55 protein-coding genes, 1 tRNA gene and 10 pseudogenes are annotated in these 56,361 nt (G+C 31.6%); 53 read left to right on the plus strand and 13 right to left on the minus strand.

Annotation, left to right across the window (positions count from 1 at the left end; translation table 11 throughout):
* Positions 1–158 precede the first annotated feature (158 nt).
* From IGJ18_RS14715 to IGJ18_RS14770, 12 genes and pseudogenes are all read left to right on the plus strand, one after another.
* The gene (locus IGJ18_RS14715; protein WP_438843535.1) at positions 159–1,091 is read left to right on the plus strand and encodes a LysM peptidoglycan-binding domain-containing protein; all 933 of its coding nucleotides are present in this window, start codon (positions 159–161) and stop codon (positions 1,089–1,091) included.
* 149 nt (positions 1,092–1,240) lie between these two features.
* Entirely contained in the window at positions 1,241–5,401 is a 4,161-nt protein-coding gene (locus IGJ18_RS14720) for a SpaA isopeptide-forming pilin-related protein (protein WP_438843536.1), read from the plus strand.
* Positions 5,402–6,074: 673 nt separating this feature from the next.
* Positions 6,075–6,356, plus strand: coding sequence for a hypothetical protein (locus IGJ18_RS14725; protein ID WP_438843537.1), 282 nt, complete (start codon positions 6,075–6,077; stop codon positions 6,354–6,356).
* Positions 6,357–7,871: a peptidoglycan DD-metalloendopeptidase family protein gene (locus IGJ18_RS14730; protein ID WP_438843538.1), complete on the plus strand. Its 1,515-nt coding sequence runs from the start codon at positions 6,357–6,359 to the stop codon at positions 7,869–7,871.
* 236 nt (positions 7,872–8,107) lie between these two features.
* Positions 8,108–9,154, plus strand: coding sequence for an FUSC family protein (locus IGJ18_RS14735; RefSeq protein ID WP_438843539.1), 1,047 nt, complete (start codon positions 8,108–8,110; stop codon positions 9,152–9,154).
* Between the two features lie 208 nt (positions 9,155–9,362).
* Positions 9,363–9,467: a DUF3789 domain-containing protein gene (locus tag IGJ18_RS14740; RefSeq protein WP_128436221.1), complete on the plus strand. Its 105-nt coding sequence runs from the start codon at positions 9,363–9,365 to the stop codon at positions 9,465–9,467.
* 37 nt (positions 9,468–9,504) lie between these two features.
* Positions 9,505–9,882, plus strand: a complete 378-nt coding sequence (locus tag IGJ18_RS14745) for a hypothetical protein (protein WP_161440456.1) — start codon at positions 9,505–9,507, stop codon at positions 9,880–9,882.
* Positions 9,883–9,923: 41 nt separating this feature from the next.
* On the plus strand, positions 9,924–10,388 hold the full coding sequence (locus tag IGJ18_RS14750; protein ID WP_161652480.1) for a hypothetical protein: 465 nt from the start codon (positions 9,924–9,926) through the stop codon (positions 10,386–10,388).
* A 16-nt stretch (positions 10,389–10,404) separates the two neighbouring features.
* The gene (locus IGJ18_RS14755) at positions 10,405–11,214 is read left to right on the plus strand and encodes a hypothetical protein (RefSeq protein ID WP_081115505.1); all 810 of its coding nucleotides are present in this window, start codon (positions 10,405–10,407) and stop codon (positions 11,212–11,214) included.
* A gap of 75 nt (positions 11,215–11,289) precedes the next feature.
* The gene (locus IGJ18_RS14760) at positions 11,290–11,487 is read left to right on the plus strand and encodes a hypothetical protein (RefSeq protein ID WP_081115504.1); all 198 of its coding nucleotides are present in this window, start codon (positions 11,290–11,292) and stop codon (positions 11,485–11,487) included.
* On the plus strand, positions 11,477–11,836 hold the full coding sequence (locus IGJ18_RS14765) for a hypothetical protein (RefSeq protein ID WP_081115503.1): 360 nt from the start codon (positions 11,477–11,479) through the stop codon (positions 11,834–11,836). Before IGJ18_RS14760 ends, IGJ18_RS14765 begins: the two co-directional genes overlap by 11 nt.
* Positions 11,837–12,021: 185 nt before the next feature.
* Positions 12,022–12,255 (plus strand): annotated as a pseudogene (locus tag IGJ18_RS14770) (DUF536 domain-containing protein); the annotation flags it as partial.
* A 942-nt stretch (positions 12,256–13,197) separates the two neighbouring features.
* Here the strand turns inward: IGJ18_RS14770 and IGJ18_RS14775 are convergent.
* A complete protein-coding gene (locus IGJ18_RS14775; protein WP_081202230.1) occupies positions 13,198–13,335 on the minus strand; it encodes a FitA-like ribbon-helix-helix domain-containing protein in 138 nt (45 codons plus the stop codon).
* A 662-nt stretch (positions 13,336–13,997) separates the two neighbouring features.
* On the opposite strand from IGJ18_RS14775, the gene IGJ18_RS14780 reads away from it, so the two are divergent.
* Positions 13,998–14,186 (plus strand): hypothetical protein, encoded by a 189-nt coding sequence (locus IGJ18_RS14780; protein WP_081202228.1) that lies wholly within the window; start codon positions 13,998–14,000, stop codon positions 14,184–14,186.
* A gap of 18 nt (positions 14,187–14,204) precedes the next feature.
* Here IGJ18_RS14780 and IGJ18_RS14785 read toward each other — a convergent pair whose 3' ends face one another.
* Positions 14,205–14,567, minus strand: a complete 363-nt coding sequence (locus IGJ18_RS14785; protein WP_438843540.1) for a hypothetical protein — start codon at positions 14,565–14,567, stop codon at positions 14,205–14,207.
* Positions 14,568–14,663: 96 nt separating this feature from the next.
* Here IGJ18_RS14785 and IGJ18_RS14790 point away from each other — a divergent pair, with 96 nt between their 5' ends.
* The gene (locus IGJ18_RS14790; protein WP_438843541.1) at positions 14,664–15,035 is read left to right on the plus strand and encodes a GntR family transcriptional regulator; all 372 of its coding nucleotides are present in this window, start codon (positions 14,664–14,666) and stop codon (positions 15,033–15,035) included.
* Positions 15,036–15,823: 788 nt separating this feature from the next.
* On the opposite strand, the gene IGJ18_RS14795 is transcribed toward IGJ18_RS14790, so the two are convergent.
* Positions 15,824–15,922 carry a type I toxin-antitoxin system Fst family toxin gene (locus tag IGJ18_RS14795; RefSeq protein ID WP_438843542.1) on the minus strand — a complete coding sequence of 33 codons (99 nt, stop codon included), beginning with the start codon at positions 15,920–15,922 and terminating at the stop codon, positions 15,824–15,826.
* A 508-nt stretch (positions 15,923–16,430) separates the two neighbouring features.
* Here IGJ18_RS14795 and IGJ18_RS14800 point away from each other — a divergent pair.
* The 11 genes and pseudogenes from IGJ18_RS14800 to IGJ18_RS14850 form a co-directional block, all read left to right on the plus strand.
* Positions 16,431–17,083 (plus strand): annotated as a pseudogene (locus IGJ18_RS14800) (replication initiation protein); the annotation flags it as partial.
* Positions 17,084–17,536: 453 nt separating this feature from the next.
* Entirely contained in the window at positions 17,537–17,824 is a 288-nt protein-coding gene (locus IGJ18_RS14805) for a hypothetical protein (protein ID WP_438843543.1), read from the plus strand.
* Positions 17,808–18,182 carry a hypothetical protein gene (locus IGJ18_RS14810; RefSeq protein ID WP_002334431.1) on the plus strand — a complete coding sequence of 125 codons (375 nt, stop codon included), beginning with the start codon at positions 17,808–17,810 and terminating at the stop codon, positions 18,180–18,182. The genes IGJ18_RS14805 and IGJ18_RS14810 overlap by 17 nt, the downstream gene beginning before the upstream one ends.
* Entirely contained in the window at positions 18,182–20,128 is a 1,947-nt protein-coding gene (mobP2, locus tag IGJ18_RS14815; protein ID WP_438843544.1) for a MobP2 family relaxase, read from the plus strand. Before IGJ18_RS14810 ends, mobP2 begins: the two co-directional genes overlap by 1 nt.
* Positions 20,129–20,185: 57 nt before the next feature.
* Positions 20,186–21,394, plus strand: a complete 1,209-nt coding sequence (locus tag IGJ18_RS14820) for a DUF3991 domain-containing protein (RefSeq protein WP_438843545.1) — start codon at positions 20,186–20,188, stop codon at positions 21,392–21,394.
* A gap of 10 nt (positions 21,395–21,404) precedes the next feature.
* Positions 21,405–22,568: a peptidoglycan DD-metalloendopeptidase family protein gene (locus IGJ18_RS14825; RefSeq protein WP_438843546.1), complete on the plus strand. Its 1,164-nt coding sequence runs from the start codon at positions 21,405–21,407 to the stop codon at positions 22,566–22,568.
* Between the two features lie 18 nt (positions 22,569–22,586).
* Positions 22,587–23,054 (plus strand): EF0163 family protein, encoded by a 468-nt coding sequence (locus tag IGJ18_RS14830; protein ID WP_438843559.1) that lies wholly within the window; start codon positions 22,587–22,589, stop codon positions 23,052–23,054.
* 344 nt (positions 23,055–23,398) lie between these two features.
* Positions 23,399–23,626: a type II toxin-antitoxin system PemI/MazE family antitoxin gene (gene mazE, locus IGJ18_RS14835; RefSeq protein ID WP_081115476.1), complete on the plus strand. Its 228-nt coding sequence runs from the start codon at positions 23,399–23,401 to the stop codon at positions 23,624–23,626.
* A complete protein-coding gene (locus tag IGJ18_RS14840) occupies positions 23,619–23,957 on the plus strand; it encodes a type II toxin-antitoxin system PemK/MazF family toxin (protein WP_081115477.1) in 339 nt (112 codons plus the stop codon). The genes mazE and IGJ18_RS14840 overlap by 8 nt, the downstream gene beginning before the upstream one ends.
* 175 nt (positions 23,958–24,132) lie before the next feature.
* Positions 24,133–24,314, plus strand: a pseudogene (locus IGJ18_RS14845) (DUF3440 domain-containing protein); the annotation flags it as partial.
* Positions 24,291–24,684, plus strand: a pseudogene (locus IGJ18_RS14850) (ParB N-terminal domain-containing protein); the annotation flags it as partial. The pseudogenes IGJ18_RS14845 and IGJ18_RS14850, both read left to right, overlap by 24 nt.
* On the opposite strand, the pseudogene IGJ18_RS14855 reads toward IGJ18_RS14850, so the two are convergent.
* A pseudogene (locus IGJ18_RS14855) lies at positions 24,685–25,194 on the minus strand (ISL3 family transposase); the annotation flags it as partial.
* Between the two features lie 1,675 nt (positions 25,195–26,869).
* Complete coding sequence (locus IGJ18_RS14860) at positions 26,870–27,085, minus strand: ATP-binding protein (protein ID WP_438843547.1); 216 nt, start codon at positions 27,083–27,085, stop codon at positions 26,870–26,872.
* A gap of 164 nt (positions 27,086–27,249) precedes the next feature.
* Between IGJ18_RS14860 and IGJ18_RS14865 the strand changes: the two genes are divergently transcribed.
* From IGJ18_RS14865 to IGJ18_RS14875, 3 genes are all read left to right on the plus strand, one after another.
* Positions 27,250–27,972 carry a nucleoside phosphorylase gene (locus IGJ18_RS14865; RefSeq protein WP_081115478.1) on the plus strand — a complete coding sequence of 241 codons (723 nt, stop codon included), beginning with the start codon at positions 27,250–27,252 and terminating at the stop codon, positions 27,970–27,972.
* Positions 27,973–27,984: 12 nt separating this feature from the next.
* A complete protein-coding gene (pnuC, locus tag IGJ18_RS14870; protein WP_081115479.1) occupies positions 27,985–28,686 on the plus strand; it encodes a nicotinamide riboside transporter PnuC in 702 nt (233 codons plus the stop codon).
* A gap of 550 nt (positions 28,687–29,236) precedes the next feature.
* Positions 29,237–29,425, plus strand: a complete 189-nt coding sequence (locus IGJ18_RS14875) for a hypothetical protein (protein WP_081115480.1) — start codon at positions 29,237–29,239, stop codon at positions 29,423–29,425.
* 42 nt (positions 29,426–29,467) lie between these two features.
* Here the strand turns inward: IGJ18_RS14875 and IGJ18_RS14880 are convergent.
* Positions 29,468–29,996 (minus strand): annotated as a pseudogene (locus IGJ18_RS14880) (transposase); the annotation flags it as partial.
* Positions 29,997–30,405: 409 nt separating this feature from the next.
* On the opposite strand from IGJ18_RS14880, the gene IGJ18_RS14885 reads away from it, so the two are divergent.
* From IGJ18_RS14885 to IGJ18_RS14920, 8 genes and pseudogenes are all read left to right on the plus strand, one after another.
* The gene (locus IGJ18_RS14885) at positions 30,406–31,044 is read left to right on the plus strand and encodes an immunoglobulin-like domain-containing protein (RefSeq protein ID WP_438843548.1); all 639 of its coding nucleotides are present in this window, start codon (positions 30,406–30,408) and stop codon (positions 31,042–31,044) included.
* An 892-nt stretch (positions 31,045–31,936) separates the two neighbouring features.
* Positions 31,937–32,497, plus strand: a complete 561-nt coding sequence (locus IGJ18_RS14890) for a recombinase family protein (protein WP_438843549.1) — start codon at positions 31,937–31,939, stop codon at positions 32,495–32,497.
* 158 nt (positions 32,498–32,655) lie between these two features.
* Complete coding sequence (locus IGJ18_RS14895; protein ID WP_438843550.1) at positions 32,656–32,859, plus strand: hypothetical protein; 204 nt, start codon at positions 32,656–32,658, stop codon at positions 32,857–32,859.
* A 78-nt stretch (positions 32,860–32,937) separates the two neighbouring features.
* The gene (locus IGJ18_RS14900; RefSeq protein ID WP_161638217.1) at positions 32,938–33,186 is read left to right on the plus strand and encodes a hypothetical protein; all 249 of its coding nucleotides are present in this window, start codon (positions 32,938–32,940) and stop codon (positions 33,184–33,186) included.
* Positions 33,187–34,153: 967 nt separating this feature from the next.
* Positions 34,154–35,566 carry an amino acid permease gene (locus tag IGJ18_RS14905; RefSeq protein ID WP_136771198.1) on the plus strand — a complete coding sequence of 471 codons (1,413 nt, stop codon included), beginning with the start codon at positions 34,154–34,156 and terminating at the stop codon, positions 35,564–35,566.
* 30 nt (positions 35,567–35,596) lie between these two features.
* Entirely contained in the window at positions 35,597–36,991 is a 1,395-nt protein-coding gene (locus tag IGJ18_RS14910) for a glutamate decarboxylase (RefSeq protein ID WP_081115486.1), read from the plus strand.
* Positions 36,992–37,118: 127 nt separating this feature from the next.
* A pseudogene (locus tag IGJ18_RS14915) lies at positions 37,119–37,699 on the plus strand (transposase); the annotation flags it as partial.
* Between the two features lie 307 nt (positions 37,700–38,006).
* Positions 38,007–38,618: a DUF3862 domain-containing protein gene (locus IGJ18_RS14920; RefSeq protein ID WP_128436420.1), complete on the plus strand. Its 612-nt coding sequence runs from the start codon at positions 38,007–38,009 to the stop codon at positions 38,616–38,618.
* 380 nt (positions 38,619–38,998) lie between these two features.
* On the opposite strand, the pseudogene IGJ18_RS14925 reads toward IGJ18_RS14920, so the two are convergent.
* The 3 genes and pseudogenes from IGJ18_RS14925 to IGJ18_RS14935 form a co-directional block, all read right to left on the minus strand.
* Positions 38,999–39,524: pseudogene (locus IGJ18_RS14925) on the minus strand (RNA-guided endonuclease TnpB family protein); the annotation flags it as partial.
* On the minus strand, positions 39,499–39,645 hold the full coding sequence (locus IGJ18_RS14930; protein ID WP_420026271.1) for a helix-turn-helix domain-containing protein: 147 nt from the start codon (positions 39,643–39,645) through the stop codon (positions 39,499–39,501). The gene IGJ18_RS14930 and the pseudogene IGJ18_RS14925, both read right to left, overlap by 26 nt.
* 83 nt (positions 39,646–39,728) lie before the next feature.
* Positions 39,729–39,809: pseudogene (locus IGJ18_RS14935) on the minus strand (IS200/IS605 family transposase); the annotation flags it as partial.
* A 560-nt stretch (positions 39,810–40,369) separates the two neighbouring features.
* Between IGJ18_RS14935 and IGJ18_RS14940 the strand changes: the two are divergent.
* The 6 genes from IGJ18_RS14940 (at position 40,370) to IGJ18_RS14965 (ending at position 47,149) form a co-directional block, all read left to right on the plus strand.
* Positions 40,370–41,023, plus strand: coding sequence for a WxL domain-containing protein (locus tag IGJ18_RS14940; protein ID WP_438843551.1), 654 nt, complete (start codon positions 40,370–40,372; stop codon positions 41,021–41,023).
* Positions 41,024–41,111: 88 nt separating this feature from the next.
* The gene (locus IGJ18_RS14945; protein WP_241653107.1) at positions 41,112–42,164 is read left to right on the plus strand and encodes a DUF916 and DUF3324 domain-containing protein; all 1,053 of its coding nucleotides are present in this window, start codon (positions 41,112–41,114) and stop codon (positions 42,162–42,164) included.
* Positions 42,165–42,641: 477 nt separating this feature from the next.
* Positions 42,642–44,063: a helix-turn-helix domain-containing protein gene (locus tag IGJ18_RS14950; protein WP_195453372.1), complete on the plus strand. Its 1,422-nt coding sequence runs from the start codon at positions 42,642–42,644 to the stop codon at positions 44,061–44,063.
* A 148-nt stretch (positions 44,064–44,211) separates the two neighbouring features.
* Positions 44,212–44,400 (plus strand): hypothetical protein, encoded by a 189-nt coding sequence (locus tag IGJ18_RS14955; RefSeq protein WP_081115490.1) that lies wholly within the window; start codon positions 44,212–44,214, stop codon positions 44,398–44,400.
* Between the two features lie 210 nt (positions 44,401–44,610).
* Entirely contained in the window at positions 44,611–44,949 is a 339-nt protein-coding gene (locus IGJ18_RS14960; RefSeq protein ID WP_161638214.1) for an LPXTG cell wall anchor domain-containing protein, read from the plus strand.
* Positions 44,933–47,149, plus strand: a complete 2,217-nt coding sequence (locus tag IGJ18_RS14965) for a BspA family leucine-rich repeat surface protein (RefSeq protein ID WP_438843552.1) — start codon at positions 44,933–44,935, stop codon at positions 47,147–47,149. Before IGJ18_RS14960 ends, IGJ18_RS14965 begins: the two co-directional genes overlap by 17 nt.
* 221 nt (positions 47,150–47,370) lie before the next feature.
* On the opposite strand, the gene IGJ18_RS14970 is transcribed toward IGJ18_RS14965, so the two are convergent.
* On the minus strand, positions 47,371–47,490 hold the full coding sequence (locus tag IGJ18_RS14970) for a putative holin-like toxin (protein ID WP_081115493.1): 120 nt from the start codon (positions 47,488–47,490) through the stop codon (positions 47,371–47,373).
* Positions 47,491–47,885: 395 nt separating this feature from the next.
* A tRNA-Met gene (locus IGJ18_RS14975) sits at positions 47,886–47,959 on the minus strand.
* A gap of 490 nt (positions 47,960–48,449) precedes the next feature.
* Between IGJ18_RS14975 and IGJ18_RS14980 the strand changes: the two genes are divergently transcribed.
* The 11 genes and pseudogenes from IGJ18_RS14980 to IGJ18_RS15030 all read left to right on the plus strand — a co-directional run bounded on the left by IGJ18_RS14980 (position 48,450) and on the right by IGJ18_RS15030 (position 55,359).
* Positions 48,450–49,262, plus strand: a complete 813-nt coding sequence (locus IGJ18_RS14980) for a ParA family protein (RefSeq protein WP_081115494.1) — start codon at positions 48,450–48,452, stop codon at positions 49,260–49,262.
* Positions 49,263–49,283: 21 nt separating this feature from the next.
* Complete coding sequence (locus IGJ18_RS14985; RefSeq protein WP_081115495.1) at positions 49,284–49,703, plus strand: hypothetical protein; 420 nt, start codon at positions 49,284–49,286, stop codon at positions 49,701–49,703.
* A gap of 555 nt (positions 49,704–50,258) precedes the next feature.
* Entirely contained in the window at positions 50,259–51,755 is a 1,497-nt protein-coding gene (locus IGJ18_RS14990) for a primase C-terminal domain-containing protein (protein WP_438843553.1), read from the plus strand.
* A gap of 184 nt (positions 51,756–51,939) precedes the next feature.
* Positions 51,940–52,245: a hypothetical protein gene (locus IGJ18_RS14995; protein ID WP_010738086.1), complete on the plus strand. Its 306-nt coding sequence runs from the start codon at positions 51,940–51,942 to the stop codon at positions 52,243–52,245.
* A gap of 785 nt (positions 52,246–53,030) precedes the next feature.
* Entirely contained in the window at positions 53,031–53,288 is a 258-nt protein-coding gene (locus IGJ18_RS15000) for a hypothetical protein (protein WP_438843554.1), read from the plus strand.
* A 201-nt stretch (positions 53,289–53,489) separates the two neighbouring features.
* Positions 53,490–53,696 (plus strand): hypothetical protein, encoded by a 207-nt coding sequence (locus IGJ18_RS15005; RefSeq protein ID WP_161440458.1) that lies wholly within the window; start codon positions 53,490–53,492, stop codon positions 53,694–53,696.
* 72 nt (positions 53,697–53,768) lie between these two features.
* Positions 53,769–53,987, plus strand: coding sequence for a hypothetical protein (locus IGJ18_RS15010; RefSeq protein WP_438843555.1), 219 nt, complete (start codon positions 53,769–53,771; stop codon positions 53,985–53,987).
* Positions 53,988–54,233: 246 nt separating this feature from the next.
* Positions 54,234–54,377 carry a hypothetical protein gene (locus IGJ18_RS15015; protein WP_438843556.1) on the plus strand — a complete coding sequence of 48 codons (144 nt, stop codon included), beginning with the start codon at positions 54,234–54,236 and terminating at the stop codon, positions 54,375–54,377.
* The gene (locus IGJ18_RS15020; RefSeq protein WP_081115516.1) at positions 54,374–54,649 is read left to right on the plus strand and encodes a hypothetical protein; all 276 of its coding nucleotides are present in this window, start codon (positions 54,374–54,376) and stop codon (positions 54,647–54,649) included. Before IGJ18_RS15015 ends, IGJ18_RS15020 begins: the two co-directional genes overlap by 4 nt.
* An 18-nt stretch (positions 54,650–54,667) precedes the next feature.
* Positions 54,668–55,008 (plus strand): annotated as a pseudogene (locus IGJ18_RS15025) (DUF5406 family protein).
* Positions 55,009–55,026: 18 nt separating this feature from the next.
* Positions 55,027–55,359, plus strand: a complete 333-nt coding sequence (locus IGJ18_RS15030) for a hypothetical protein (RefSeq protein WP_438843557.1) — start codon at positions 55,027–55,029, stop codon at positions 55,357–55,359.
* Positions 55,360–55,862: 503 nt separating this feature from the next.
* On the opposite strand, the gene IGJ18_RS15035 is transcribed toward IGJ18_RS15030, so the two are convergent.
* Entirely contained in the window at positions 55,863–56,087 is a 225-nt protein-coding gene (locus tag IGJ18_RS15035) for a hypothetical protein (protein ID WP_236592757.1), read from the minus strand.
* 51 nt (positions 56,088–56,138) lie between these two features.
* On the minus strand, positions 56,139–56,360 hold the full coding sequence (locus IGJ18_RS15040) for a hypothetical protein (RefSeq protein ID WP_438843558.1): 222 nt from the start codon (positions 56,358–56,360) through the stop codon (positions 56,139–56,141).
* Between the last annotated feature and the right edge of the window lies 1 nt (position 56,361).

Raw genomic sequence — 56,361 nt, forward strand, 5'->3', positions numbered from 1 at the left:
TCATTAATGTCTTTAGTATCCATAGTTCTCTCCTTATTCTATTAATTAATAAAAATTATACTAAAGATATTATAAATGAAAAAAATTAAAAAATCTAATCTAAAATGGTTGTAATTATATTATATAAATATAATATAAAATGAAAGAAGGAACGAAACATGAAATTATTACGAGTACTTGCATTTGGAGCAACTATTGGTGGAGTTGCGTTAGCAACTGCTCACGAGAAAGTAAATGCAGAAGAATGGACACCACGTACTGTGGAACAAATCAAAGCAGATATGAAAGGTAACGAATATACAATCGTTTGGGGAGATACGCTAAGTGGAATCAGTCAAGCAACAAACATTTCTATACAAAAATTAGCAGATATGAACAAAATTGCGAATGTAGACTTAATCTACGCAGGCAATAAACTAGTTTTTGATGGCAATGTAGCAACTGTTCAGAATAACAAAGGAGAAACAGTTGCACAATCAGTAATCCAAAATGAAGATAAAGTAGTTGCAAACCAACCAGTTGGACAACCAGTACAAGGTACAACAAGCAATAATACAACAAATTCAGCAACTCAAAGCACAACAACACCTTCAACTAATAACACAGTAACAGGTAATACACAAACTGGCGGTCAAACAACTGGAAATACAGGAACAACAACGCCAAGCACGCCAGAAAATAACGGTGGCACAACTCAAACACCAACACAACCAAGTCAACCAAATAATAATGGTAATCAAAATGGTTCGATAGGTGGAAATACTGGTGGAGGACAAACACCCCCTTCAACTCCAGGAAATAGTGGAAGTACGACAACACCTTTACAACCTAGCAATAAACCAAGCGGAGGAAACACAGGTAGTTCAGGATCAACAGGCGGAAATACTGGAACAACTACTCCAAGTAAGCCACAAGCTCCAACGATTGTGAGTGGATACATTGGAAATAGTGGAAAAGTGTTTGACACTCCAGAAGAAGCAAATAAATTTGCTGATGAAAAAGCTGCGAATGATTTAAGTATTAAAGGATATAAATTGATTACTATTGATTATAGTGATGGTTCTGAAAAATTCTCGATTGATTTCTACTAAGATAATTTAAAATAGTAATTTTTTTGTTAGTAAAGAAGGAATGACGATAAGTTATTTCTTCTTTTTTTATGTTTATTTTAAGAGGTGATTTCAATGAATTACTAATTGTATTGTTAAATTGATAAAAAATTATAGGGAGGAAAGTATAGATGAAGTTTAATCAATTTAATAAGATACGGAAAAAAGTAACTGTTTTTATGCTCTTATTGAGCTTATCTGGTGTTATTAGTCAACCATTAAGTGCATTAGCTGAAACAGAAATATCTAATCAAGCGGAAAGTAGTCAAGTAGAAAAGAGCAATTCTCAAAAAGAAAACAAAGATATAACCAATTCTTCTGTTCAAGAAGATAAACAGAAGGAAGACAAAATTGCAAGCAAAGGTATAGAAGGAAAAACAGAACAATCCATTCCTATGGTAACTGAAAGTTCTATAACTGATGATACAGGTACAAGTAAAGAAGAAACAACTTCTGATTCTTTAACAGAACAATCAGATCAAGCGAATAGACAATCATTAACGCCTGTTCCTGCGAAGACTGAAGATCAATTAAATCAAGAAGTGAAAAAAATATTTGCAGATAATGGTTATGAATTATTAGAAGACGGTTCAATTCGTAGTACGACAGGGACTTCGTATCGTTCTAATTTGTTTGAGGTACTACAAAAAGTAGAATTAATTAAAGCACAAAACCAAGCACAAGCGAGAGCAGTATTGGGAAGTGCTTTTTTTGTTATGCCTAGAGGAACAGGAGTTGTTTATGTTGACTCTAATTATGGTGATTCTGCTTTTCATTGGTCACAATCGAATGGAAATGTAGAAACTGGCTATTATGCTAAAAAAGATGGTAATGGCAATATGCTTTGGTGTGTGGAACCAGGAGCGCCTTTAAACTGGGGAGCGAATGCTGGTTTTACTACTTCTGAGGTATCTGATGACAAATATGTAAAAGCTTCTTTAGTCGTTTATTGGGGGTGGGAAAAACAAAAATCAGTTGTGAATGCTTTTTATACAGAAAAATTAGTTCAAGAAGTGACAACTGGAGTAACAACCTCTGATATTAAAGATTTAAGTGGTCAAGGTCGAATAAGCCAAGCGGGTTATGAATCATTCAAAAAAGAGGTAATGAAAAAAGTCAATGCTTTTTATACAAAGCCTTCATTTGATGGAAAAACATATACTATTAAATTAGGAGAGACTTTGACACTAACGGATTCGAACAATTCCTTACCTTATTATAAAGTTCTAAATAATAATGCTAATGTTACTATTTCTCAATCTGGAAATACTTTAAAAGTTACTCCTACTTCAAGTAGTAATATTAATGGATTTGTTAGATTTAAGTATGAAATTGATCCTTCATTTAAAAGGGCTAAAATTTTATATCAAGCGTCTTGGCTTCAAGATGTAATTTTTGCTGGCATAGGAGATCCAGCATATTCAGATATAAATATAAAAGTACTAAAAAACGGAAACGTCAAAATTAAAAAAGTAGACGCAGATACAGGAAAATCTATTTCTGGTGCGAAATTCAAACTTTCTTATGGTGGAAAACAGGTAGAAGTTATTACAAATGCAAATGGGGAAGCTGATCTGAAAGACGTTCCTCATGGGACAAAAGTAACGATTCAGGAAATTCAAGCTGCTAACGGTTATGTGTTGAACAAAACACCACAAACAGTCACAATCGAAGCAAATCAAACAGTTACGGCAACTTTCAAAAATAAAAAACAAGTGGGTCGTTTAGATCTTATTAAAGAAGATAAAGAGACAGGAAATCAATCGCAAGGTTCAGCCCGATTAGAAGGCGCTGCGTATGGCTTGTTTGAGACGAATGGTCAAAAAGTAAAAGAAGTGACATTGAAAAAATCAGGAGATAAAGTCACTGGTTCTTTTGAAAATGTGCAAATTATGCACGATTATTACGTGCAGGAAATTAAAGCGCCAGAAGGCTATAACATTGATCCAACAAAATATCCAGTGAATATTGCTTATGCTGGTCAAGATAAAGAAGTTGCAGTTCAATCAATGACTGTAAAAGATCAAGTGATTAAAGGTGGCATAGAAATCGTTAAAATCGGTGATAAACCACTTGTAAAAAAAGTAATGGACAAAGTGACTGGTAAGTCTGATAATGTGAAACCTAAATTAGAAGGGGCAGAATTTACAATTACTTCTAAAACAACAGGGAAACCAGTCAAAGTAATTACGACCGATAAAGATGGTAAAGCAAGTACAGGTAAAACATTGCCTTATGATTCGTATGTAATGACTGAAACTAAAACACCTGAAGGGTATCTAACGATTGATCCAATCGAATTTACGATTTCGGAAGAAGATCAAAAATTATTCTGGGTATTGGAAGATAAAATCATTGAAGCTCGTTTACACCTAGTAAAAGTAGATGGTGAAACAGGAAAAACAATTCCATTGAAAGATACCACGTTCAAAATTTGGGATCGATGGGCAAATGATGGAAAAGGGGACTATGTTTCAATGCGTGTTCCTAATTCATTGGAAGTCAGTGACGAGTTTAAAACCAATGACAAAGGGGAATTGGTCACAAGTGATAGTTTACCATTTGGTAAAAATCGTTATCAAATCCGTGAATTACGTGCGCCAGAAGGTTACTTGATTGCGACTGAACCAGTTGTTTTTTCTGTAACTGAAGCTGATGCAGGTGGTGTGATTACGATTAAGTTCAAGAACATGCCACAAAAAGGGCAAGTGAAAATTCATAAAACTGGAGAAAAAGGGATCTCTACTGTCGAAAAAGAAGGCGAATATGGTAAATATGTCGATATTCAATACGATCAAGTGGATTTAGCAGGTGTCAAATTCAAAGTTCGTGCGGCAGAAGACATTACAACGCCAGACGGTACCGTTCGTTTAGCAAAAGGTGAGTATGTTCAAAAAGACGGAAAAGATCTTGAATTAGTGACAAATGATTTAGGAGATACTCTTTCTGATCCTAATTTGTATATTGGGAAATATGAAGCAATTGAAATTGAAGCACCAAGTGGTTTTGTGATGGCGGAAGAACCAATACCTTTTGAAATTAAATATGCAGGTCAATTGGTTGAATTATCTTCGACTGATGTAGAAATTGAAAACTCATTACAAAAAATCAATGTATACGGCTATAAGAAACAAGAAGTCATAACTGGTTGGGAAGATGGAAAACCAACCATTGAGCTTGAAAATGCGAAAAATGGTCAAGTGTTCGGTTTATATGTTGGCGAAGAAGGACTACAAATTGGTTATGATATCTTACCAGAAGGTAATGCTCTTGCTTATGCAAAAGTAGAAGACGGAAAACTTTCATTTGAAGGATTGACCTTACCTAATATTCCAAGTAATTACTACTTACAAGAAGTGAATGCTGGGAAAGATCATGTATTAGATGAAACAAAATATACGTTCCAATATGTTCCATCAAGCAATGAGAAAGAACATAATATTCATGTATTTGCGGACGGATACGCTGAAAATAAAGAAATCTTGACGAAAATGGCTCGAAAAGAGATTGAAAACAAATTAGCATATACAAACGTTGAGCTAATCAAAACGGATAACTTAGGTAACAAACCGCTTGAAGGGGTTGAGTTCCAATTAATTCGTGTAGATGGTAAAAAAGAAACAGTGATCGACACGTATAAGACAGATAAAGATGGAAAAATCGCTGTGAAGAAATTACCAACTGGAAAATACAAATTCAAAGAAACGAAACCATCAAACTGGTACTATCCAAATGCAGACGATTTGAGCTTTGAAGTAACGCCAGAAACCAATGGGCAAGAGATTTCACTTAAAGCGGTCAATAAACGTAAACCAATGAAAATCACCACACTTTTAGCAACCGTAGACGGCAAAAAAGAAGATGACCCTACTGTTGATAATACATTGCGTGATAAAGTAGAAATCAAAGGCGCAAAAGTTTGTCATACGTTCTATATCGTAACGCCATACGTTGATCCAGCAACGAAAAAGGTGATTACAACTGTTGAGTCTATGTATACCGCAAAAGCTGAGAATGAAACAATTTATGTGGATATTCCAATCGCAAAAAATACGATGAAAGACGGTCAAAAAGGGGTAGCTACTCACTATATTTATTACGACAAAGAGAAAACAAAAGAAGTTGGTAAAGAAGATGATTTGAAAAATAAAGATCAAACTGTCACATTCAAAACGCCTAAATTCTTACCAAAAACGAATGAATCAAGCAACGTACTAATAAGTATGATCGGCTTGGTTCTTTTTGTTTGTGCTAGTGTTGTAGTTTTTGTTCGTCGTAAATCACACAAATAATTAATGAAATAGAGATAGTTGAAATGACTATCTCTATTTTTATTCAAGGAGAGTGAGAAAAATGTTTTCTAAATTTCTGAACAATTATAAAATGCTACAAAAAAATATGCTGCCCCTATGTATTTTGAAGGAAAGCAAAAAAATGTATCTTTTTAGAAAAATATAAATGTTCAATATACGAAGTAAGACCAGTAATATGTAGAATGTATGGCATGTGTCTTCCTTGTGGGTTAATTAAGAATAAAGAAGTTGTTTTTCAAGAAGGAAGAGATTTAACTAATATTCAACTAATTATTGGAGACGAGATTATTAAGCAAAGAAACTATCCCTTATTTTATTTCTTTTCTTTCTTCTTAAGTGAAGAATATTATCATATTACTATGAAGAAGCTGTCAATGATACGTTCTCGGACAGAAAAAGGCTATGCAGATTTTACAAAAATGGTTAAAGTGTAATTTTATTTTTTCTATGCTAATATTGTATTATTTTGTTCGTTGTAAGTCGCACAAATAATTAATAAAAAATTGAATACCAAATAAGCGGTTAGAAAATTTCTAATCGCTTATTTGGTTTTATAAAGGAAGTAGCGAGTTTTATAAAAATTTTTTGAAAAAAATGTGAAGTCACTTTATTGTTGAGAGATTTTGGTTAGAATGAAGGAGGATAACGATAAGTGAATAACAATTGTGATAATCAGGTTTCTTCTGACTTAAAAGAAGGCGTTTGGCAAGTAGAAGATCATACGCTGTGTGAAGAATGTTCAGAAGAACTATTTTTCAAAATGAAGGATAACTATCATGAATTTTCTTTAAGTATATCCGTCGTTTTGAATTGTTTGTTCATTGCAGAAAAAGAAGGATATGTTCCTAGATTATCAGATTATTGGTGGGTTCAAATTCGACAAAAGATTCCTGCAGAAACTATATTGAATAAAGGAAAGGAAGAAAATTTGTAGATGAAGAGAACGAGTAAACTATTATCTGCTTTATTATTATTAGGTCAAGTTGTTGGCTATACTCCATCTGTTTTAGCAGACGAAGAACAATCAACTGTAGCGACAGAACAATCAACGACAGTGAATACAGATCGTTCTACAACTGATAGTACAGATACAACTAAGGAAGAAACCACAACAGATTCTTCCATTGAACAACCTGAACAAAAACCAAGTGAATCAAACGATCAGACGACTAACTCTACGGCAGATAGCTCACAAACAACAGAGTCAAAACCAGAAACAACTACTTCTGGTACGATTGACTCTAGTCAACCAGAAAATAATACGCAAGATACTACTGAGCCTTCAGAAACGATTCCTGTGGAACAGCCAACTACAAAACCGAGTGAATCGGGCAATCATGGAGCAACACAATCAACGAAGCCTGCGGAAATCACTCATTCACAATCGGTTGCGACACAGCCTTCAACAACTGGACAAAATGTGCAACCAAAAGCAGAAACAAAGGTACAAGCTCAAACTGTGCAAGAAGAGTCAAAAGCTTACCGTCAAGCACCAACTGCGCCCATTCAAGAATTAGTACCTTCTAGCAAACAGGATAATAAAGGAAACATTCATTTTGAAAAAGACGAGTCTGTCGAAAGTTTTATTCGTAAAATTGGCGAATCTGCTCGTAAAATTGGACAAGAAAATGATTTGTATGCTTCAGTCATGGTTGCTCAAGCGATTTTAGAATCGGCGAGTGGTCAAAGTCAATTAGCCCAAGCGCCGAATTACAATTTATTTGGTATCAAGGGTACACATAACGGAAAAGGTGTCTCTTTTGCGACACAAGAAGATTTAGGTAATGGGACACTTTATACTACTCAGGCAACTTTTAGACAGTATAAAAACTACGAGGATAGCTTAAATGACTATGCTCAACTATTGAAAGAGGGCTTAACAGGAAATAGATATTTTTACGATGGTGTTTGGAAAACGAATGCGAAAACTTATCAAGAAGCAACGAAATTTTTGACAGGACGTTATGCGACAGATACTAGCTACGATAAAAAATTGAATGGTTTAATCGAAACCTATGATTTAACTAAGTATGATAAAGAAGTAGCGGGTCCAAAATTAAATAAAAAAGGATATGCCGTTCCATTAAAGAATTACACGATTTCTAGTCCATTTGGTAATCGTGGAGGAGAATTTCATCGAGGAATTGATTTAGCCGCTGCACAAGGCGAACCAATCTATGCTAGCAAAGCAGGAACAGTCGTTAAAGCAGAGTTTCACCCTTCATGGGGGAATTATGTAGCTATTAAGCATGAAGACGGTACAACGGCTTTATATGCGCACCAGCAAGAATATCAAGTCAAAGTTGGTGACAAAGTAAAACAAGGACAAATTATTGGTTATGTTGGCTCGACAGGAAACAGTACAGGTAGTCACTTACATTTTGAATTATGCTTAGATCACAGTTTAAACCAATCACAATTGATTGATCCAGAAACAATCTTATTCTAATATTGATTTTCTGAATAAGTTGAGTACAAAAATTATAAAAAGTTATGTTGAACAATTAAAAATTAGCAAAAGAAGTATGACGTATAGTAGTTTAGTTTGGTCGATATGAGAGATTTACGTAAGTGAAAAATTAATTATATAAGTATTCTCTATTTTCCAAAAAACTCTTACTTCAAGTATTTATAACTGCTAGATTTAGTTAAGTAATTAGCAGTATTAGTAAGGAGGTAGAGAGAATGACTTTTTATCAATTACTACAATTAGATCCTTTAATACTTAAGCAAAAAATAAAAAGTACAAAATCCAAGTATGATCGTAGAAAATATCTTTTATCCCTAGTTTTACGTTCATTTTTAATTGTTGGTTTTGCTATCTGTGTGATTGTTTTATCTACGAAGTTTTTTGGTGAATCCAATAAGTCATATGCTATTGTCTTTTTCTGTATGATGCTTAGTCTAAGATTCGTTGACTTTGGGTATAAATACGCTCAATCAATTTTAGGCTTGAGTGTTGTCTTTGGTGCGTTTTTTGTTGCACCATTTGTCCATTTATTACCACATTTTACTTTGCAAGTATTGTTGCACTTCCTTTTACTAGGAGGAATACTAATTGCTACTCTAAGTGATCCCAAAATGGGAAATCCGTCATTATATGGATTTTCTTATATATTTGTTGTTTATTCGACAATAACAGAACAAATAACGAAAAAATTATTGAATGATCGTCTTCTTTTCTTTGGTCTCTTTTTCCTTATATTTTGGTGGATAATTTATCACAATCATCGCAATAAGCACAAAAAAAAGACAATGTTCAATGCTTTAAAAGAAAAGAGTGTTTCATTGAAAATTTGGTTATTTTCCTATGTATTTTTCATTAGCTTATTATTGTCTGTTAGTCAGTATATATCTTTTGAACGATTCATGTGGGTTGGGTTTGCCTTTTCCTCTTTATTTGCGAGCTATGGATTTTCAATAATTGATTTGAAAACACGTGCAACCGATCGTTTGTTAGGCACAATTATTGGTATATTTTCTTTTATTCTATTAAGTATGTATTTACCAATTGAGATACTAAGTTTATTGGGTGGTATTTGTTTAGGATTTTGTTCAAGTTACCGTTATAAAACGGTTTTTAATTGTATTGGTGCGTTGACGATAGCTAGTCAGATGTATGGAATTCCTCAAACATTAGCAATGCGGTTTATTTATAACTTGTTAGGTGTAAGCTTAGCTATTTTGGGAATTTGGTTTGTAAAAATGTTGTTAAATCAAAAAAAATTGTGAAAGAGGCTAATTGATAAAAGAGCTTGCTCATATCATATAGTAAGTATAATAATTATTCTAATAAAAATAAGTATAGAAAATAAATTTATATTATTATCTTTTTATATAATTTATTTTTCAATCGCGCTTGCTTGATCCAAAAACAGTCTTATTCTAGGAAATAAGGCTGTTTTTATTTTGCTATAAAGGAAAGAAGGAAGGAGTTCATATGATATTTTATGCAGGTCTGTTTGTGGGTACTATGTTTGGAATAGGAATCATGGCACTATTAGTTCCAGGAAAACAAGAAGATCAACAATTTAAAAGAGAATAAAAACAGATTTATCTAATTTTTAGGAGGAATTTTTATCTTGGAAAACCAAAAATCAAATTTATATCCTGTGAAGGATTTATTATTAGAAGAGAAAGATTACAATTTTTATGCCTATAGTAGAGACATTATCAAATCTCGTGTTTCAAGAAAATTGAGAAAGAAAAAGAATGGCATAATTGAAACTGAATATTGTTATTGCTTACCTGACAATGCTATTAAGAGTCAACCAACTTATCAAAAACAGTTACCAAATGCTCGATATATTAAGAATTTGTGTATTTTAGATGATCGAAGAAATGTCATTCAAGAAGTACCTATTTTGAGAGTGATCCAATCTCGAAGTGGGGCTTTAAATTTTGGAATTGATCGTCAGGCATTTACGGAAAATCTGATGAAACAAACTACAAAAGAATAAGTAGGTATTATTTAATTTAGGATTTTAGGAGGATGTTTGATTTGGAGAGACAAGAGGAAAATCTATCTTTTCCTGATTTATCAATCGAAAATACAGGAAATCATGTATCAGATGAATTAAAACCGTTAATAAAAGAATTGCGAGAAATAGTTAATGAAGTACAACAATTGCCAGATTTTATTAGGAATTTGGAAAATCAACGAATAATCGGCAACAAATATAATGATTTAATGGTAGATAAGGAAACAAATTATTTTGAGCTAATTGCGCATTTGTTGGCATTTTTTGTTCCAGAGTTAGATCCTTCAGGCGAATCTCAAAATCAGACAAAAGAAGAACGAATCAAAGAAATGGATATAATTTGTTCTAAATTGAATCAGTATTTCATACGAAATATCCTATTTCGCCTTCAGACGACATTGGATTCAAAGGAATTTTTACAATACATGACAGTGTGTGAGAATTTCTGTCTTCAAAGTGAAAAATTAATAGGTAAGAAGAGTTAAATGAAAAGAGGTGATCATGTTGTTATTAGAACATGTATTGAAACAAGTCATTCAAGAGACCTATCCAGATAAGAAAATCTATCAGGACTTTACAATTAGGATCGTTCCTAAAGAGCTAAAATCAAAACATGGACAATACATTCAAAATGATCGAAAAATCGAAATATATAATTTGAGTCGGGCACCTGGCGCAAACTTTTTAACTGCTTTGCATGAAGTGGCTCATCATATAGAAGCTATGGATCTCGGCGAAACAGCGCATAAAGAAACGTTCTATGCTCGTTTCTATCCTTTAGTCTGTACAGCGTTAAATAAAGGATATCTCAATCAAGAAGATCTTTTAATGGATAGTCAGGACTCTTCTGATTATAAGAAACTCTGTCAGTATTATGGCAATTCTTTTGCAAAGGAGTTTACAGAGTCAAAAGAAAAAGATACGGTGGTTGTTTTGGGTGCTTATCATGCACGTGCCTTATTAAAAAGACGTGATTTTTCTTACTTAGCTAGTCAACATATGTGGGTAAGAAAATTTGAGAACGAAGCACAAGCCATGAGAGAACGACAAATTTTGGAAAGTTTTCACCAAGATTTTGAGTTGAAAGTCGTTTCCTTCTTAGAGCCAATTTTCGTTCAAACGTATTATATTGCTGTTCCTGGTGCTTATCAATATCGTGAAATTTTACGAAAAGAAGGTTTTATCTGGAATGGGTATGGCTACAAAAATGCGTGGATAAAGAAAATTCCGAGTATAGAATACCATAAAGTACGTGATTTTCTAAAAGAACAACGATTGTCAGGAAAACGAGTACCCGAATTACAAAAATAATTGAATCAAGTGTTTTTCAGATAGAAGATTTTGTATCTTCTATTTTTTTTATAAAAAAATAAAGGAGAAATGAATATGGCATTATCTGTAGAACAACGAAAAACAAAAGAGGTCGCAATGGCAGTTTTAGAAGCCAACGGCCAAGACTATGATACGGCATTAGATCAGTTCCACCAGAAAATTATTTCCGAAAATCAAGAACTGATTTTAAAAAGCTTGAAAAAACAAGCAAATAACAATCAAATTCAGAAAGGACAATACAATGGAAAATAATCAAATGAATCTTTTAGGGCAAAGGAAAAAATATAGAATTTCTTCATGGGTAAAATTTAGTTTAAGTGTATTTGCGGTTATTTTTCTCTTTCAACTAGTACTTCCGATGGAAGCATTTGCTGATATACAAAGTTCAGTAAACCATGCTGGTGATTCAATCACAAAATTAGTACGAAATATCACTGCTGCAATTGGAACAGCAATTATTGCAGGTGGATTTTTAGCTAACATGATGCCAATTATGGAAGTTAGTCAAAAAGCAAAGATGATTATTATTCGTGCTGGAGTTTCTATTCTAGGTATTTCATTTGCGGCACAATTAGTGGATTGGATTATGTCCATTAAATAGTTTGAAAATGAAAGTTGGTGAGAATGTTGATTGAAGTTAAGATTGAAGAATCTAATGCCGTACGAATTAGAAAAGAACGCTATTCGTATGTGGAATTTGAACAACTTTCAGAAGAATTACGTCCAGAAAATTCGGTGACTTATCTCTTGGTACAAGATAAAAAAGTCTTGTATCAAGGAAAATATCAACTACAAGTAAAAGACGAGCAATTAAAACAAATGCAAAAATTACTCGACCAACAACAACAACTCACCCTGCAAGCTAACCAACAAATCGAGAAGTTACAGGAACAATTACAATTAACTTATACTGAAGAATCTCCAGAAAACGAATCAACTGTTTTTTCTGAAGACAAAGAACCTCTAAACGATACACCACCAACTAGCAAGAGAAAGTGGTGGCAAATTTGGAAAGCTTAACAAAACCAGTCTCTAAAAGTTCTTAGAGATTGGTTTATTTTTTAGTCAAACGTATTTCTTTGTCTTTTAATTAGAAGTTCTACTGACTTTCATTTAGAAATAAATGGCACATGAGCAAAGCGAATTTTTAACACGCTTGACGACACTGATAGAAACTATCAGTGTAGCACAAAAACCACCAAATGCTATTTGGTGGGGGTAAGTGCGCACTGGTGAAAAATGAGAGAGTTTTCGTGCTCCTGTTCAAACAACATACAACTCATTTTTTTGCATTTTTTATTTAGCTTTAAGTTTTATTTTGCAGAAAATAAGACAAAAGAAAAGACACATTCAGACAATATTTATCTAAATATCAGATTACAAGCAGGACTATCTAATGGTAAATCAAACAATTTTTTGCAAGAAAGAAAAAAATTTACAACTGTAAACAACTAATGATTACAGTTGTAAACCATCAAGCTATATGGTGACTTATTACTTAAAATAGGTTGAAATCTCACTCAATTTTTGGTGGAAAAACAAAATAAATTCTAATCGATTTTGTTGAAAAAATCATAAAAAAACAAATGTGATTTAAAAAAATTCAAAAAAATCGTTTGAAATTTCGTTTATTTTTTTTGGGAAATTTTACCCACGTACTACCCATGTACCTATCCACGTGTTACCCATGTCCCCCCCCCATGACAAATGGGCGGAGGGGCTTGGTATTAAAGGCATTCTCCGCCTCCCAGGTTTCTGACCATTTTCTCTCATAAGTGGGGGTTTTACCACGTTGAGAGAAAATGGTCAGAAACCTAAACGGTCGGCGAAGAAAACATACCAAGCACCGCAAGAAAAAAGTTATAGTAACTTCCAAAAAAAAAGAAAAACACCAAGAATAAGCACGACCATTTGTTGGTATTTTTTTCGTTCATTTTTTCTCAATGAAAATTTATTAGCCACTTATTCCACCTCCACATACATCACGTGGTGAGATAATAACCGACGAATGTATTCTTCTCTTGATTGATTATTTTGTGCTGCTAATTCGTCAAGTTCTGCAATTGTTTTTTTAGGTATTTTTCTAACAATTATATCCATCAAAATATCAAATCCTTTATCAAAGTTTTCAAAATAAAGTGTTCCGAACTTGTTCGGAGTAGTTTAAAATCCCCGACTTTGTGAAACAAAGTCAAGGGGATTTTAAAGAGCATAAGGGAAACCTGCTATCATAAATGATAGAAAACGCAGTGCGGTTTGGTTTCAGAGTGATATCACAAAACATTGTGAACCCGTCTATAAACCTGTTTGATTTTAGCACCCAGTCGGGTAATACACAGGTCATTTTCAACCAAAAACCATCATAACCGGCTTTAAACAGGGCGCATTTTCCTCCGTTTTTCTTCTAAAAAGACCAATTTTTTTCAAAATATGACATATAACCGGTTACTTAGAGGGTCTGTTTTTCATTCAAGAAAACTAATTTTGTAGCTCTTGTTTTCGCTCATTCAGTTTTTCCAGTTTAGAATGCAGTTCTGTATCATTCTCTTTTAGAGTAGATATTTCTTCTCCAATCTTTGTTGATTTTGTCTCCGTTTGGGGTTGTATTATCAAACTACTTCCAAAAAAGAAAATTTTTTTAGAACAACTTTTGAAAATTTAATTTTGATTTATTCCGTTCAATTTAAACATTTGACAAACTGAAAAATAGTATTTAAAATGTGTATACAAGTGGTAGCGTTTAAAAAAGGGAGGTATAGCCTATGTTAAAAAAAACTATGTTGGTGTTGGGGTCCATTTCTCTAGGAATATTAGGTTTTAGCCCTATGCTATTATCCGTAATTGGAAAAAACAATTCCAAAGGAGAAATTGAATTAAATCCTAATTACTACAATAGTCCTAATGAACCTATGTTTATTTCAGAAAAACAAAACGACGGTCAGGACAAATAATCCTACCGTCGTTTTGCTCTATCTTCTACCAGTACAATTCATATTGATTACTCTACCAGTCCATTGGAAACTTACTCCACCTTTTTTTCCACTATAAGGAGTTACTATATTTTTATAAGAAAAATAATATCGTCTATTATTTTGAATTGAACCATATCTTTTAATCGCTGCATTCCTCATTTTATTGGTTACAGAGCCTGGAGTTTTCCCACCAAAAGAATTTAAGTTTTTTCCGGTTTCAGAATTTGTAACATTAATAACATAATTTCCACTGGACTTATCATAATAATAAGAGCCTGCATCTACTGTTTTAGAATAAATAGAACCTATACCAATTAGTAAAAATAATCCTACAAAAGCTTTTAAAACGATGTTTCTCATAAAAAATCACTCCTTTACTTTTTGTTAAATATAATTATAGAGAAAGCGCTGTATTTTTGCAATAAAAAAATTTAAACAACAGAAAGAAGATATTTTATGAATGAAAATAAATACTATGCTGTTTATGAAGATTTAAAATTTAAAATAAAAAAAAGAGAATATAAAGAATATTCTAAAATACCTAGCGAAAACCAGTTATGTAATTTGTATAGCTGTAGTAGAGCAACAATAAGAAAAGCTCTAGAATTACTATCAATTTTTGGCTTTATAGAACGTTCACAAGGGAGACAAACAATTGTTTCAGATAGTAAAAATTGGGATAAAAGACTTTTAACTGAAGAAGAATATAAACAACTTGTATTATTTAGCATGACTAAAGAAGAAATAAATGAAATTATAAAACTATCAAAAAAATACTCAGGATTAAGAAAAATAATTGATTTTTGGAACAGTGAAAATTTAATCTAACTAGAATGACTAATCGACATAGCTTTTGCCACTTCACGTTGACTCAATCCTGTTTTCAAGCGCATTGCTTTTAATTCTTGATTAGTTATTTCAACCACCCCAAAAACTTGTGAGCAAACTTCATTTTTTTCATTTTTTTGCTCACACCCAAAAACATTGATTTATCAATATCTGACCCTCCATCACTTTTAGATTATAAACAATTCTAACCCGCTATTAGATTATCGGGTTTTTGGAGTGGCGGGCGACTGCCCACCACTCCTTTTCTGTTATTTTATTATTGTCATTCGCACAAAACCGGTGCGTTTCACGAATTTCTAACTCAGAATGCGTCACCGGCGAGCGCTTGAGGCGCTCGTCTCTCACAAGGAGACCTTGTTCGTGCCTCATTCATCGAAGAACTTCGGAAATCATGACAACCCATAATAAAATCATAGCTTTAGTTGAGAAAGGTCAAAAAATCAAAACTTTACAAAAAAAGCATATCAAATTTTTCAATCAACGTAAACCCGTTGTAAAATTCGATTTAAGGCGTTTTATTTTTGTTTAATTAAATATACCTAAAATCATTTAGAACGCCTCAGAAGAGAAATTAAAAGGGTTTTAAATCATGTTTAGAGGTTTGTCAAAAGTCTGCTCGTTGATTTTCTAAAAAAAAGCTGTTACACTTAAGGTGCGAAACGTGAGAATTTCGAGCATGTGTAACACAAAAGCCACTCCTACTGCAATAGGAGTGGCTTTTTTTGCGCTTGTTGCGACTCCAAGCGTGTGGACTAGTGACAACTCGCCTAGTTGTCGTCTCGCTTATCTAGCCAATAAGCAAATAGTTCAATGACTATCCCAACTAAAATAGGGGCGACAACCAACGTGAGAATTTGTCGAAACATGTGAACACCCCCAATCGGGGCAAGTTGCCGTTAATGAGTATAGCATAAGTGCTTTTGGGTTGTTAGGGCTTGCCCTGACCGCCTGTAAGGCGCTTTTAAAACAAGATAAGGGAATTATCCAGATTGTCTTAGAACGGCTTAGATGAGCTCCTAGAGCTTCACATAGCCTTCTTTGAATAACGGTTTTAGCAAAGGAGCGAAGGCGACTACGCAGTTACAATGTGGGAGCGTAGCGAGCACACCTTTAAGCGACCGTAGGGAGCAGGTTTCCAGTTTAAGAAAATTCGCGAACCTGTTGGGTGAAAAAAGAAGAGAGTTTTAGGCGGGAAAATTTGCCCCCCTCTTTTATCTCTCTTTTTTAAACCTCTTTTTAAACCTCTTTACCGTCGGCTGTGTCCTTACTCTCCCAATGGATACATAGTTTTATGGGCATGAAATTATTTGTTTTAAGACATAATATGTCTTAAAATTATGTCAATAAAATTAGTTAGACTGGAGTAACAAATAAATGGCAAATGAAATCGTAAAGTATGAACCAGAATTAAATACCATTCCTTTAAGAAAATTTACTCCAATAGAAATGAACTTGTTTTTTTCTATTGTCTCTAGAATGCGCGATAAAGGTAATCAAAAAATACGCTTTTATTTCAGCCAACTTAAAGATTTAAGTGCGTATAAGCAAACTGCTGGAGAAGTCTTTATAAAAGATTTAACAAGAACATACGATCATTTGATGGATTTACGTTTTGGAAAAAAAGCAATGGTGGATTAACCATAGAACGGTTTACAATGTTTACTGATTTTGAAATTCATGGAGAAGTCGATGACCCTTATGTAGATATAAAAGTTCACGAAAAAGCTTTGCCTTTACTTAACAATTTAGAAAGCTGGGTACGTTTCTCTTTAACAGAATTTCGAGATTTAAATAGCAGCTATGCTAAAACAATGTTTAGATTACTAAAACAATATCGAACTCAAGGATGGGCTGAATTTTCCAAGGAAGATTTTTTAGAGCTATTAGATATTCCTAAAAGCTATAGACAAACAAATATAAATCAGTTTGTACTCAAACCAATAAAAGAAGAACTAACTCCACTGTTTAAAGGATTAACAATTCGTAAAAAATATGGAAAAGGTCGAGGTAAACCGGTTATCGGTTATTACTGAAGCAAAATCTAACAATGAGGAATTGCAGGAGAAGATCCAAAAGCTTCATGAACAGATTCAAGATTATCACAAAAAAGAGAAGTGATTTTTTCCAATTTATTTCAAAGTACCCCTCACAAAAATTGTTTTTTGGTTAACAGAATTTGTGTACCCCTCACAAAAATTGTGAAAACGGCTATTTTAGGGGGTACCTCAAAAAGCCCGACACTGTCGGGTTGGGGGACGTTTAGGCCCCCCTTTTTGTCTTATGCTCTTGCATTAGTAATGGCAAATTACATTTTAGAACGAAAGAGAGGGAGATCATTGATTCGATTCGTATTGTGTTTATTGATCTTTTTTATTTTTATGGGTTGTATTTTTTATGGAATCTATTATTTTTTATCGAACAAAGGAGAAAAATTTCGTCAATTTTTGTCGACTATGAGGTTTAAAAGGAGAAGATGATTAATGGATATAAAAATTAAAAATGTGAATAAAGAAGAGTGGGATCGTTTTGAAGCATTTTGTAAAAAATCAAATCGTAGTCGCTCAGAAATGTTAAAGGGATTTATTCGTGATGCAGGAAAATTTGAAGCAGTACTCGAAACAGAATTACGAATGAAGGCGATAATGGATGATGTAATCGCCCACTTAGATTTAAACACACAAGCGTATTTATTAAATGTTCAACAAGGACTAATCCCTTTAGTCCAAGAACCAATAAGGGAGGAAAACATCAATGACATTTTCAATTAATCCTAACCATCGTACAGAAGATTTATTAAATGAGCTGTTAGGGAAATTTGGTGGAACGAAAACTGGTGTGGTAAATATTTTAGCGGATCGTTACTTAGCACAAGAAAAAATGATCGAACAACTACAAGAAGAATTAGATGAAGAACGTCGCTTGCGAAAAAGTTTGTTGCGAAATTTAGAAAACAAAATGAATGTGGTTTACGAAATTGAAAACACACGACTTCATTACGAAGATTTTCCCAAAATGAAATCGTCTGATCAAGAGCCCAATCATATTTTAAGAGAAGCAGAAAATCATTTAGAGATGAAACGGAATCAAGAGATTTTTCATCACTTTGAACAGCGAGTGAATGACTGATGGGGTCGTCTCCTGGGATTATTATGACTGGAAAATTTGCTCGACCAGGTTCGTCTGCATTTCAGTCTTACATCGATTATATGGATCGAGAAGAAGCTGTTCGTAATGAAGCTTATGAGGCCTACTCTGCTTTTACGAATAGAGAAGGGACGAGTGCGGCGTATGAAGGAGACGAAGACGAAACATTAGAAGGGTACATTCATTATATGGCGAATCCTGTCAAAACGTCTCGCTTATTTTCCACAGATAAACACCAATTAAATGAAGAAGATTTAAAAAGAATGAAAGAACAATTTACCGCCGCCGCTAAAAATGGAAGTGTCATGTGGCAAGATGTTTTTTCATTTGATAATCAATGGCTGGTTCAACATGGCTACTTAGATGAACGAACGAATCAATTAAAAGAAGAAAAAATTCATGAAGCCATTCGATTAGCGATGGCTACGATGTTATCAGAAGAAGGAATGACAGATTCCGCTGTGTGGACAGCTTCTATCCATTACAATACAGATAATATTCATGTCCATGTAGCGACTGTCGAACCTTATCCGACTCGAGAGAAGAAAAGGTTTGTCGATCCAGAAACAGGTGAGTTGGTTACTGAGGTCAAAGGATATCGTTCGCGTAAGATCATGCGTAAAATGAAATCAGTTTTTGCCAATCAATTGTTAGGTTTACAAAAAGAACGTGCGAAAATTGATGTGTTGCGTAAAGTAATGATTGAGGGAATACGTTCCGAACAAGGACAAGAACAATTGAACCATATGGTTATGGATTTACAACGTGTGGCTGAAAAATTGCCCGAACAAAAAGGTTACCAGAAATATGGTTACGCAGAAAAATATGGATTTAAAAAAGAATTAGACAAAGTGATCCAGTCTTTTATCGACCAAAATTTTCCTGAGTTGTATCAAGAAATGATGGATCGACAAGCATATATTCAGTCAGAAGAAGAGTCTGCATTTGGAGAAGGTCGGAATAGTTCTGAAAATAAATTGCATACCTTATACACACGTCTAGGAAACCATATTTTAAAAGAAATCCAAGCGATGGATCTCGTTCCTAAAAAAAGACAAGTCAGCGGTTCATTAGGAGAGATGATGATGGAAGATCAGTCAATTGATCGTGACAAAATCACAGAAGAGAATCAGACAAAAACGACTGAAGCTTTTCAACTTGCACTTGAACGAATTGTAAATAATCCTGCACGACACCGAGCCAACGAGCCTCCAGTTTTGGAAAGTTTGTTGGCTTATATTCGTACGGAAGAAGAAAAAATGAATGTAATCGAGGAAGAACCTGATGAACGTGAACAATACAAACGAGAATTAAAAAAGGAATGGAAACTTCGCACAAGTAATACCCAAAGAATGACCATTCAGGAAGTAGAAGAAAGCAATTTTCCTCCGATGTTGAAAAAAATGATTCTAATAAGTTCGAGACAAGAAACGATCACAGAACAAGTATTTGATGAACAAACCGAATACTTTATCGATCAGTGTTTACCAAAAAGTTCTAAAGTATCAGAATACCAAAAGGAATTTGTAAAAAGTTTGAAAGAATCAGTGGAGAAAATTGAAAACAATCCTTTCCAACATAAAGAAAATGAACCACCAACAGCGGAAGAATGGCACCGTTATTTTCAATCATTGGAACAATCCATACCAACAGAAGATTCTTATGACCATTTATTCCAAGGTCAGGCTGAAGAGGTGCGTTCCATGTATCAACGAACAAAAGAATCATCTGAAAAACAAGAGAAATGGACGAAGAAACGGCGTTTTCCATTATCCAAAAAAGAACGTGCCATGTTACAAAAGCAATGGCAGAAAGAAGTAGCCAAACGAAAACAAGTGTATCAACTTCAACGTGTATTGCGAGAGAATACAGAACAATGGCGAAATGAACGCTTTTATGAACGAAACATTTTAGATCTATCCGTTTGACGAGTGAACAACTTTTATTGAAGTTGTTCTTTTTTTATTACTAAAGGAGGATGTTAGATGAGTTACTATTCACCAAATCAAATAAAGGAAGCACGTAATTCAGATATTTTGGAATATATGATCTCAAAAGGAGAAACTTTCCAACGCCAAGGCAACTATTATCGTCATACAGAACATTCTAGTTGGGTATATGATAGTCGTCGAAAAGTGATGTTTTTCAATAAAGAGATCGATCAACATGCGGTCAATAACTGTATCATATTAGCGATGAAACTTTATGATTTTTCTTTTGAAGAAGCCATTGGCGATATTTTAGGCAGTGAAGTCAAGGTGTTGTCTGAAGCTGATTATCAAGTGAAGGAGAATGAACCGTTAAACTATCAACGAGACATTAAAGAACAGTCCAATTTTTCAGAAGTGTTTTCTTATTTGACCAAAGAACGAGAAATCGACCCAACGATTGTGACCTTATTTAATCAAGCCAATCTAATTGGTGAAGATCGCTATCAAAATATTATTTTCAAATTTTTTGATCGAACCCAAATCATGAATCCTACAGTGGTGGGCGTGGAATTAAGAGGAACACGTTATTTACCAGAAGAAAAACGGTTGATCAAGGATCGTCCTTATTTTCTTTTCCAACACCCAGGGAATCAAAAAGATGCGATGTTTTTTGCTAGTTTAAACTCGAAAATTCCTACTGGAGAATTAAAAGTATTTGAAGCACCGATTGAAGTGATGAGTTATCTTTCTTTATATAAAGAAAGATATTTTGGTGCGAAAAAAGCATTAATAAATACTGATTTTTGTGCCATGTCAGGTTTGAAGCATCAAGTTGTAGAATCCTATTTTAGAAAAGTATTAGAATCCAATCGGAAGATGGCAGAAGGGAAGAAAACGATCGTTCCACGTATTTCATTGTGTGTGAATAATGATGAAGCAGGACGAGACTTTGTCGATCGTTTTAAGAAGTATTTGGCACAAAAGGGATATTCAGAAACATTTATCAACTATAATGTTCGTCAAGAATTGCCGGTATCACAATTGGGGAAGTCTGAATCCTTTGACTACAATGATTTATTAAAAGAAACCAATCATTTGAAAACTATCGATCGATCCATGATGGTTCAAGAAGACAACTTGATGGAACGATCTATATCGGCTAAAGAAGACAACGTGGTGGAACGCTCCATAGTAACTGAAAAAGATAACGTAGTAGAACAGTCCATGATAGTCAAAGAAGATAATGTGATGGAACAAGCGTAGAGGTATCTGAATGAAATGGAAATTAATGGTGTTTGGTTCAGGTCTTCTTCTATTGCTTTTACCTTTTTTTATTATGCTAAATATGATGATACAAATGATTGGTTCAGTAGGGGCAACAGAAAAAGTAAGTTCTTGCTCAGAAGGAATGTTTACCGGAGAGTATACGGAAGATTTACCTATTTTTGAGGAAATTAAAGGAAGAGGCCCCATTACAGATGAACACGCGAGATATGCGGTAGGAGCGGCAGTAAAATACAAATTATTACCTTCAGTCATTCTTTCGCAATTAGGATGGGAAAGTGCTTATGGACAATCGTATTCTGGAAAAAATGATCATAATTATTTTGGGATAACCTGGTATTCAGGTTGTCCTTACCCTAAAGGGAGTGCAAGAGGTGTCGGAGGAAGTGAGGGAGGAAATTACATGAAATTTCCTGATGCAAAAGCATGTTATGCATATTATGGTTACATGGTGGCTACTCAATCCAACTTCAATGCGTGTGTGGGAAATAAAGATCCTGGACAATGCCTTTTAATTCTAGGTAGAGGTGGGTATGCAGCAGCAGGAATTACCGAAGGAAGCGCATGTTATCAAGGATCTATGGGAATTATTAAATCCTATAATCTAACTGAATACGATGAATTTGCGATCAAAAAATGGGGAAGTATTGGTTCAACTTCTAGTGGCGGAAGTACTGGTAGTTTAGGTGGTGGATGGTACAATCCGTTTCCTGGATCAAGTTTAGATCGAAGTTCATTTTTGGGAGGACAACTTTTTGGAAAAAATCCTGGAGGAGAATTTCGCGTGAATGGTTTCCATAATGGCTTAGATTTTGGATCGGTTGATCACCCTGGAAATGAGATACATGCGGTTCATGCAGGAACTGTCGTATTTGCTGGTAATCCAAGTATTGCAGCATTGGGTTCATGTGTCATTGTTATAAAGGATGGTGATTTAAGTATGGTGTATCAGGAATTTGGTTCTTCTCCTTCAAATGCACGTGTTAAAGTGGGAGATAAAGTCAAAGCAGGACAAGTAATAGGAATAAGAGATACGGCACATTTACACTTAGGATTTACTAAGAGCGATTGGTATGCCGCCCAAGCTTCAGCATTTAAAAATGACGGTGTTTGGTTAGATCCATTACCTTATTTACAACAAAGTGGAAAGTAGGAGAGAAGATTGAAAAAAGTGATATTACTCAGTTTACTAGCGGTTCTTTCTCTTTCGGGCTGTCATAAAAAAGAAGAAAAGACAGTAGAAGAAACAACTACCAGTCAGTCAACGATGGTTTTGGAAGATAAAACGACTGAAGCAAGTAAAGAGCCCGAAAATCCACGTCCGATGTTAGTAGCATTTGGCAATAAATTTTTAAATTTCAATTCATTAAAAGAGCGGAATCAATCCGTAAAAGAATATATGACAGAAAAATGTCAAGAAGAAAATGGCATTAATGTGGATTTAGATGCTAAATTTCGTAGTGTAGGAAAAATTGTCAAAGTGTTTCAAGATACCGATAATGAAAAGCAATATGCATTATTGGGTGAAGAAGATAGTCGTGGTGTAAAAAACGAAGTCCTATTTGTTGTTCAACTGGTTGAAGAAGATGGCCAATATAAAATTGATAATTTTCGCTATGAACAACTTCATGTACATTGAATACTAAAAAAGAGGGAACAGAAATGAAAAAAATATTATGAAAAAAATGAGCTACTACAAGATTTTTTACACAGATACTTAAACTACGTAAAAAATGAACTTTTAGCTGATGGGAAAGTAACAGAAGCACAAATTGTTTTATCAAGGCTGGATAGTCATTTATGTTTATGGGATCAAACAAGGATAGAAAAGTTAAAATACCAAGATATACTGGAATCTTTACAACGAATTGATCAACCAATTGGTATATTTTTTAGAAGATAATTCCAATCATTTTAAGAATATATACGTTGTTAAATTATGTTTTACATGGTAAGATTCGTTGTGAAGAGGGGGAATGTAAAATGATTAATGTAACAGCCAGAAAAGTTGGCAATTCAATCTCTATTTCAATTCCAAAACAATATAAAGTTGAAGCAGGAACAGAGTATGTCACCTATAAATCAAAAAATGGTGGATTGATTTTTACGCCAAAAATAAAAAATCCATTTTTGTCAGATGAAGCTTTTCAAAAGGCTGAAGATGAGGAATGGCAATTTTTAGCTCAGGAGGAGATAGAAAAGGATGTATGAACCGCAACAAGGTGATCTCATATGGTTGAATTTTACGCCTTCTTTTGGGAGAGAGATGAGAGGGAAACACCCAGCACTGGTTGTTTCTTCCAATGCGTATAATCGAAAAACAAATTATATTATTGTGTGTCCAATTACTTCAGGCGGAAATGATTTTTCTGGTTATATTCCATTGCATGGATATAAAATACATGGAAGAGTGAATGCGACACAAATTCATAGTTTCGATACTGATCGAATTGTGAGTAAAGAGTTTATCGATCGATTAAGAGGAGAAGACTTTTTATTAGTGAAACAAATCTTAGATTATTCACTAGAAATTGATTTTTGATGATTGATAAAAACTGAATTTGGCTCGATACAATATATTTTTAGAGTGTATCATATTATCCATTATAGGATTGGAAGATTGAAGATATTTGGACAGCATATATTGCCAAAGGAAACTAGAAATATTTACTTGAAAAAATTTCATTCTTCAAAAAACAGACAATCATAAAATTTAATTTTATGATTGTCCAGATGATGTATCAATTAAACACTTTCGATTGGTTCTATCTTATAAAAGAATGTGTATTACTATCTTAAAAAATGATACTTTTGTTGCTATATGGGTTTTTCTCAAACTAGAGATGAATTACAAAAAAAGAGAGACAATGGTTCTATGGAAATAGATGAAAGATTTTTAAACCCTGTTTATAAGGTTTATAGAATTCCAATTAGTAAAATTCGAATTAATGATTATAATCCAAATAAAGTAGCGCCTAAGGAGTTAAAATTATTAGAACAATCTATTTTAGTAGATGGATATACAATGCCATTTGTTTGTTATTATGTGAAAGAAAAAGATTATTATGAGATTGTAGATGGTTATAATGGTTATTTAGTAATGAAAAAAATCTCCTGAAATTGCGAAAAGAGAAGAGAATCATTTATCTGTAGTTATCATTGATAAACTAATAACTGAAAGAATTATCAGTACCATTCGATACAATAGTGCTAGAGGTAAATATTCCATTGAAATTGTGCAGATGCTAGTAGAGTCAGGATTAAGTGATAACCGATTTAAATTCATCAAAGCATAAGACATTAGGCAAAGTCTGGTTGAAAGGGCTCGATGGGCGGTAGAATCTCTTCATGACACGATAAACCGAAGAAATGGAAATATTTTTCTAACTAGTGATTTCCTTTATCATCTCATTTAAGTGAGTAACGATAGATCAACGAACTTTTTGACTAATAAACAGTGTTTCTTAGCGACAGAGATATCTCTACGAAGGCAATCTGGCAGGACTTTCATTTGAATCGTTGTTTCTTTAACTCCCATATAGGCCCGATACTCAAAGAATTCATTAAGTAACAACAGGATGGTTGCCGTCCCCCAATGAATGATCTTAGAGGGGACGACACAAAGACAATGCGGACATTCTTCTGGCGTGTATTAGAGAGTATCTTTGTAAATCAAACAAATTTGCCCATTATATTTTTTTGGTTAAACAATTTTCCTCGAAATAGATATTTAAGTCTATAATATTTAGGTTATCATTGATAAGCTGAGTATAAGATATCTTGAATCCTTTTATGAATTGGTTCGCCAAATTAATTGTAAAGGATTTCAGAGTATCTTTTCTATATTTTTACATCCAAAAGTATAGAAACTATTTAAATGGATATATTTAAATAGTTTATTATTTTTCTGTAGAAATTGTTTCTACCGATTGAGTAATTGATTTTACAAGTATTTTCTATAAATACTTGTCATTCAAAATATATAGGTAGGCAAGTATTTTAATATACATATTTATGTTAATCTTATTAAAAACATAGAAAAAGCCTCCTGAATTTTTCTCAGGAGGAATTATAAATAAATAGGGGGACTTATTTATCTAAAATTCGCATTTTTTATAAGTTTTAAAATTATTATCTTAATCTTTTTTATTTAATAGATTCAAATATGTAGGAAAATTATTGATAACAATACTTACTACGATGTTAATATTAGAATAATACAATACAACTTAGAAAATATAAATTTTCAGAAGCATATATTAGAGAAGTTTCTATAATTATTCCTGATAACTTTAGAAAAAGAATAAACTTCATAGTTCATTCAATTATTCTTTCCACTATAAACTCATAGCACCTCTTAGTATAGATATTTTAAACTAAGAGGTAACTATGATGGTGGGTGTTTAAGTTAGGTAATAGAATCAGCAAACAATGTAAATCAAAAATATTCAAGGAGACAATAACAATTTATTTAAAAATCTCTCTCTATCTTTAATCACCTAACTTGATTCTATTATAAATAAAAAAATCATTACATATTTTTTTATTTTTAGTAAACATATATAATTTATGATTTTTTTTATACTATTGATTAGGAAATCGGGATTATTTATTGAATAACAGTTATGATAGTTTAAAAAATAAACAATAATAAGAAAAAAAGAAAGTGCATTTAATCAGAATAATTCTAAAATTAAATTGAAAAAAAGATTTAGATAATTATTCAAACCAATAGCTTATAAGGCTGAAATTTAAAGTCTTTTTTTCATAAAGTATAATTGTCATTATAAATAATTCTATATACTTATTGACCATTTCCCAAAACTTATATATGAATTTTATTTATAATTGACAATTCCTATCTCTTCCAATATCTCAAATTTTTAAACTCTGTAAGAAGGAGAATAAGGGATTAATCTCTTATTCCCCTTTTCTATTTTTACGAGTTAATTGATAAATTTAGCATCTTGAATATTTGTAATAATTTGTTGTACATGTTCATCATAATTATTTTTTAAATAAAATTTTGCCATTTGGTAAACTGTTTCATATTCCTTTGTTCCATCAAAATTACTAAATATTTCTATTAGACTTTTAATATCAGGATCTGTTTTTATTGTTTTTCGATCTTTTGCTGTTCAATCTTTCTTTTGTTTTTCTAGTAAAATCTGCGACTCATCTGTAGACATTCTAGATGTTTTAACTATTTCTTCAACTTTAGGTCATTTTTTTCATGCTTTGTCAATGACATAATAAATACTTCCGTAAATTATTATTTGTCTAGTGTATTTCTTTAGAATCACTCTAGAAAGTGACCTACTCACTACTTAGCTAAACTTATCGGTTTTTAAAACTTGAAATGAGATATTTTTGGGAAAACAGCATACTTGATAGCTTATTTTTTCACTAGCAATGGTGTCTCTTATTTACCAATCATGAATGAAAAGTTAATGGTCATTCAAAAATGTAGGTTTTTAGCCCACAAATAACAAGGTTACCTATACGACAATTTTTTTCTTTATAATCTTTAATATGATAAGACTTTCCATTAATTTTAGTAATCTTAGCGTGGTACACTAATTGATCGATGAGTGCATTTGTTAAGTTTTTATCTTGAAAGATTTCAGCCCATGGAAACAAAGGAATATTCGTTGTAAAAAATCTGATCAAAACGTCTTACTTTCTTTATACGAATATCATCCAATTCCTTCATGCTATATCTTAAACAAGTAGATAAAATGAATTTTGGTAATAAAAATATTATTGACAAACGAAAACGATTATAGTAAAAATGACTAAAACGTTTTCTTTTTTTGTTTTAGGAGGATTAATTTATGAATGTTCAACCCCATATTCGTCTAAATTCTGATATAGATGTTGATAGTGCCATTATTGTAGGAGATCCTGCTAGAGTTGATTTAATATTAACTATGATGAGTAATTTCCAATTTTTAACTTACAATCGAGAGTATAAATCATCTATAGGAATTTACCAAAATAAAAAAATACTAGTTCTTTCCACAGGGATCGGAGCTCCTTCTACTGCTATCGCAATTGAAGAGTTAAATAATATTGGCATTAAAAAAATTATTAGAGTAGGTTCTGCAGGAGCTATGCAACCTAATATTGATCTAGGAAGTATAATTATTGCTGAGGGAGTTGTAAGGGATGATGGACTATCAAAGAAATATATTCCAAGTATTTATCCTGCAGTCCCATCATTTAATTTGCTTGCTTCTGCATATAAATATAAACCTAATGCAAATTATGGAATTGTAAGATCTCACGACGGTTTTTATATGGATGATAATGAACAATGTGAAGATTTTTGGACTTCTAAAGGGATTATCGCCGCTGACATGGAATCAGGAATTTTATTTATAGTTGGTCGTCAAAGAAATATCGAAACCTTGTCGATATTAACGAATGTTGTTCCTTACAAAAATGATCTTAGAGAGGGAGTTAATAACTTTGTAGACCAGGATAGACAAATGATAAAAGGTGAGAAAGAAGCTATAAAATTAGCTTTAGACATTTTGAGTGATTCATTTATTTAGAGGTGAAAAGTAATGCAGAATAATTCTCATTCGTGGTTATATAATCAATTATTTTTGGATTGGAAAAAATTTGAAGTCATTTATTGTTTAGGACTGATTACTCTTCAATTATTAGTTTATGCAATTGCTCCTGATAGTTTGGTTGGAATGTTATCTGGTGTAACTGGGATCATGTCCTTAGTATATGGAATGAAAGGAAGAAGAGTAGCATTTATTTTTGGTACAATTCAATGCATTGCAATGACTTACATAGCATGGATTAGCCATGCATATGGTTCTTTTTCAATGGATATTATTTATGTTATTTCTCAACCAATTGGTTGGTTTATGTGGGGAAATGATGAATCAGTTCATCAATTTTCAAATAAAATGCGCCAATTAATATTCTTTGGTGCATTTATTGCTTGGTTAATGGGATGGTTTATTTTAAGTCAAGTAAATGGTCAATTACCTTATTTTGATTCAATAAATTTTGTATTGAGCTTTATTGCGCAAATTCTTTATATACTTAAATATAGAGAGAATTGGTCTCTATGGATTATAGTAAACTTGGCCAATCTTATTTATTGGAGTGTTTTAACTATACAAATTTTAAATGGAGATACAGCTATAGGTACTTTGGGTGCTAATTTATCTCAAGTGGCTTTACAAGCAGCATTATTATTTAATTCTATTTATGCTACAAAAGTATGGGCAGAAAACAGTCGAAAGTAAATGTTAAAAAAGAATAAAATTACTTGTCAATGTACTAAAACTCTCTATAATATCAAAATATATCTTTATTTTCCAAATAAATGAATTTTCTCCGACTATTTTAACATATTTAGGCATTCATCCCTTATAAGTAGGGATGAATATTGTTCGGTGTTAGTAAATTGGAAATCGAAAAAGTAAATGATATAATTTTTTGATTCCAAGCTCAATTGTGTAATTTCAGTCTGAAAACGTCCGATTGAAAGATATTGAACTAGCACCACAAGTAAAATGTGAAGTCATTCATGATGATGCAGGTGTAACAATGATTGTGATTAGAGTGAGAACAGAACTAAGTCTGTCATAGCATTATGTTGTAGTTTGCATTTTGACCGAGAGAAGCGTAGGAACTACGAGAATTAGCTTGGTCAATAAGAGAAAACTCTGCAAGTGAAAAGATAAGCTAGCAAGTATGCTCTTTTCCCAAGAACTTCCCACTTCAAGCATTAAGAACAATCAGGTTTAGCTAAGTGGCGAGTAGTTCACAATTTTTATTTCAAGAAGTGATCTTATGGAACAAAATTCAAAAATCATTTTGCGCAAGAAAATTTGTCAATTAACAAATGATCCAGAATGGTTAACGCATCCGGAAATCGTTGCTGAAGTGCAAAAAATTTCCAGACTTTTAGAACATCCTTATTTAATACATTCTTATAATACAGGCTCTTTGTCAAATGATGTTGGTAAAGAGAAATCTTAGAATAATTTGGGCAGAAAGAAGAAAAACTTCTTTCTGTTCTTTTTATTTGGTTAAAATAGTTTTACCGTGTCGAATCATGATCCGTCGTTTGAAATTATAAAAATTTCGAACCCCATAAGCATTGCGTTTTAATATGGTTGTTTAAACATTCGAGTGGTCCGTTTGAATAACTGTAGCGGAGAGCATTTTGAATCTGTGGCAGAAACTTTTTAAATGTTCGCAAATTTGTCGCATAAGTTTCAGGTAGCTGGCTGACTTCTCTGGATAAACAGTCCTCAAATAGTGAATGCTCTCTTTTCTTTACTGCATAAAGAAAATCTTGGTATAACTGATAGCCTTGTCGCAGGTTGGGACAAGTGGCTATCAGTCGATCGACAATCTCTCTCTCAGTTAAATAATCTTTAAAACTGGCACGCCAAACCTGTTTTTCATCGTTCAACTTTGCCTCTTCTTTTTGTAGGAGTTTCCAATAACGTTTCATTTTTTTACCAAGTCCATATTGGTATTGAGAAGCACTTTTAAGTCATGACTTGGTTTCCTTCACTCGGTGGTTTAAAAAAGTTCTTCCTATAATTTTGTTACTATTCAAAACTAGAATCATATTCGAAGTATCTTTTTATCTCAAAATAAGTGTCCATAAAATGACAGATAAAAAATTTTAGTTAATTCCAGAAGAAATCACTCCTCATTTAAAGAAAAACAAAGAAATATTATTTTTAAAACAGATATATATAGTATTGAATTGTTTATATTTATTTTTTTATGATTATTTGTAAAAATAAAATTACATATTTAATATATATATATTAAAATAGTATTGATACAATTTGAAAGAATATTCTTTTAATATATAACATTATTAAAGGAAGGGGAATGATAACATAATGATGGTTCAGGGATGACTATCATAAAAAATAATTGTTCTATTGCAACAAAATACCATATGTCAATTATATAATGTTGAAAGGATTTATTATAAAATGAAGTTAAGAAATATTTTAGTCAGTTCAAGTATATTATTCAGTATAGGATGTTCCTCAGAGGTTATTGTACATGGAGACAGTATTGCAGATACGGCTAATGTGTCAGAGGTACAGGCTTATCAGTTAAATGTTAAAAAAATTTTTTGGACCGATCCTTATGTTGAAGGTGTTGGAACAGGTATTTCTCAAGTAAAATTTATTGTTGATGGGGTAGAGAAAGTCTCAGTCAATGTATCCAATGGTAAGTTTAAAGTACGTACATCTTTCCTAGGTTTAGATTCTAAAACAAAAGTATTTGAAGTAGAAGGAATTTCGAATACAGGTCAAATTGTTACAACAAAAAAATGTGAGGTTCTCCCTAAATTGCATGACGCTTATGAAATGAATACTTCACAGAATTATCATTTGGGAGATTCATATATTTCTGGTACTAATCAAGGGGGAATTGATACAGTAGCCTTAAGAGTTAATAACAAAGTCGTTAGAAAAAAAGAAACAACTTTGAATAGTGATGGACAAGAAGGTTTTTCATTATTCGCAAAAGATAAAATAACAAAAAATAAAGACAAAGTGGAAGTTGTCGGATATGACAGTAACGGTAACACTAGAACCGTAATTAATGTTAAAGTTAATTAATCCTTCTGATTAAAGAGTATCTTTATTGTATCTGGCTGATAATATCATATATGAATATCTAAGCTAGTAAGGGTCACTAGCTTGGATATTTTTTATGCATAGCTGATTGACCCATTAATCAGAAAAATTGGCAAGCTCATATTTGAGAAACTGCTCAATCTATAAGTAATTCATTTCAATTTTTTCATATGTATGTGTGAAAAGTTTCTAATTTTGTGTTAGCATATTTTTTCGATAAGGATAGGTGAATCTCCTGTTCATATTTGAAAAAGACTTTTTGTTGTGTTGAAGTTTCTAGGTAACTTATTTTCGCATGTGTCTAAAGCATTGTAAACTAAGATGTTCAAAATATATGGATAATTTTTCAAGGTTGGCCATATCTTGTAAAAGAAAATCTCTATCTTTTTTAGGAATATAGTTTTTTCTTCTAACACTATAAAATTTCTGCCCTTAAATCTTTTCCTTCATTTTTTTACGATATTACGCCTCTTCTCACTCACTGAGTGGATCTTTGATACTAGGAACTAACATAATTACTCTATCTTCTGAATATACAACAATGTATTTTTTATTATCTGAAGACTTTTCACTGTTATCATACGGCAATTTGATTACTAAAGACTCCCTTGTAGTCTAAATTTTGTATATAATATGAACACTTATTTATCATTTACATTACTACACAACACTTGGTAGCGCGAAGTTTTACAAAATATTATTTGTAGATGTTAAGTGTCCATAAAATGACCCATTTCTGAACACTTTATTTTTTACCTTTATTTTTCAAAAAATGAATTCATTTTATGTTCATAAACCCATAACAAAATCTATGTTCATTTAAACCGTATAAATAAAGTTATGTTACAATAGATTTTAGTTAGGGGTGATTTTTTTGAAAATAGGATATGCGCGAGTATCTACTGGATTACAAAATTTAGATTTACAAGAAGATAGTTTAAATAAATTTGGTTGTGAGAAAATTTTTACCGATCATATGAGTGGGGCAAAAAGTAATCGACCAGGATTGGAAATGGCCATCGATTTTGTTCGTTCTGGAGATACACTTGTCGTTTGGCGTTTAGATCGATTAGGAAGGAATATGGAAGATTTGATTTTGATTGTGAATCGCTTGAATGAACGTGGTGTAAGTTTTCATAGTCTTCAAGAAAATATCACGATGGATAAATCCAGTTCGACTGGTCAACTTATGTTTCACTTATTCGCGGCATTTTCAGAATTTGAACGTAATTTGATCTTGGAACGATCAGCAGCTGGACGTGCTGCCGCACGCGCAAGAGGAAGGTTTGGTGGACGTCCTGAAAAATTGACCTCTCAGGATTTGGAATTACTGAAGACTTTAGTGGATAGTGGTACGCCTATTAAGACGATTGCAGAACGTTGGAATGTTTCTCGTACAACAATTTATCGTTACTTAAATAAAATGAAGGAATAAAAAATAAGTACAAAGACATTATCTCGAACAAATTATTTCTTATTATGAAAAACAACAGAGACCAGTTATTTTCAAATCTGCAAATTATGAATATCTATAGAAATAACAATTTTAATCAATAAAAATCAGGTGAGAAATATATGTTGATTTAAGAAGGCATGGAACTTTCAACAATTGATGTGAATAAAAAATATTGCACAGGAAAAGTAGTTCGTTTTCGAAAAAATACTTTTATTATTGAAAATAAAACGGAATATGGAATTGAGCGATATTTAATTTCAAAAAGAAAATTCAAAATAGAGGGATATACGTTTCCGCTATGTGATCTCAAAAAAGACTTAAATAATTATACTAGTTTGTAATTTGATTGTTTTTAGACATTTTTTATATGTTAATATTTAAATATTTTTAATTTTAATAATTTAAAAGGGGATGAAATAATGATTCAAGCATATATGGATTATTGGAAAAGAAGTTTTAATTATACTGCAAATGTTAGTATGAAGGAGTTTTTGTCTGCATTCATCTTTAATTTGTTTATTCTTGCTATGATTTTATTAGTAGGTGTATTTGTTCCGATTACGTGGGAAAATGTAGTAATGGACTTTTGGTATATAGTAATGGCCTTGATGATTATTCCAACTATTTCTTTAGTTATCCGCATTATAAGAAAGATTTTACAAAGATAAAATTTTATGTTTTCTTGAAACATTGAATAACTTTTATTTTGTTTAAACATTGTTCAATGAATTTAAATTATAAAGTGAAGAAATTAAGTTAAATACTTTTTGTTTTTGACTTTCTACCAATATCATCTAATTAATTATGTAAAACCATTTTTTGGGAAATAAATGATTGATCTATTATCAATGAGTGGCGTACTAATTTGATATCATTAATAAATATATTCAAAAATTAAGGAAATAAATTGTCCTTACGAAACAATTAAAAGTATAAAAATTCTGATTTTTACTAATGAAAAAAAGACGATTTTTTTTAGTATTTTGGTTGTTTTCGTAAGGACTACAATTTGAGATCGATAATAGAATAAGAGATTACGAAGAAATAAAAAAGGATTATTTTAAAAACGATACTGCCAACACTTACATAAAATAATTTTCCATTTTTGAAAGAAAAGAAGTATATAGTCTTTTCATGGTTAATATCTAACTAACTTTAGATAATGTATATAAAAATTTCTTTTGTAATAAATCTATTGGATTTTCTCATTTTAAAAATTAGTTCAAGTTATACAATTAACAATAAAAAACAAATTAGGTAATATATTTTTTATTTGACTATCTTTATTTATCGGAGTATTCTTAAATCGTAAAAATATAACATGTATTATTTTTATCTACATATTAAAAATCAAGTATTACTTTTTTGCTACTTTTTTTTCGTATTTGATATATAAATTGTTTTTTCTAAAATAATTATTTACTCGTTAAGTAAGATAACTTAATGATATCTAAAATTAGTTATTTATTTCCGATAATAATGATACCGCTTTCTTTTTAGCAAACACAATAATATCTAAGAAAGGGAAATACAGAATGCGAGTAATTGCAACCTTGTTTGAAGACTTCATAATGACGAAAAAAATTAGAATTTCGTATTTATGAGTTTATTAAATAAATAATAAGGAGGAAAAAAATGGATAGAAGTACAAAAAAACTATCTTTGATGAGCTTTTTTGCTATAACTGCCTCAATGGTCATGACAGTTTATGAGTATCCGACATTTGCGACATCAAAGATGAATCTAGTTTTTTATTTACTAGTTGGTGGCTTTCTTTGGTTTATTCCTGTGGCGCTTTGTTCTGCGGAAATGGCTACTGTAGAAGGATGGGAAAAAGGAGGTCTTTATACGTGGGTATCAAAAACTCTAGGTAGAAAATGGGGATTTGCTGCTATTTTCTTTCAATGGTTTCAAATTACAGTAGGTTTCATTACAATGATTTACTTTATTATAGGGGCACTATCTTACGCACTTAATTGGCCTGCTTTAAATACAAATGTTTGGTTGAAATTAATCGGTACATTAATAATTTTTTGGTTGATCACAATATCACAATTTACTGGGACAAAAAATACCGCTAAAATTGCAAAAATAGGATTTTTTGTCGGAATATTAGCGACTGGAGTCCTTCTTTTCACTTTAAGTATTCTCTATATTGCGCAAGGAAATCCAGTAAAAGTCTCTTTTAGTGCGGATGCTTGGATTCCAGATTTTACTAAAATAAATACATTAGTGGTCTTTGTTTCATTTATTTTAGCATATGCAGGGGTTGAATCGTCTGCCAGTCATGTGAAAGATATGGATAATCCTGGAAAAAATTATCCTAAGGCTATTTTGATATTAGTAATTTTGACAATTATTTTAGATACATTGGGTGGTGCTACAGTTGCTGCAACAATCCCACAAGATCAGTTATCACTAGATACAGGAGTAATTCAAGCTTATTCTTATTTAATTCATCATTTTGGTGGAGGAGAAACTCTTATTCGTATCATTGCAGTCATTATTTGTTTAGGTGTTGTTGCTGAAATTGCCACATGGGTGGTTGGCCCATCGACTGCTATGCTTGAAGCAGCTAAAAATGGACTGCTACCAAAACAAATGGCAAAAGTTAATAAATATAATGTACCGACCAATATCGTATTAATTCAAGGAATAATCGTTTCTATCTGGGCAGTTGTACTAACACTAGGAGGAGGGGGAGCTAATCTTTCGTTCTTTGTTGCAATGGCTTTGACAGTATGTATTTATCTTGTAGCTTATGTTCTTTTATTTATTTCTTACATCAAATTAGTGAAAGAAAAGGAAGATTTAGCAAGATCATACCAAATTCCTGGTGGAAAGAAAGTAAAAATTGGTGTGGCAATTATAGGGTTACTTGTTTCAGTTTTTGCATTCTTTATATCGTTTTTTCCACCTAACGATATCGGTTATGGTAAAGGAGGAACGTATTTAGCCATCTTAATTATTAGCTGGTTAATTATTTTAGTTATCCCTTTTGGGATTTATAAAACATTTGATGAAAAAGGAAATAACAGAAAAATCTAAGAAATCAGTGCTTTTTAGGAGGAGAGAAAAATGTTATTCAGTAAAAAAAATAGACATGAAGCACAATATTTGGAACCTATTTTCGGAAATGAAGCGATGGACGAAGCGATTCCTATGTATAAACTGCCAAAAGGCTCGCTGATTCCTCGAGATGCTTATCAATTGGTAAAAGATCAATTAATTGATGAAGGTGTGTCAAGACAAAATCTCGCTACATTTTGTCAAACATACATGGAACCAGAAGCTGCAAAAATCATGTGTGAAACATTGGACAAAAATGCAATAGATAAAACTGAATATCCACGTACAGCAGAGATCGAAAATCGTTGTGTTAACATCATTGCTGACTTATGGAATGTTCCAGATGAATCTGATTTTATAGGTACCTCGACTGTAGGTTCAAGTGAAGCTTGTATGTTGGGGGGATTAGCATTAAAATTTGCATGGCGTAATCGTGTAAAAAAACTTGGTTTAGATATCAATAAACAAAAACCTAACTTAGTAATTTCTTCTGCATATCAAGTCGTTTGGGAAAAATTCTGTGTTTATTGGGATATTGAAATGCGCACAATCCCGATTGATGAAGAACATGGGAGTATCAATATAGACACTGTAACCGATTATTTTGATGAATATACGATTGGCGTAGTAGGTATCTTAGGAATCACTTATACAGGAAAATATGACGATATAAAGGCATTAGATAAAAAAATAGAGGAATATAACAAACAGACTGACTACAAGGTATATATTCATGTAGATGCTGCCAGTGGTGGATTATTTGTACCATTTATGGAACCAGAACTTGAATGGGATTTCCGTTTGAAAAATGTACGTTCAATTAGCACTTCTGGACACAAATATGGATTGGTATATCCTGGTGTTGGTTGGGTTATCTGGAAAGAAAAAGATTTTTTACCAGAGGAATTAGTCTTCAAAGTTAGTTATCTTGGAGGAGAAATGCCAACAATGGCAATCAATTTCTCAAGAAGTGCAAGTCAGATAATAGGACAATATTACACATTTATCCGTAATGGGTTTGAAGGCTATCGATCAATTCATAAAAAAACCAGTGATGTAGCAAAATATTTAGCAAAAGAAATTGATAAAATGGGTTATTTTGATATTTATAATGACGGTTCACAATTACCAATTATTTGCTATAAATTGAAGAAAGATGTCTCTATCTCTTGGAATTTATATGATCTAACCGATCAATTTGCAATGAAGGGGTGGCAAGTCCCTACTTATCCGTTACCTGATAATCTATCAAATATTAATATCCAACGTTTTGTTTGTCGAGCAGACTTAAGTATGCAAATGGCCATAGATTTAATTCAAGATATGAAGACTGGCATTGATCACTTAAATCAAAGATCTATACGGAAAGAATCCCCTGATATTACTTATGGATTTTCCCACTAAATTTCAACAGATAAGTAATTATTTACCTCCTTTAAATTGTTTAAGTGAAGTGCCCCCCAAAAGTTAGACTAAAAATCTAATTTAGAGGGGTGTTTTTTTTGAGGAAATACACACTGGAATTTAAGGAAAAGTGGATATTCTTGCTTTAGCGAATACAAAAATTAATCTAGACAAGGCGTTCAATAATTTTTTCCGTGATGAATATGTCGTCGTTCAAAAGAAAAAAACTGGTTCAAAGTTGCACAACCAACAATCAGAATGGAACAATTGTTTTGATTGATAATAAATTCGTCAAAGTTTCTAAATTGAAGTTTTTAGTTAAAATTAAGCTTTATAGATAATCTAAAGGTTTGATCACAATCTCACGTTATTCAAGTGGCAAATACTATGTTTTGTTGCTGCGTGAAGAAGAAGTTGTCGAGTTAAAAAAAAAACAATTATGCAATTAGTATTTACTTATGTATTATTGACGCTGCCATTCTTTCAAACAAAAGATTGGTAACAATAAATTCACATCAAAAATGGAAAAGAGACTAAAATATGAACAACATAGATTGTCAGACGTACGTTATTGGCTAAAAATAAAGGGATCAATCTTTTTGAAGCTAAAAATAGAAATGCATAGTAGCTCGATTACACGAAAAAGTAATGAAGCAACGTACTGATTTTCTGAATAAGTTGAATACAGAAATAATCAAAAATCAGGATAGATAAAATAAAGAACCGTAGGAGGAGAGCTTGGTAAATAAGAGACACCTCTGTTAGTAAAGAAATACGCTATCAAGTATGCTGTTTTCCCAAGAATCTCTCATTTCAAGTTTTAAAAACCGATAGGTTTAGCTGAGTGATGAGATGAGTAGTTCACTGTAGTCACTAATCCCCTGTAGTCTAATAGTATAAGCCTAGAAAAAATTTTAAATTTTTTTTTAGAAATTAAATTAATTATTAAAAACCTAGGAACTGAGCTTTTAATTATTTATAATTTTTTTAGTTATTTAAAATAGGAGGAAGTATTTTGAAAAAAATAATCTATATTATTATAGGAGTCATTACGGTAATCTTTATTTGTATTGGGTCAATGACTATCGCTAAAAATGATGAAAAGAAAGAAACAACAGAAATTACAACAACAGAAAAGAAATCTGCTCAAGAAGTAAAATCAGTATATGATAAATTAACAATAGGAACAGGTTTGGAGAATGTAAATAAAATATTAGGTTCTCCGTTATACACGGAATCTTCTACAGATCATTCGGGAAATTCTGAAACCATTTATACCTGGGGAAGTAATAAGACAGGAGAATTGGGTGCTAAGTTAACTGTTGGTACAGAAAACAACAATGTTGTCGAAAAATCAGTATCTGGATTATATGTTTCTTATGATAAAGAAAAAGTAGTTTCTTCTAAAGTATTTGGAGAAATTCAAATGAATAAGGATTTATCAAAGGAAAAAGCTATTAAAAAATTTGGTAACCCGAATGCTATTGCGGAATATAAAAATTCAAATGGTGAAAATATTCAAACATTGACGTGGGAAACAAATACTACTGGACCATTAGGATCTTATTTTGTTATCACATTTACGAATGATATTGCTACTTCTAAAAATGAAGTTGGATTAGTGTAAGCCAATTTTAAATAGCCAAGTTTAATAGAAAATTTAATTAAAACACTGAAAGCTATCTATGATGAATTGCCCAAACAGTTTAAAAAGAGATATTTCAGATATTCATTGATGAGAACTGACATTAGATACAATAAAAAAAGAGCACCTCAAATTTAGTAAAATAAATTTGGAGGTGTTTTTGTCATGGCAAAAAAATGATTATCACTAAAGAAGTGAACTACTCAGCACTTAGCTAAACCTAACGGTTTCTTACGCTTGAAGTGGGAGTTTCTTGGGAAGAGAGCATACTTGATAGCGTATTTCTTTACTAACAGAGGTGTCTCTTATTTAACAAGTGACCAAGCTATCCCCGTAGTTCCTATGGTTCTTGTTTATTTGATCTAAGCCAATTCTATAGAATGTAGTCTCAGGAACTTCGGTAAGAATATTGATACTAGCGTTGATATCTCGGTCATGATGAGTATGCTAAATAGGACAAGTCCATTCTCGAATTTCGAGAGATTTCTTGCTATCTATATATCCACATTTCGAACAGATCTGGCTAGATGGAAACCACTTATCTACTTTGATGATTTTCCGACCGTACTAATCTGATTTGTATTGTAATTTAATCACAAAACTAGACCAAGAAACATCCGAAATACTTTTTGCTAATTTATGATTACGCAACATACCTTTGGTATTCAAGTCTTCCATACAGAGAATATCGTGATTCTTGATGATTTCTGTACTCAACTTATTCAGAAAATCAGTACGTTGCTTCATTACTTTTTCATGTAAACGCGCGATTTTTCGTTTTTGCTTTTGGTAATTCTTAGATTCAAAAAGCTTGATGCCTTTCTTTTTAGCTAACAACGCACGCCTTGACAACTTACGTTGTTCACGTTTTAGTTTCTTCATAAGCTTTTATTCGGTCATCAAGCATTAGATTGTAGACCTTACGAACACAACCAAAAGATTTAGCAAAGAAAATTTTTTGTTTTTCTGTTGGATAGATTCGAAATTTATCCACTTTTAGTCGCTCCATAAAGGACACCTAATTTCTATTTATGATTGTTTCCTTGATGCCTTCGACAGGTGCATCACCAGTTGTCAAGAGACAAAAACTTTTACCTGTCTACGATATTTAGTTACCAGTACAAGATGAGAATAGAGTAGAAACACTGAATGATTATTAGTATCTAATTCCATATTAGATCAGCTCATTTCTTATATAGACCGATTATAACATGGAGCAAAATAAAACGGCAATAAGCCTTATATATCGATCTTCGAGTTACCAACCAACGGTAATCCCTCATACCGAACGGCATTCATCACCCACCTATAGAGGATGGGCGACTTCTGCCTAATTTAAAAAGAACTAGGAGATAAACCAACTAATAGAAAAATTAACAACAGATATTACTTACTTTTCCTTTGGTAAATCAATGTTATACTTCTCAGATACTTTTAATAGGGAGCAATTGTCTGAACATCAAGATACTCAATTGGGAGTAGACACGTTAAACCATTTATAGGAAATGACTATATAGATTCATTTATCAATTCATAAAAAAAATTACTACTATTTTAAAAATTAGATTTTTCAAAAAAAATATAAAAATATATACTTCATTTTTTAGTGTTATTATTCAATTGAATTTGGAAGATACGTATATAACTATTCAAATTCATATTATTTTGATAAAAGGAAGGAATATATTATGAAAAAACAAGCTTTAGTAGCAGCATTTTCTTTGGTAGCTCCTATGGTTTTAGGATCTACAGGTGTATTTGCAGATACAACACTTACAAGTTCAAGTACAGGTGTAAATGCTAATTTTACCCTCCCATCTGTAGATAATGACAACCCTACTCCTAATAATCCATCTGGTGGCTCTGGAACTGGTAGTGACAATAATACTAACTTACCTTTAAATCCAGATGGTAGCTTCGGACTAGCTTATGTACCATATGGATTGGATTTTGGTACTATTCAACTTAATAATAGTGGTGCAATGTCTAAAAATATTGATTTGCCAGCAGGTGAAACTCTAAATGTTGGGGTAAAAGATACTTTACACAATTCACAAGGATGGACATTGAGTGCTCAGTTTACTGGACAATTGGCAAATGAAGGAGCTACAATTGGAACAACTACAAATAAAGCGCAAGTTTATGACGCAAGTGGGCATTTACAAGATTTATCTAGTCCTGGTATGATTAACGTTACTTCAAATGCTGAAATTAATTCTTCTCAACAAGTAATTATGACAGGTAATCAAGGAAATGTCTTTTCAGGAACCTATGATATGGATTTAGGTACGGTCTCATTAGAAATTCCAGATGCTTCACGTATTAGTCAAGGACAAGCAACTGGATCAATCACTTGGAATTTAGCACAAACTCCACAAAATCCATAAAGCAATGATTAAACATGTAAAGACGAAAAAACAGGAATTAAATTCCTGTTTTTTCATTTGAACATTTAAATATTAAAGGAGTACTAAAGTGATTAAAAAAATAAGTATGAAAAAAATATTAGTTATTGTATGTTTTATGATTATTAGTATTTTGCCAATTACCCAAGGATTTGCTGAAGAAAATCAAAATAATTTTGGTGGATTTTCTATTGAAGGTATTCCAAATCAAAATCAAATCGATAAAAATTCCGGATATTTTTATCTAAAAGAAATACCTGGATCTAAAGATACTATAAAAATAAAATTAATAAATAGTTCTAATGAAGATAAAACTTTAAATATTAAAGTGGTAGATGCAAATACTAATAGTAATGGTATCATAGACTATTCTGGAAATCTAAAAAACGATTCTTCGTTAAAAGTGCCACTGACAACTATAGTAAAAACTACAGAAAAAGAAATTGTAGTACCTAAAAAAAGTTATAAAGAAACAAGTTTAGAAATTGCTATGCCTACTAAACCCATACAAGGAGTGATAGTAGGTGGAGTTGTAGTTTCAGAAAAAAAGAATAATAAACAAAATTCAAAGAACATAACTGTAGGGAATGATTACTGTTATACCATCGGTATAGTCTTAACAAATGAAGATAAAGTTAATCTATTTAAAAATATTTCTGTAACTTTGGAAAACGTTATTGCTGATTTATCATCAGGAAAAAAAGTGGTTCAAGCAGATATTTTAAACCCTAATCCTTATATTTTCTCCAAAGCACAAGTAAAAGGTGCTGTATACTCAGAAGATGGAACAAAAAAAATAAAAGAAAATTCAATGGATAACGTATCAATTGCTCCATACTCGTGCTTACCTTTTCAAATAGATTGGGGTAAAGAAGATTTAAAACCAGGAAAATATTTATTTAAAGGAACTGTAAAAACTGCAGAAAATACCTGGAATTTTGAACGAAAATTTGACATTGCAGGAGATAAAGCAAAAGAAATTAATAAACAATCTGTATTTAAGGTTATCTTACCAAATTGGTTTAAATATAGTAGTGTTTTCTTAATAATTCTTATTATTTTGGGAACAATTTATATTTATCGACGAAAATATAATACTAAAAACAACAGGAGCGAAAAATAATGTATCTTTGGAGTATCTGTACCATCAGTATAAGTATCATATTTTTTATCATAAACATATATTTGTTGCTACAAGATTATAAATATATTATTACTAGTAAAATTAGTATGAGAAAACTTTCAATTAATGGATTATTAATTATTAGTACCTTAATTTTACTTGGTTTAGGTATATCTTCAATTTTTATTATCAATAATCAATTATAACTTTATAGAAATACAGGCTGTTGGTAATTAACAGTCTGTATTTTATATATACCATATAAAAAATATATGTTATTATTTATGTGTAAATAATTAAGTGTTTAACATTATTAATTTTTATATTTAAATATAATAAGATATAAAACACACTATTTATTTATCTTACTATAATATTATACATTAAATACTTATTTTTTTACTGTGTCTAAAAAAAAAATAAACATACCCGTAAACATAATCTTTGATATCTTCGAATAAATACGGAGGTGCAGAAATGCTTAGATTAATTTATGAAAAATCTTCATTTTTCAAAGCAGAAATAATAAGATTGATTGTAGAAAACAACGGACAAATAAATAAAAATTTATTAATTAAAGAACTATATTTATCAAGTGCTACAGTTAATAAATACTTGCAAGAACTACATAATGAATTACCTGATAAAGCTCTAATTATTTCTGATAGTTTAATAATATTTAATTACAAAAATTTCTCCCTTTATGATGTTCAAAAATTCTACTTTTCTCAAAGTGTGGTAAAAGATATTCTTCACTATTGTTTTTTTCAGCCAAAACTTACCTTTGAACAATTAGCTGGAAAGTTGTATATTAGCCATTCTAAATTGTTTAATATATTAAAATTCATGGATAAAAATCTAGAAAATATAGGCATATACATACAGAGAAGACCTTATGTTATTTTAGAAGGTAATTTAGAGGCAATTATGGTGCTTTATAATTTGTGTTTACAAATTGAAAAACAGCCATTTGAAAAATCATTTTCTAAAATTAATGTATTAGATTTACAAAATCGGGTAGTTACATTTTTAGATTACTATCATATGAAAGCGGAATATTTTGTTATAAGAGAATTATGTATTTGGATATTAACAGTACATGATCGTTTTTATTTACAAAAAGTGTGTAAAACACATAATACGATTTGTTACGATAACTTTATTAACACAGAGAGCCCTTTATTAAATAAAATAAAAGAAACTTTTTCAATAATCAATCCAAGATCTTTTGACAAAGAAGGATGTCTTTTAATTCTAATATTTCTTATTTTCAATATGTCAAGTCTACATTTCGAAAATATGGAATCAGAAAAATATTTTTTCTCTCACGAATTGATAGAAGAATATCATTATCAATCCTTCATACTATCTGTATTAATGAAAGATCCATATAATGTTTCTCCAAGCTCTTTAGAAGTATTATCTATCAAAATTGAAGGCTGCATTCACTTCTCTAATTTAATATATCCATATTATTATTTTTCTAGAACTCTCTTAACACCAAAATTAAAAAGATCTGGCTACCTAAAAAAAATACAAGACAATTTAAAAGAAGATTTTAAAGATATGTTTATAAACAAAAACATAAATATAAATTGGGTATATGAATTACTTTCATATATGATTATTGCTTTTCAAAAAAGATATATAACAGATAACATTGTTAATGTAGGAGTATATTCCATCAGAGGTACAATTTTTGAAACACAATACTGTCAAGAGCTTAAGGAAGCTATAAACATAAGCCCTTATTATGAATTAAATGAACAAGATATAGATATTTTGATTATTGATGATATTGAGCTTTTAAATACTGTACCAAATTATAAAACCTATATGATTGTTGGCGATGCAACTTACAATAAACAAAAACAAAGTTTATTGTTTTTTCAAAAATAACTATAAAAAATGTATGATATTTATTTTTAAATATAAAATTTTAAAATTTTTTCAACTTAGTTATATGGTAATTTTTATCGTAGTGAATTTAATGATCCTTATTTTTAATATCTCACTTATAAATATTAAACTTTTAGGAGGTAATAACATGAATATTGACTATATATCAGATCTGATAGAAAAATATAAATCCTCATCTGAATATATTAATACACTAATGTGTGATTCAGAAAAGGATTTACAGCAATTTGGAGTTACTAAAGAATCCTTAATTGCTGAAAAATCTGTGTATAATGAGGTTATTCATGATCTTGAACATATTGTTCTAACCTATTAAATAATTTGGTCTCAGAATATAAAAATGTATTTTTGTATTCTGAGTTTTTTTTATTTATAAAATGCGTATTTTTATGGTCTGAATCAATATAATAATACATATTTTAAAATAATTTTTTTATACAAAAAAAAAAATTATTTTAAAAAAAATACAAGATAAAATTAAATTGACTTTAAATATTATAGAAGTTAATAGAAGGAGGCAATTTTAATGCGTAAAAAACGAATTATTCGTTGGATAGTCTCGCTGTTTATATCAATTAGTTGTGTTGGCTTATCCTCTCCTATATTTGCAGATGATTATCAAACGACTACCGTTTCAGTAAATTTTATACGTAAAATTATGCCTGAATCATTACCAGGTAACCCAACTAATTCCGATGTAAACAAGAATAAATCTGATAAAAAAATTGAAATCGCTAAACAATTACCAAAAACAAATGATTCTTTGAATATACTCACTCCATTATTGGGGATAATGTTTGTTAGTTTTTGTTTCTTTTATATTGTTTTATCAAAAAGGAGAAACCTCGATGAAAAATATACGTAAAAAAATATTAATAGTTTTTGTTTCAAGTTTTCTTATAAATTATGGTTGGATACCCAGTTTAACTGTTTCAGCAGCAGAAAAAACAAGTTCTACAGAAAAAATATCAAGTAATACCAGCACTAGCTTAAGTTCTGATAATAATTTGGAAAGTTCATTGAATAATAATAATTCAATAATTGATCCAGAAGAAACAAGTAATTCCAGTTCTTCCAGTTCTTCTGACATAGATACTACTGAAAGCACACAAGAATCTGTTACAAAGGAAAATAATAAAGATAAAAGTATTGAGGAACGAAGTGTATCGCCTAAAAAATATGTTGACCCTACGATAGTAAATGGACAAAGTTGGACTTCTGAAATGGGAAACGAATGGCTAAAGAATTGGAACTACAACACTCATGGAGGTTTCATATGTTTAAACTATTATGAGGGAACTGATACTGATATCACTATACCAGGCAGGTTAAGCACTGCTAAAGGTAATTATCATATTGTCATTCGAAACATGAATCAAGATAGTAGCGATTACTTTTTAAGAAATAATAAATACAAAGAAATAACTAGTATCGCATTTGTAGCAGGCACTTATGGAAATACTACATCACAAGTAGGGCTATTAAGTAGTTCATCTAACCCTTCTTTACATGCCGCATTTAAAGGAGCTATAAATTTACAGCAGGCTAATTTACAAGGATTAAATCTAGAGTCAGGTACTGATCAAACTGTAATAACAGATATGTCTAATGTATTTCAAGACTGTACCCAGCTGCAAAATATGTATCTACCAACGTCATCGCATGTAACTAATATGGCTCATGCATTTGATGGCTGTTCTCAATTAGGACTTAGTATGACACTTGGTAATAACTTTAGTACTAGTAACGTTACTGATATGCAATATCTATTTAATGGATGCAGTGGTTTAAATAGTTCAAACGTTCTCAATTTTAATTTTGATGCATCTAATGTAACAAATATGAGCCATATGTTTGCCGGCTGTACTAACATAGATGATAATTTTATAAATAATATAAATTTAAGAAACACAAATAAGGTTCAAAATATGGATTTTATGTTCGAAGGGTGTACGGGATTATCTTCACCCAAATTTACTTTTCCGACAAACAATGTTGAAAACATGCGTTATATGTTTAAAGATTGTTCTAAATTAACTAATCTGAATCTTGCAGAATTTGATACTGCTAAAGTATCTGATATGACAGGAATGTTTTATGGTTGTCCTACCCTAAGCTTTATTGATTTCTCAAATGCTACAGTAACTAATAATACAGATACTTATCTTATGTTCACGCAACATAGTAGTGAGCAATATACTCCTTTATTGGTTATTATAGATGGAAGTAAAGCTCAGCCGTTACTTACTTATGATTATACGTCCAACTTTAGAAAGCTAGTAAATTCACCATTTTTAAACGCTAATGGAGGAACCTTTTCAAATGGTGATTCAAATTTATACTATATTAAAAAATGTGCTGTAGACAAAAATGATTCTATATTAAATGTGTCTAATTTCAAACAGTGGGTAACAGAAAATACTCCAACAAAACAAGGCACAGGTTTTCTAAATTGGACGATTTCTGGAACAAATCCTGATCAAGCAAGTAGTGTTTTAGATCTATTAAATACAGAATATACTGCACAATGGATGGATGATCCAAATACTTCTAGTGATAATAAAAAAATTCCATCATCTGCTGCATTATCCATGATTTATATACCTTCTTCATTTAATACAGGAGAAGTAGCTTTAAAAAACTCTGGAGAACAATCTATTCCTTTAACAAAAAATAGTACATTTAATATAGGAATACGAGATCAAGAAGATTCAACTACACCATGGAGGTTGAATGCAAAACTTACTTGGAATTCTGAAGGATCCATAGATAATGCCTACTTACAAACCACAGGTACCTCTAATGTTAAACAGAATATAAATAATGGAGTAAATGCTTATAATCCATCAACAGATTTACAAGAATGCAGTGACGTCACAGGCACAAATAATGCTAAGATCACAACTGTAGATAGTACATTAATGAGTAATGTCTCAAATAAACACTTAAATGGAGTTTATGACTATAATTTAGGGGATGTCTCTTTGATATTACCAAATGTCGAAAATATAGAGGTAGGAAACTACTCTGCTACAGTAACATGGAATTTAGTAACTGCCCCTTAAATACAAACATAGAAATATATCCTTATTAAATGGATGTATTTCTATGTTTATTATTATTCTGTAATAATCATCCATACTAATTGAATAATTGATTTTACTAATTTTTTCTATAAATACTGGCTCTTTGTCAACATCATTTGACAAAGAGCCTAAAAAGACGATGGCTGTATTAAATAGTTTGAATGACCATCTAACTGCTTGCCAAAGTGAAGTTAGATGGTTTATTTTTTATTGTCATTTTTGATAGCTAAAACTAACATTGCAAATGCAATCATTAGCTGTAGCGCCTCAAACGCTGAAATTAAGGCTCTCCTTTCCCTAGACTTGATACTTACACACATAAGCACCACCTCCTAGAAGGGATTGTCAACAATCTTTTCACTTTTCTACCGTTCAATTATAGCATGTTAAACTACTTCAAAACTATCCTAACATTGCAATTCGTTAACGAACAACAACAGATATTTACGAGCATTATAGATATTCTCGAATGTTGTACGACTCATCCAATAAAATCTATTGATTGGATCAGATACATGTACTTGGTTACTTCCTTTATTTCTTTTGAAGAATTGCAAACACTAAAGTTACTACACAATGGGTACAAGTTAAATTATTCGGACTCAAATAACATATTACAAAAAATAATAAACTTTTCTTCGTAAAGAAAAGCTTATTAATGTATCTTTATCCTATAAAACTCGAACTTATGAACATTCTTGTTAAACACTTTATGTATATCCTGTAGGACTCTAACCTACGACCGAACGGTTATGAGCCGTATGCTCTAATCAAATGAGCTAAGGGTACAGGTTATTGCCACCATGAACAATATAAAGAGATAGCATCAGTTTTTTGTGGCAACAACTCTGTTATCGCATAATTTGAAGTGTGCTTAATTACGAAATCGATTGCTAATTTTTATTTACATACGATAACATCATTATTTAATCAAACATTTTTTACAATTGTCAATATAATCATGTGTTTCTTCTCAACGATGTGCATCCCAAAAGTTAGACTAGAAATCTAATTAAAAATGGTCACAGGAAAACAACATAGGAAAATAAATTTCGAAGAATTTTCCAGCTTCAAGAGAAGCGCTAATCCCCATCGTGTTTCGAAGTAGTTGCTAATGATAGGTAAAAGTATTTTTATTAAAAAGGTATAACTTATACCTTTTTCGTTACTATTATTACTATAATATCAGTATTTTAATTTAAAGTATAAAAAAATATTGATTAAAATCTTAGTATAACTTATACTTTAAATATAGAATATATTGAAAGAGGGTAAACAAATGGCAGCAACTACTTATACAGTTGGAAATTTTAAAGGAGGCGTTGGAAAAACTAAAATTGTTACAATGTTAGCTTTTGATAATGCTGTAATTAATAAGAAAAAGACATTAGTAATTGATATTGATCCACAGGCAAATGCTTCTCAAATTTTAGCTCGGACTGTAAATATGAAACATATTGAAAAAACTATCGTAAATGGAATTAATGAAAATGATCTATCTGTTTGTATTACTCCTATTATGGAAAATTTAGATTTAATCGCATGTGACACAAGTTTTAGATCGTTTTCAAATTATGTAATTACAAATTATGAAGATGAAAAGGATCAAATTATGGTGTTGGAAAAGCTTTTAGTACCGATTAAGGATAAATACGATGCTATTTTTATTGATGTTCCCCCTACTATTAGTGCTTATTCAGATAATGCTATGGCAGCTTCAGATTATAGCATTATTGCTTTTCAGACACAGGAAGAATCTTTAGATGGTATAGGAAAATATATTGGATATCAAAAATTTATGATAAATAAGTATAATATTGATCTTGAAGTTATTTCTATAATCGCATGTATGCTTGAACCAAATAATGATTTAGATAAGAATGTTTTGTCTGATGCAATAAATTTATATGGATCTGCTGTGTCTCAAAATATAGTTAATTTTCAAACAAGACTAAAGCGCTATTCAAGAGAAGGGATATCATTAAAAAAGTACAGAAATGGAAATTACGATCAATGGGATTATCGAGCACATGAAACTTTTATTAAAATATTAGCAGAATTAGAAATTCGTAGAAAAATTTTTGAAGAATAACTATAGGGATGTGAGTAAAATATGAGTGAAAGAAAAACTTTTGATATTGATATAGATTTTGATACAGAGTATTCTGGATTATTGCAACCTGGAAATAAGAAGAAAAAATCAGTTTCAATAAATCGCGAAAATGATTTTGAACAAACACTTTTTAACAAAAAGATAAAGTCATTTCCTAATACAAGCAAAAAAAGAGGCCGTCCTGTAGAAATTACTGATGACAGATATAAAGTTACAAAGCCAAAAAAAATATCTCCAGCACTAGAGTCAAAATTAAATGTAATGCAAGATTATGTAGAAGAACTACAATCAGTAAAAGGAAGAATCACATTTGAAAAATTAATAGATACATTGGCAGAAGCTTATATTACTCAAAAACTTGGTGTTTCTAAGGAAGAACATTTGCGTTTTGAAATCAAAAAAGCTTTTGAAAAACTATAATTTTTTTGATTACCAAAAAAATTATAGTATAACTTATACCTTGTTTTTATAATTAGAAGAATAAGTTATACTTTAATGAAATTAATTTATATATTGATATTAAGCCTTTTTTTATTAGATATCAAAAGAATAAGTTATACTTTAATGATATAAAAGGAATAACTTATTCTGTATTTATTTACTTATAACTTATACCTTTAGAAAAGTCGTACTTGAACAACAATTACAATTTTGTTATATTCAAATAAATTAAGCATACAAAAAAGAGACGGAAATAATTGATTTTGATCGAATCAATTATTTCTGAATCACATGAAACAGACTCATGTGTTCGCGCTCGTCTCAATAAATAAATTAAGCGGTCTGATAAACCACTTATTTGTTTTACAAATGTGTTTAAATTATAGCACATTTAGAGCGAGCAATTCAATAGATAAAGCGATATTTTTCTAGGTTTTTACAGAAATTTAAGCCGAATATTGAAAGAGAACACAGAACAAGTTTTAGAATTGCCATGTGTTCTCTTTTTCAATACAATTCGGAGGAAATTTTAGGATGGAAAACTTAGATCAATTCTACAGTGCTTTGTTAAAACAAGGCATTCGTACATACAAATATCGAAACAGCACCATGAAGCCTGTCGGGTATGAGAATACCAGCAGGAATGGTGCTATCTTTGCGTACCGCAGTAAACAATTGATGAATGCAGGGCGTGGCATGGTTATTACGTCTGAAGAAGCGATTTTAGAAAATGAATCCAAACTGACTCATTGGACACCAAATGTTTATCGCTATGGAACTTATGCGGACGAAAATCGTTCAATCGTTAAAGGGCATTCGGAGAAAAATATTAGTCAAATCAATACTTTTGTCGTGGATATTGATTCTAAAGAAAATCATCAAGGAGAGATTTTCTTAGCTTGTGTGGATGAATTAGGGTATATGCCAACGCTCATTTTAGAATCAGAGCATGGTTATCAAGTCTATTTTGTATTAAAAACACCTGCTTATGTGACGAAAAAGAGTAATTTTAAAGTAATTGAAGTGGCAAAACGTATTTCTACAACGATTCGGACACAATTGGCTAATCAGTTACCAGGTATTGATGTAGGTTGTAACCATTTTGGAATTGCTCGATTCCCAAACAAACAAAATATTGTATTTTGTGAGCTAGAAAATCAATATTCTTTTTCTGATTGGTTGAATTGGTCAATGAAAATGGCATCTAACCAAAAAACTGAAGCAGAAAGAAACGCGAAATTGATTGTTTTTCCTGAGAAAAAAGAGTATCGCCAAGTTGATGAACCGTGGTTTGATTTGTTACTACGAAAAGCAAACATTATTGGGGGAGAAGGTCGATTAGGACGGAATAACGTGATTTTTACACTCTCTTTGGCTTATTATTCTTCTGGTTACGGACAAGAAACTTGTGAGTATAACATGTTTGAATTTAACGAACGCTTAAATGAACCGTTGTCTGAAGGCGAAGTGCGAAAGATTGTCAAAAGTGCGTATTCTGGAAATTATCAAGCAGCCAATCGTGACTTTGTTTTAGAATTATGCCAGGAATGGGTAGCTTCGGATATTCAAGAAAACGAGTTGTTTATCCAACGTCGTGGGTGGTGGAAGTTTAAGAAATCACGTGAGCAACGCCAATACAGTCATAAAAAGGAATGGCAAGAAGATATCATGCGTTATTTGAGCGAAAAAAGTGATCTTCGTATGCCTTATTTAAAACTGTCCAAAAAAGAATTGGCGGAACAATTGAACATGCCTTTAAGAAGTCTGGATCGTGCATTAAGTTCCTTAAAGCAAGAACACAAAGTGTTCTACAATGTCAAAAAAGGGCGTGGTGGCGGACTTTTACTTGCTTCAGTACGTGTATTATTCACAAGTTTGATCCAAGCGAAGAAAGAAGAAAAAGAAGCCTTTATTCAAGGAATCATTGCGCAGTTTAAGACAACAATCGATGAATGGACAAGCACCATTCAACAGCTCCTACCTGAGAAAGAAGCCAAAGAAATCAGGCTATTTGAAGTCGATACAGGTTGAAAAAATAAAAGACGCCAATTGCCTTTTACAATATATCTTTGATACTTCTAGCGGTTCCCTTAGTCTATTTAGCTATGTCTGCGAGTATCTCTTGGTTTTTTGCTGTTTCTCTTTAATTATTTTGCTAGTTATATATTATTATTACGTATGTAATGATGGGTAGCTATCTGAAGGAGGGGTTTTTATGTCTATGAAGTTGTATGTGTACTCTCATGCGGTAAATGTGTATATCTTGCGGTATTTAGGTATGCCAGTGGAGCAGTTTTGTGAACTTTATGGCTTTAATCAAGGTACGGTGGCTAGTTGGGTAACAAGGGAGCGTTCGGTAGAGACGTTGCCTGCGTCGTTTATTTATGCTTTGTCCTTGGCTTCTAGTCATAATATGGGGGAAATCTATGAAGAGTTGTTGAAGCTACAAGAAGACTATTATTGTTATCGTGAACGTGTAGGATTCAAGAAGGGAAAGAAAGTGAAAAAACGCTTAGATTGATTTTTGATAAATTTTATTATATTACAATTATTACAAATAGAATTGTTTATTTTATCATATATCGTAATTAGAAATTGATTAGATAAAATCATAATCGTTGGTTTTGGTTTCAAAATCGTAAATAAAAGGATCAAAAAGAACTTTTGTTCCTGTTTTAGTTTTGTGCTATGCTTTTTTTGTAAAGATTTTTACTAAAAAACGATTTATTATCTTTTGTTAATTGATTGAGCAGATGTTCATTCATGAGTAAATGATTTTGTGAGTAAAGGAGGATGAAAGTCTACTGTTATCGTTTTTTTAGAAATTTTCAAATTAGAATGAATTTAAAAGTAAATATACTTTTTTTGTTGTGATGCGTTGTTGTGCAATGTAGAGCCCAACAAAAAAAGGAGTGGTTTAGAAATCTCGCTGAGAAAGAGCGCCAACTCTTTCAAAGGTCATAGATTTCTACCCCGACCGTTAAAGCAGATAACGGTGCTGCTCCTTTTTGAGTTACAGGTTTCCCTGCAACATGAACAATAATACCATAAAATTAAGTCAATGAACAATCTTGTATTTTATACTTGTTGTAGTTTTTTTCTTTTATGGTGCAGTGTAAAAATTTTTTTAGTTGTACTGTTGCTTTATTGTCGTGTTTTAAGCGAGATTCTGTAGTTAAGAAAGAGAGAGACTGTTATTGCTTCTTTGGAGGTAGTAGCTAGTTTCTCTCTTTTTTTGTTGGGTTCCACATTGTTCAACAAAAAGTGGAACAATAATAGTTTGAGACTTTTGAAGTGGAGGAAACAATGTTTGGAAAATTTTGTACAGTTGAGGATCTGAAACGTCAAGCAATTACAATTAAGCTTTATAACAACAGTGTTTGGGCTAATTTAGGGGACGGACGATTTATTAATCGTCAATCAAAGCAAATTCGACCAATTTCTATGTTTTATCGTTCCACTCGAACGGTTGTTGGTGTGAATTATCAAGTGATTGCAAAGCGTAAAAAGAAGCGAGAAGGACTCTTGTTTCTGGAGAAACCTTACAAGACAAAATACATGTAAGAACGGAAAGATTTTTCTTGTTCACAAGTAAATCTCTTTACTTGTGAACACCCTTGGTCCTTGAAAATTGAATAAAAAGAACACAGTTTAAGGGGGTAAGAAAACCGTCTGTTTTCTAAATTAGGAGGTGTAAAAGATTTAGAAGGAGATAAGAATGTTTTCTTGCTAGTCGTAGATATTCTTGCTGTCTAATCTACGGTCGTGTTTGGAAGGACAGTACCTGAAGGCGTAGTGAACCTTTGGGAAGATTGTGTGAGGACAAGTTGCGGAGAAATAAGTAGCACAGGTAAGGGTTACTTCGGTAACTATCTGTTAGCAGAAGGATTTCTGATACTTGGTACATTTCGTGTGATTTGTGGTTCACAGGTTGAGCATTTACCTAACATGCCAGGTTATCGTTTTCCCTAACAACGAACACTATATTTTGTTTTATTTGATTTACTTGTAAACAAGAGGAATTTTTTATTAGGAGGTGTTCAAATGACGGAAATTCAACGATTGCTTTGTTTTTTAGAATCTGGAAAACGTAAGGAAATTTCGATGGCTGAATATGTTTCTCTGCAACAAAGAAGGCAGAAATGGTCAGAAAGACGTTATCGTCAATTATTAGCGGAATTATCAAGAAGTCAGGCGATTCTTCCAAATTATGTCACTCAAAACGGTCAGGTTGTCCGAATGTTGAAATTGCGAACTGCTTAGGTTTAGAAAAATAGAGGAGACACCTACTAGTAAAGAAAGGGACACCTGATGGAAACAAAGAAAAAAGGATCCAGATGGCGGTCAGTGAAGAAACGATTCAAAAACTTCAGTGGATCGTAAAGGAAGACCAAAAGAAAAATAAAAAGAGAATCTATCCTTGTGATTCTTTAGAGCGAATAATCGATAACGAATATGTTATATGTAAAGTATTTCGAGAAAATTAATTAAGAGAAGGAGTCAATGTCTATGGTAAAGGTTATGGGGAAATATACCGGACATGTATATTATTCTTGTCAAAGCCAAACAGAAGCCTATGAATGGATTCATGCGAAAAAAATTTTTGAGTCATTAGTTATTCTTGTATTTCCTGGAAAGAAGGCAATGGTGTGAGTACAAAATATCATTACAGTCCTTTGGTAGATGCTTTTATTCGAAGAACTGATTTACGGGAAGAAAGAAAACTCATTCGTCGTTTTGAGAAAGAGATTTTAGCTGAAATTAGTCAAAGAAAAGATCGTCAGCTTCCAGTAAGTCAATATATTGCACATTTTTCACCAAAAGAAAAACGTTGTTTTTTTGGTCTTTTGAAACGATTTGAACGAGTGAAAGTCTATTATCGTTTTGAAGAAGGCGTATCACATCAATATTTGATTGTGTCATAAAAGAGGAGGATACAGCAGATGAAAAATTATGATCCTAATATTCGATGGGGAAAACATACTGTTAAAGTTTCTTTTCAACGTTGGGATTATAAAGGATTTGTAATGTTTAGAAAAGGTGGAAACTGTAAAGGATTAGATGTTTTAGCATGAGACGAGGATGATTTGTACGATCAACCATTGATTGATAATCCAGTTGGGTTTGGATTGCTTTCTGAAGATGATGAAGGCAATGAGTGGTTCCAAATGACTCTTACGAACGATAAAGGAGACGAATTATCTGTAGAAGATGCTTGGTCATATTGAGCGAATATATTGTTGGTATTGAAATTATTGATTTTGTAGAAGATAAAGAAAAATAGAGAATAGAGGAATAGACAATGAAAATAAACAAAATTAGCACAGTTTCTTTAACTACATTTCGGTTGAGGAAAGAATATGAAAAGGAATTGACTGAATCTAAAATTCCAAGTTTTGTACAAGAAAGAATCGAATATTTTGCAAATTATCTTTCCAAAGGAATAACATTTTCAGATTTGTATTTGTTTGTTACAGCTGAGTCAGATGAAATTGAACTAGCAACAATGTTTGAAGAAATTTTTGATAGTTCCTATTTGTATACGAGTAGTGAATTTGTGAACTGGTGTCGAGATCCAAAGAATTGGAAACAACGACAATTCGAGTTAGCAAATGCAGTTATCCATATATATTAACAAAGAACAAGGAAGGAACGAATGATCGTATGAATGGCTATTTTCTAATTTTTTTAGTACTAGTAGGTTTTATGTTATTTCTTTTGCACGATAAACAAAAAGTATATAAGAGAAATTTTGGTAGGAAAATAGGTAGGTAATATTTCTTCAAATTCTCTAAATGAATTTACGAGTTTTTTTCCCTCGTACATTTGATACGATTATGAATTTAAAACGTACAATTATGAATATGACGAACTAAATAACAAGTAAGTTTGATATAATTCTTTTGTTATATTAATTCTAAAAAAGTATTTCCAACAGAAACTAATCAGGTATTTATTTGGTAAGTAAAGTATTGTTTATCTTTTCTTGCTAATCCAAAAAAATCACCTATTTTCAAAGATTTAGAAGCATATTTCAGTTCTGGAATCTCAAACAAATTATTCTTTTTGTTCGTTACTTTGATAGGTAATTGGATTTCTTCTCCTGATTCGGGAGATAGAATAGCAATGTTTTTATCTTTAAAAAGTACTAATTTGAGTTTTTCCCAAATCTTGAATATCAGCACCTTGAAGTTTTTTTAGTTCGCTTAGCGAAGGATAATTAGAATTACTAATCACACTGCTAGAGGTTGTGGTGGTTACGGAACTATTTGTTTCTGTTTTTCTAAACAGAGAAAAAGCAATGATAAGTACAGATATCAGTACGATACTGAGTGATAAGATTATGAGGGATTTTTTCTTCATAATAGTTTTCTCCATATTGAATTGTTTTTTCGATAAAGAAGCAGAAACGACTTATTGGTGTTTCTGCTTCTTCGCTTGTAATTGTTTAGCGTAGGCTTCTATGTCGCTTTTTAAATACAAGCGTACAATGGAAGGACCTTTACCATCCTTGCTCTCATAGAAGGGATCAATCATATTAGTACGAACAGATTGTTGAAATCCTTGAGCAGATTGTCCAGTAATTTTTAGAGCTTCTTGTTTAGTAACAAGATTATTATTCATCCATTGCTTTATT

The sequence above is a fragment of the Enterococcus sp. AZ078 genome, assembly GCF_051714985.1.
GTDB lineage: Bacteria > Bacillota > Bacilli > Lactobacillales > Enterococcaceae > Enterococcus_B > Enterococcus_B hirae.

Excerpts from the sequence above, each read along its gene's own strand:
- IGJ18_RS14790 (WP_438843541.1), top strand. The coding sequence starts at position 14,664 with ATGAATGAAAATAAATACTATGCTGTTTATGAAGATTTAAAATTTAAA.
- IGJ18_RS14985 (WP_081115495.1), top strand. The coding sequence starts at position 49,284 with ATGAGTGAAAGAAAAACTTTTGATATTGATATAGATTTTGATACAGAG.
- IGJ18_RS14990 (WP_438843553.1), top strand. The coding sequence starts at position 50,259 with ATGGAAAACTTAGATCAATTCTACAGTGCTTTGTTAAAACAAGGCATT.
- IGJ18_RS14980 (WP_081115494.1), top strand. The coding sequence starts at position 48,450 with ATGGCAGCAACTACTTATACAGTTGGAAATTTTAAAGGAGGCGTTGGA.
- IGJ18_RS14895 (WP_438843550.1), top strand. The coding sequence starts at position 32,656 with ATGGAACTTTCAACAATTGATGTGAATAAAAAATATTGCACAGGAAAA.
- IGJ18_RS14780 (WP_081202228.1), top strand. The coding sequence starts at position 13,998 with ATGTTAAAAAAAACTATGTTGGTGTTGGGGTCCATTTCTCTAGGAATA.
- IGJ18_RS14805 (WP_438843543.1), top strand. The coding sequence starts at position 17,537 with ATGGATATAAAAATTAAAAATGTGAATAAAGAAGAGTGGGATCGTTTT.
- IGJ18_RS14950 (WP_195453372.1), top strand. The coding sequence starts at position 42,642 with ATGCTTAGATTAATTTATGAAAAATCTTCATTTTTCAAAGCAGAAATA.
- IGJ18_RS14865 (WP_081115478.1), top strand. The coding sequence starts at position 27,250 with ATGAATGTTCAACCCCATATTCGTCTAAATTCTGATATAGATGTTGAT.
- IGJ18_RS14960 (WP_161638214.1), top strand. The coding sequence starts at position 44,611 with ATGCGTAAAAAACGAATTATTCGTTGGATAGTCTCGCTGTTTATATCA.
- IGJ18_RS15030 (WP_438843557.1), top strand. The coding sequence starts at position 55,027 with ATGAAAATAAACAAAATTAGCACAGTTTCTTTAACTACATTTCGGTTG.
- IGJ18_RS14930 (WP_420026271.1), bottom strand. The coding sequence starts at position 39,645 with ATGGAGCGACTAAAAGTGGATAAATTTCGAATCTATCCAACAGAAAAA.
- IGJ18_RS14940 (WP_438843551.1), top strand. The coding sequence starts at position 40,370 with ATGGTTTTAGGATCTACAGGTGTATTTGCAGATACAACACTTACAAGT.
- IGJ18_RS14825 (WP_438843546.1), top strand. The coding sequence starts at position 21,405 with ATGAAATGGAAATTAATGGTGTTTGGTTCAGGTCTTCTTCTATTGCTT.
- IGJ18_RS14820 (WP_438843545.1), top strand. The coding sequence starts at position 20,186 with ATGAGTTACTATTCACCAAATCAAATAAAGGAAGCACGTAATTCAGAT.
- IGJ18_RS14955 (WP_081115490.1), top strand. The coding sequence starts at position 44,212 with ATGAATATTGACTATATATCAGATCTGATAGAAAAATATAAATCCTCA.
- IGJ18_RS14910 (WP_081115486.1), top strand. The coding sequence starts at position 35,597 with ATGTTATTCAGTAAAAAAAATAGACATGAAGCACAATATTTGGAACCT.
- IGJ18_RS14795 (WP_438843542.1), bottom strand. The coding sequence starts at position 15,922 with ATGTTTCGACAAATTCTCACGTTGGTTGTCGCCCCTATTTTAGTTGGG.
- IGJ18_RS14785 (WP_438843540.1), bottom strand. The coding sequence starts at position 14,567 with ATGAGAAACATCGTTTTAAAAGCTTTTGTAGGATTATTTTTACTAATT.
- IGJ18_RS14905 (WP_136771198.1), top strand. The coding sequence starts at position 34,154 with ATGGATAGAAGTACAAAAAAACTATCTTTGATGAGCTTTTTTGCTATA.
- IGJ18_RS14965 (WP_438843552.1), top strand. The coding sequence starts at position 44,933 with ATGAAAAATATACGTAAAAAAATATTAATAGTTTTTGTTTCAAGTTTT.
- IGJ18_RS14735 (WP_438843539.1), top strand. The coding sequence starts at position 8,108 with ATGACTTTTTATCAATTACTACAATTAGATCCTTTAATACTTAAGCAA.
- IGJ18_RS14775 (WP_081202230.1), bottom strand. The coding sequence starts at position 13,335 with ATGGATATAATTGTTAGAAAAATACCTAAAAAAACAATTGCAGAACTT.
- IGJ18_RS14995 (WP_010738086.1), top strand. The coding sequence starts at position 51,940 with ATGTCTATGAAGTTGTATGTGTACTCTCATGCGGTAAATGTGTATATC.
- IGJ18_RS15000 (WP_438843554.1), top strand. The coding sequence starts at position 53,031 with ATGTTTGGAAAATTTTGTACAGTTGAGGATCTGAAACGTCAAGCAATT.
- IGJ18_RS15015 (WP_438843556.1), top strand. The coding sequence starts at position 54,234 with ATGGTAAAGGTTATGGGGAAATATACCGGACATGTATATTATTCTTGT.
- IGJ18_RS15035 (WP_236592757.1), bottom strand. The coding sequence starts at position 56,087 with ATGAAGAAAAAATCCCTCATAATCTTATCACTCAGTATCGTACTGATA.
- IGJ18_RS14810 (WP_002334431.1), top strand. The coding sequence starts at position 17,808 with ATGACATTTTCAATTAATCCTAACCATCGTACAGAAGATTTATTAAAT.
- IGJ18_RS14840 (WP_081115477.1), top strand. The coding sequence starts at position 23,619 with ATGTATGAACCGCAACAAGGTGATCTCATATGGTTGAATTTTACGCCT.
- IGJ18_RS14885 (WP_438843548.1), top strand. The coding sequence starts at position 30,406 with ATGAAGTTAAGAAATATTTTAGTCAGTTCAAGTATATTATTCAGTATA.
- IGJ18_RS14740 (WP_128436221.1), top strand. The coding sequence starts at position 9,363 with ATGATATTTTATGCAGGTCTGTTTGTGGGTACTATGTTTGGAATAGGA.
- IGJ18_RS14760 (WP_081115504.1), top strand. The coding sequence starts at position 11,290 with ATGGCATTATCTGTAGAACAACGAAAAACAAAAGAGGTCGCAATGGCA.
- IGJ18_RS14875 (WP_081115480.1), top strand. The coding sequence starts at position 29,237 with ATGGAACAAAATTCAAAAATCATTTTGCGCAAGAAAATTTGTCAATTA.
- IGJ18_RS15010 (WP_438843555.1), top strand. The coding sequence starts at position 53,769 with ATGACGGAAATTCAACGATTGCTTTGTTTTTTAGAATCTGGAAAACGT.
- IGJ18_RS14900 (WP_161638217.1), top strand. The coding sequence starts at position 32,938 with ATGATTCAAGCATATATGGATTATTGGAAAAGAAGTTTTAATTATACT.
- IGJ18_RS14730 (WP_438843538.1), top strand. The coding sequence starts at position 6,357 with ATGAAGAGAACGAGTAAACTATTATCTGCTTTATTATTATTAGGTCAA.
- IGJ18_RS14720 (WP_438843536.1), top strand. The coding sequence starts at position 1,241 with ATGAAGTTTAATCAATTTAATAAGATACGGAAAAAAGTAACTGTTTTT.
- IGJ18_RS14715 (WP_438843535.1), top strand. The coding sequence starts at position 159 with ATGAAATTATTACGAGTACTTGCATTTGGAGCAACTATTGGTGGAGTT.
- mazE (WP_081115476.1), top strand. The coding sequence starts at position 23,399 with ATGATTAATGTAACAGCCAGAAAAGTTGGCAATTCAATCTCTATTTCA.
- pnuC (WP_081115479.1), top strand. The coding sequence starts at position 27,985 with ATGCAGAATAATTCTCATTCGTGGTTATATAATCAATTATTTTTGGAT.
- mobP2 (WP_438843544.1), top strand. The coding sequence starts at position 18,182 with ATGGGGTCGTCTCCTGGGATTATTATGACTGGAAAATTTGCTCGACCA.
- IGJ18_RS14755 (WP_081115505.1), top strand. The coding sequence starts at position 10,405 with ATGTTGTTATTAGAACATGTATTGAAACAAGTCATTCAAGAGACCTAT.
- IGJ18_RS14970 (WP_081115493.1), bottom strand. The coding sequence starts at position 47,490 with ATGTGTGTAAGTATCAAGTCTAGGGAAAGGAGAGCCTTAATTTCAGCG.
- IGJ18_RS14765 (WP_081115503.1), top strand. The coding sequence starts at position 11,477 with ATGGAAAATAATCAAATGAATCTTTTAGGGCAAAGGAAAAAATATAGA.